Below are 56,328 nucleotides of genomic sequence, written 5' to 3'. Positions count from 1 at the left end.
CCTGTGGGGCGTCGCCCTGATCGCCGACGCCGCCGGGCGGGTCCTGCTGGCGTACACGCTGCCCGTGGACTCCGTACCCGCCCTCGGCACCGCGCTGTACGGCGTCACGTTCGTCGCCGTGCAGGTACTGCAACACCTCTATTTCCGCCGCGTCGGGCTGTGGCGCCGCCTCGCGGCGTCGTGAAAGGACCTCTCATGCATCTCCTGCTGGCTATCGTCACCGGCTTTCTCGCGCTCGTCGCACCCGCGGACCCGCTCGTCGTGCGCACCGACTCCGGGCTCGTCCGCGGCATGGAAGCCGGACCGACCAGGACGTTCAACGGGATCAGGTTCGCCGCGCCACCCGTCGGCGAGGATCGCTGGAAGCCGCCGCGACCGCCCGAACCGTGGAAGGACGTCGCCGACGCGACGAAACCCGGCCCCGCGTGCACCCAGTACCTGCCGGGCAGCGCCGAGGACTGCCTCTTCCTGAACGTCACCGTGCCGCGCGACGCGGGGAGCCGTCGCCTGCCGGTGCTCGTCTGGCTGCACGGCGGCGGCTACACCATGGACGCGGGAAGCCTCTACGGCGCGCGACGGCTGGCGGATCAGGGCGACGTCGTCGTGGTGACGACGAACTACCGGCTCGGCGTCTTCGGCTACTTCGGTCTTCCCGGCCTCGCGGGTTCCGGCGATTTCGGGCTCATGGACCAGCTTTCCGCGCTGCGCTGGACCCAGCGCAACATCGCCGCGTTCAGCGGCGACCCGCGGAACGTGACACTGGCGGGGCAGTCCGCTGGCGGGATGAGCACCTGCGCGCTGCTCACCTCGCCCGCCGCGACCGGCCTGTTCCACAAGGCCGCGATCATGTCCGGCTCCTGCCTGTTGAACTGGCCTCCAGGCGGGCTCATCCCGAATCAGCCCGCACAGACCCCGTACTCGCCGCTCGCCAAGACGGAAGCCGACGGCGCGGCGATGGCCGCGAGTCACGGCTGCGAGGGCCCGGACGCGCTCGCCTGCCTGCGTCGTCTCCCGGCCGCGGATTTGCTGAAGGATCACCAGTCCTTCGCCAATCACCTGACCTATCACACGCCGCTGCTGCCGTCCGATCCCGCGAAAGCCGTGCGACAAGGCGCTTTTCACCGTGTGCCGGTGCTCTCGGGCGGCACGCACGACGAGATGAGGTCGTTCATCGCGGGCGTCGCCCTGCACAAACCGATCACCGAGGAGCGCTATCAGGAGTTTCTGCGCAACGCTTTCGGCGAACACGCGGACGAGGTGGCGGCGGAGTATCCGTCGCGGGACTATCTTTCGCCCGCCATGGCGTGGGCGACGGTCACCACCGACCGTTCGTGGGCCTGCCCGACGGCCGAGGGGAACAGGCTGCTTTCACGGCGAACTCCGGTGCACTCCTACGAGTTCGACGACAAGAACGCCCCCAACGTGAACCGGATCGAGGCGCCCGGCCTCCCGCACGGCGCGGCGCACGCCCTCGATCTGGTCTATCTGTTCGAGCTCAGCGGGGTCGAAGACTCGCTCGATGAGGCGCGGAAACGTCTTTCGGAGCAGATGATCGGCTACTGGACCACGTTCATGCGCACGGGTGATCCGAACGGGCACGGCTCGCCGCGGTGGGATTCCGATGTCGTGCTTTCGCTCGCGCCGGACGCGATCCGCCCTGTCTCTCACGACGTCGATCACCGGTGCGGCTTCTGGGCGAGCCTTCGCTCCTGACCGGCCCTGTCCCCGCGTGCAATGAAGGGGCCTTTCATAGCAAATTTTGCTATGAAAGGCCCCTTCATTGCACTTGAGGGGAGCTACTTCGTCTTCGTGGCCGTGGAACGCGTCGAGGGCTTCTTCGCCGCCGCGGTCTTGGTCGCCGTCGACTTGGTCGCGGCGGTCTTCTTGGCCGCGGTCGCCTTGGTGGCCGTCGTCTTCGACGCCGCCGTCTTACGCGCGGGAGCCTTGCGCTTGGGCGCCGGGCCCTTCGCGCGCTTCTCCGCCAGCAGTTCGGCGGCGCGCTCGGCGGTCAGCTCCTCGATGCTGTCCGACTTCCGCAGCGTCGCGTTGTACTCGCCATCGGTCACGTACGGACCGAAACGGCCGTCCTTGACCACCATCGGCTTACCGGACACCGGGTCGTCGCCCAGTTCCTTCAGCGGCGGCTTCGCGGTCGCGGACCGGCCACGCTGCTTCGGCTCCGAGTAGATCTTCAGGGCCTCTTCGAGCGTGATCGAGAACAGCTGGTCCTCGGTCGTGAGCGAACGCGAGTCCGTGCCCTTCTTCAGGTACGGCCCATAACGCCCGTTCTGCGCGGTGATCTCGTCACCGGATTCCGGGTCCTTGCCGACCACGCGCGGCAGCGAGAGCAGCTTCAGCGCGTCTTCGAGAGTCATCGTCTCGATCGACATCGACTTGAACAGCGATCCCGTCCGCGGCTTCGGCTGCTTCGCCTTGGCGGCCTTCTTCTGCGCGGCCGTCGCGCCCTCGGGCAGCGGCTCAGGCTCGGGCAGGAGCTCGGTGACGTAGGGGCCGAAACGGCCTTCCTTCGCCACGATCTCGTGTCCGCTGACCGGGTCCTTGCCGAGTACGCGGCCTTCCTGCGGCGTCGCGAACAGCTTCTCCGCGATGTCCTTGGTCAGCTCGTCCGGCGGCAGGTCCTCGGGCAGGTTCGCCCGCTGCGACGTCCCGTCGACCTCGCGCTCGAGGTATGGGCCGTAGCGGCCGACACGCACGACGACGGTGTGACCGTCGGCGTCGGTGAACAGGGGGATCGAGTTGATCTCGCGGGCGTCGATGTCCTCGACGCCCGAGCCGACCAGCTTCTTCAGCCCGCCGAGACGGCCGACCGAACCGTCGACGCCCATGTCGCCACCGAAGTAGAACTTCGACAGCCACTGCGTGCGGTGCTCGTCACCGGCGGCGATACGGTCGAGCTCGTCCTCCATGCCGGCGGTGAAGTCGTAGTCGACCAGCCGCTCGAAGTGCCGCTCCATCAGGCCGATCACCGCGAAGGCGACCCAGGACGGCACCAGCGCGGAACCCTTCTTCCACACGTAGCCGCGGTCCTGGATGGTCTTGATGATCGACGCGTACGTCGACGGGCGGCCGATGCCCAGCTCTTCGAGCTTGCTGACCAGGCTCGGCTCCGAGTAGCGCGCCGGCGGCGACGTGGTGTGCCCGTCCGGGCTCAGCTCGGTCGCGGTCAGCGCCTGGTCCTTGACCAGCTGCGGGAGACGGCTCTGCTTGTCGTCCGCCTCGCCACCGCTTTCGGTGTCGACGGCCTCGACGTACGCCTTGAGGAACCCGGCGAAGGTGATCGTGCGGCCCGACGAGGCGAACGTGACCTCCTCGCCGCTGGTGGCGGTGCCGACGATCCGCACCGACATCGTGGTGCCCTTCGCGTCCGCCATCTGCGACGCGATCGTGCGCTGCCAGATCATCTCGTAGAGGCGGTACTCGTCGGTGTCCAGATCCTTCGCGACCTGGCCCGGCGTGCGGAAGACCTCGCCAGAGGGACGGATCGCCTCGTGGGCTTCCTGCGCGTTCTTCACCTTGCGGGTGTACTGGCGCGGCGACGGCGAGACGTATTCCTTGCCGTACAGCTGCGTCGCCTGGCTGCGCGCCGCCGAGATCGCCGACTCCGACAGCGTCGTGGAGTCGGTACGCATATAAGTGATGTACCCGTTCTCGTACAGCTTCTGCGCGATCCGCATGGTGCGCTCGGAGGTGAACCGCAGCTTGCGGCCCGCCTCCTGCTGCAGGGTCGAGGTCATGAAGGGCGCGTACGGCTTGCGCGTGTACGGCTTCTCCTCGACGCTCGCGACCTTGAATTCGCGGTTCTTCAGCGCCTCGGCCAGCCGGACCGCGTCGGCCTCGGCCAGCACGCGGATCTCGTTGTTGGAAGCCTTGAGCTGCCCGTCCGAGCCGAAGTCACGGCCGGTGGCCAGGCGTGCGCCGTCGACGGCGATCATCCTGGCGGGGAAGGTGCGCGGGGAGGCGTCGGCTCCGGCGTCCATGGTCGCCGAGATGTCCCAGTACGACGCCGAGGTGAAGCGCATGCGCTCGCGCTCCCGCTCGACCACGATCCTGGTCGCGACGGACTGCACGCGGCCGGCCGAAAGCTTCGGCATGACCTTCTTCCACAGCACGGGCGAGACCTCGTAGCCGTAGAGCCGGTCCAGGATGCGGCGGGTCTCCTGCGCGTCGACCAGGTCCCCGTCGAGCTCGCGGGTGCTGTCGGCCGCGGCGCGGATCGCCTGCTCGGTGACCTCGTGGAAGACCATCCGGCGCACCGGGACCTTCGGCTTGAGGGTCTCCAGCAGATGCCACGCGATGGCTTCGCCCTCGCGGTCGGGGTCCGTGGCGAGGTAGAGCTCGTCGACGTCCTTCAGCAGCCCCTTCAGCTCGGTGACCTTGGACTTCTTGTCCGGCGTGACGACGTAGAGCGCCTTGAAGTCGTTGTCGACGTCGACACCCAGCCGCGCCCACGACTCGCCCTTGTACTGGGCGGGGACGTCGGCCGCGCCGCGAGGGAGGTCGCGGATGTGTCCGACGGAGGACTCCACGACGTAGTTACCGCCGAGGTACGGGGCGATCTTGCGGGCCTTGGTCGGCGACTCGACGATCACCAGCCGACGACGGCCAGCGCCGTCGTCCGACGCCGCGGTCTTCTTCGTCCGTGCTCCTGCCACGCTGTCCTGCTCTCCGCTCATCTTCGGCGCCTTCGCGCCGCCTCTCGACCCGTCAGTGTGCACGCTCGCACCGCCCGGACCACGGCTAGGTGGTGCAACACGCCGCCGATCGTGTGTCCAGCGCATCGCCGCTGACCTCGTCGATGTTTCCTTTCAACACCTAGCACGTGACGTCGGACACGTCCGCCCGGGGGCCCGCGTGACGGGGCGAACACCCTCCGTTCGACGGTGGTGGCTCCCTCCCGCCAACGCTTCACTTGATGTCCACGCCGACCCGAAAGGACTCCACGTGACCCGACGACTCCTCGGCACACTGTTCGCCATGCTGACCGCGTCCGCGCTGGTCGGAACCGCGCCGGCGCAAGCGGCCACGACCACCTTCGCCGGAACCGTGGCGTTGTCGAACTGCTCCGGGTCGGTGGTCAAACCGCCCGAGGCGAGCCTCGACGACCCCGCCCTCGTCCTTTCCAACGGGCATTGCCTGCAAGAAGGTTTCCCGGACCCCGGGGAAGTAATCGTCGACAAGCCGTCCACGCGGACCTTCAGCCTGCTGTCCAAGGACGGCCGCTCTTCGCTCGGCACGCTCAAGGCGAAGAAGCTGCTCTACGCGACGATGACCGACACCGACGTCTCGCTCTACCAGCTCGACACCAGCTACGCCAAGATCAAGTCGGCCTACGGTATCGCCCCGCTGGCGCTCTCGCCGACCCGTCCGTCGGCGGGTATCGCGATGGACGTGGTGTCGGGTTACTGGAAGAAGATCTACTCCTGCAACGTCGACGGCTTCGTCCACGAGCTGCGCGAGGCGAACTGGGTCTGGAAGGACTCGATCAGGTACACCTCGGCGTGCAAGACGATCGGCGGGACCTCGGGGTCGCCGATCGTCGAGAGGTCGACCGGCAAGGTCGTCGGCGTCAACAACACCGGCAACGAAAGCGGCCAGCGGTGCACGATGAACAACCCGTGCGAGGTCGACGCGGCCGGGAAGGTGACCGTGCGGAAGGGCATCAACTACGGGCAGCAGACCTACCAGCTGACCTCCTGCCTCTCGCACAGTGAACTCGACCTGTCGAACCCGAACTGCCGGGCTCCGAAACCCTGATACCCCACCCTCGTGAGTGGTAAAGACGGTTCTAACCGTCCTTACCACTCACGAGCGTCAAACGGCACGCACCACGGGCACGAGACTGGGCCAAGCGGGCTCGGCACCCGCCGGGGCGTCTCCGATCAGCTCCAGCACATGCGCGAGCCGCCTCCGCCCGGTGACCCGGAGCAGCGCCTCTTCACCTTTCTGCGCCTTCGCCGGCACGCCCAGCTGGGCCAGCGCCGTGATCAGCCGCTCGTGCGTCTCCGGCGCCTCTGGATCGAGCGCGAGCAGATAGCCGTTGCCCTGGGGACTGCCCGCCGCGAGCGCCCACATCCTCAACATGGCCCCGTCGAGCCGGAAGCCCTCCGGCAGGACCTTCTCGTCACCACGGTTCCAGCGCTGCTCCAGTGGCAGCAGGTCGACCCGGAACGGCGTCCTCACGAGCGGCCGCCCGCATTCGGCGGCCGAGACCTGCGCCTCCGCGCCGCGACGACGGCATTCCCTGGCGAGGGCACCCGCCCGCCACGGCTCGTCGACCACGGCGGACAGCCGCGCGGCCGTCCGCCCGAAGCCCGTCATCCGCCCGGGCCCGCACAGCACACCGGCGAGATCGGCGAGCCCCGGCCCGCTCGCCTCCGCCGAGAAGAGCGAGATCGTCCCGTCCACCCGGACAGAATAGAACACAAGTTCGAGTCATGGCCAGTGATCGCGGGGTGACTCAGCGAGGTTGCTTGACCAATTCCTGGCAAATCGGAATCCGGCTGCTCGCCGCGGCGAGCTGAGGGACGTCGTTAAGGCCCCTGAGAAGGTCGAGGCGGTCTAGTTCGTCGAGGGACGTCCTCGCGTCGCGAAGCGCCGTTTTTGTCGCCTCGGGGTCGCTTGAGGAGTCGAGGCGGTGCCGGACGTCGTCGGCACGGGCGCGGATGCCGGCGAGCTGGGCGACGGCGGCCGTGCGCGAGGTGTCACCGCCCGTGACCGGCGCCGGACCGAGATTCTCGAAGGCGGCGGAGGTGCGGTCCAGCCCTTCGACCACCGAGGTCATCAGCTCGCTGGAGGTACGGGAAGCCTGCTGTGGCGTGCTCGGATCGACGCTGGGCAGCGTCGCCAGCGTCCGGACGAGGCCGCCCGCCGCGCCGCAGTACCCCTCCGTCCAAGCGGAGGCGGGGTCGGCCTCCGACGCGCTGACCGTCGCGAGACCTTCTTGTCTGGCGTGGGAAGTCACCGCGGGCTGCTGCCCGCACCCGGCGAGGCCGAGTCCGATACCTGTTGCTAGCGCGGCAAGGACGGTGAACCGCGGCCGCACGAAAACACCTCCCGACCTGACGACTTCCCGGCTGGCCCCCGACGGTACCGATACCGGGGGGCAATGCAAATCAACGCGGCGGAAAGAAGGTCAGGAAGGCAGCTTCTTGCAGTTCGGGGCCTGCGCGGCCAGTGCTTTCACCGAAACGTTCGTTTCCAGCTGCTGGAACGGGTCGGGCATGTCGTTGATGTCGGATCCGATTTGCCGGAAGGAAACCGCGGCGGCCGCCACGGCGGCCTTGTCGTCCTTCGGCGCCGCGTCGAGCGCTGCCTTCGCGGCGAGCACCTTGTCCCGGATCGGCGTCAGCGCGTCGACGATGCTCCTGCGCGCCGCGTCGGCTTCCGCGCTCGGCGCCTGGCCGAGCTTCCCCAAACCGGTGACCGCGTTGTCGAAACCCGGCGCGAACACCCCGAAGGCCTCGTCCATCACCTTCCGCGCACTGGCGACGTCGTCCTGCTCGAAGTCGGGCATCGTGAAATCGCCGATCTTGGCGAAGTCGATCAGCGAACCGCAGAAACCGTCCATCCAGGAACTCCCGGCCGCGGGGGCGGGAGAAGAAGGAGAAGGGGCGGCCGTCCGCTCGGCGCCGCCACAGCCCGCCAGCAGGAAAACGGCGGCGAACAGGATGATCGAACGCCTCATGGCAGGGACTCCCCCGGGATCGGATCGGCGTGACGCGCAGACATTAGCCTGCGCCGAACAGCCGCCGGGCCCGCCACGAAAATCGTGACGGGCCCGGCGGAGGAAACTTTCCGGCGTTAAGCCTTCGCTTGCGCGGGGTTCTCGGAAAGCACCGACTCGCGACGCTTGGAGACCACGATCGCCGCGACGATGATCGCGACGGCGACCAGCGAGATCGCGATGCGGATGCCGACGTTGGCGTCCGCGCCGATCGAGAACTGCACGACCGCCGGGGCGATCAGCACCGACACCAGGTTCATCACCTTGATCAGCGGGTTGATCGCGGGACCGGCGGTGTCCTTGAACGGGTCACCCACGGTGTCACCGATGATGGTGGCCTCGTGCGCGTCCGATCCCTTGCCGCCGTGGCTTCCGTCCTCCACGAGCTTCTTCGCGTTGTCCCAGGCACCACCGGAATTGGCGAGGAAGATCGCCATCAGGGTGCCGGAAGCGATCGCACCGGCGAGATAACCGGCGAGGGCGCCGGTGCCGAGGCCGAAGCCGACCGCGATCGGGGCGAAGACCGCGAGCAGACCGGGCGTGGTCAGCTCACGCAGCGAGTCACGCGTGACGATGTCGACGACCCGGCCGTACTCGGGACGGGTGGTGCCCTCCATGATGCCCGGGATGTCGCGGAACTGGCGGCGCACTTCGTAGACGACCGCGCCGGCGGCACGGGACACCGCGTTGACCGCGAGACCGGAGAACAGGAACACGACCGCCGCACCGATGATGACACCGACCAGGGTGTTCGGGCTGACCACTTCGTTGACGAAGAAGTTCAGCGCGGACGCGCTGGCCTGCGCCGCCTCCGGGATCGACTTCAGCGCCTTGCTGATCGCGTCCTGATAGGACCCGAACAGCGCCGTCGCCGCGAGGACCGCCGTCGCGATCGCGATGCCCTTGGTGATGGCCTTGGTGGTGTTGCCGACCGCGTCGAGCTCGGTGAGGATCTGCGCGGCGTCTTCGTCGACGTCACCCGACATCTCGGCGATGCCCTGCGCGTTGTCCGAAATCGGGCCGAAGGTGTCCATCGCGACGATGACGCCGACGGTGGTGAGCAGACCGGTACCGGCCAGCGCCACGGCGAACAGCGCGACGCCGCCACCGAGCAGGTACGCGCCGAACACGGCCGCGCTGATGACGAGCGCGGTGTACACGGCGGACTCGAACCCGACCGAGATACCGGCCAGGATCACCGTCGCCGCACCGGTTTCGGAGGACTTGCCGACCTCCTTGACCGGCTTGTGCTCGGTGCCGGTGTAGTAGCCGGTGAGCTTGAGGATGACCGCCGCGAGCACGATGCCGATGATCACCGAGATGGTCGCGATCAGCGCCGGGCTACCGGGTTCGCTGGTCGCACCGCTGGTCAGCTCGGAGAACGAACCGGGCAGGTAGACGAACGCCGCGATCGTCGAGAGCACCGCGGAAATCGCCGCGGAGATGTAGAACGAGCGGTTGATCGTGACCAGACCGCCTTCGCCCGCCTTGGCCTTGGTGATGTAGACACCGATGACCGCGGTGATCACACCGATGGCGGGCACGATGAGCGGGAAGATCAGGCCGTGCACGCCGAACGCGGTGCTACCCAGGATCAGCGCCGCGACGAGCATGACCGCGTACGACTCGAAGAGGTCCGCCGCCATTCCGGCGCAGTCGCCCACGTTGTCACCGACGTTGTCGGCGATGGTCGCCGCGTTGCGCGGGTCGTCCTCGGGGATGCCCTGCTCGACCTTGCCGACCAGGTCCGCGCCGACGTCGGCGGCCTTCGTGAAGATACCGCCGCCGACACGCATGAACATCGCGATCAGCGCGGCACCGAAACCGAAGCCCTCCAACACCTTCGGGGCCTGTCCGGTGTAGACGAGGACGACCACCGCGGCGCCGAAGAGACCGAGACCGACGGTGATCATGCCGACGACGCCACCGGTGCGGAAGGCCAGGCGCATCGCCTTCTCGCGACCGCCCGCCTCGCGCGAAGCGGCCGCGACACGCAGGTTCGCCTGTGTCGCCAGCCACATGCCGAGATAGCCGATCGCGAAGGAGAACCCAGCGCCGACCAAGAAGAAGATGGACCGGCCGATCTTCTCGTTCCAGTCATCGGCCGGCAAAGCGAAGAGCAGCACGAAAACGATCGCACCGAAGATCGCGAGGGTGTTGCGCTGCCGTTTGAGATAGGCAGCCGCGCCTTCCTGCACCGCCTTCGCGATGTCCTGCATCTTGGAGGTGCCCTGGCCCGCGGCCAAGACCTCCTTGAGCAGAACGTAGCCGATGACCAGTGCGGCAAGGGCGACCACGGCGATCACACCGACGATGGTGTAACCACCTCCGGAGAGCGTGAGTTCGCCCTCCGCGAGGAACTGCCGGGACATTCGTCCTCCTGGAGACGTCGCCGTTGGCCAACGACGATCCGCCGATGGAACCGGCGTGCCGACGCTGGCATGGGGATCTGAGCCGAACGTCACGCTAGTCGCACTGCAAGGCACGTCTCACATGACGCTCGACACAGACGGTGTGGATTGCGGGAGTGTATTGGTAGTGGGATGGCGGACGGCAAGGCGTCCCCGCCACCGTACGTTCCGTAATCTTGTGAGGCTGGTCACTGTATCGATCATCGGCGGCCGCTTCCAGTGCCCGTTCCGTCCGGCGGCGGACCGTTTCTGTCGGTGCGCTGTGCGAAGCTTCCGAAGGTGGACGGCACGGTGCGATCCGGCAAGGGCCGGCGGCTTCTCGACCGCGCGACGGCGGGGATCCCGGCTTCGCTGTACCCGGTCACCCATGTGGCCGATCTGCCGGCCCGTCCGGCGGATTCCGTGGACTGGCCGGAGTGGGCGGCGGGTCCGGTCGTCGAGGCGCTGAAGGCGAACGGAGTCGAGACGCCATGGCGGCATCAGGCGGAGGCCGCGTCCTTGGCCCGTGAGGGCCGGCACGTCGTGATCTCGACCGGCACCGCGTCGGGCAAGTCGCTCGCGTACCAGTTGCCGGTGCTCTCGGCACTGGTCGAGGACGAGCGGGCCACGGCGCTGTACCTGTCGCCGACCAAGGCGCTCGGCGCCGACCAGTTGCGCTCGGTGTCCTCTTTGGACGTCAAGAAGGCGCGGGCGGCGTCGTTCGACGGGGACACTCCGCTGGAAGAGCGGGACTGGGTCCGCGCGCACGCGAACTGGGTGTTCACGAATCCGGACATGCTGCACCGCGGGATCCTCTCGTCGCACGCGCGCTGGTCCCGGTTCTTCCGGCGGCTCTCGTTCGTCGTCGTCGACGAATGCCACAGCTATCGCGGTGTCTTCGGTTCCCACGTGGCGCTGCTGCTGCGCAGGTTGCGAAGGGTCGCTGCGTACTACGGCGCTTCGCCGGTCTTCGTCCTCGCGTCCGCGACGACCGCGGACCCGGCGGCGTTCGCGTCGAAACTCACCGGACAGGACTGTGTCCCGGTCACCGAGGACGGCTCGCCGCGCGGCGCCCGCACGGTCGCGTTGTGGGAACCCCCGCTGCTGTCGGAACTCTCTGGCGAGAACGGAGCACCGGTGCGGCGCTCGGCGGGGGCCGAGGCCTCCCGGATCCTCGCCGAACTGGTCATCGAAGGCGCTCGCTCGCTGGCGTTCGTCCGGTCGCGGCGAGGCGCGGAGCTGACCGCGCTCGGCGCCAGGCGGATTCTGTCCGAAGTGGACGGTGCACTGGCGGAATCCGTCGCCGCGTACCGCTCCGGGTATCTGCCGGAGGAGCGGCGCGCCCTCGAAGCGGCGTTGCTGTCCGGGCGGTTGCTCGGTGTCGCGACGACGAACGCGCTCGAACTCGGCGTCGACATCGCCGGGCTGGACGCGGTGGTTCTGGCAGGCTATCCGGGGACGCTCGCGTCGTTCTGGCAGCAGGCGGGACGGGCCGGGCGCGCGGGCGACGCGGCGCTGGTCGTGTTCGTGGCCCGCGACGATCCGCTGGACACCTATCTCGTGCACCATCCGGCCGCGATCCTGGACCGGCCCGTCGAGGCCGCCGTCCTCGACCCGTCGAATCCGTATGTGCTCGGGCCGCAATTGGCCTGCGCCATCGCCGAACTCCCGCTGACCGAGCCCGAGGTCGCGGCCTTCGGCGGCGACTCGGCGCGCGCCGTACTCGCCGATCTGGTCAAGGAGAAGATCGTCCGCCGCCGCACGAGCGGCTGGTACTGGACCTCGCGCGACCGGCCGCACGCCGAAGTCGGCATCCGGGGTTCCGGCGGCGAACAGATCGCGGTGGTGGAGGCCGACTCCGGCCGGATGCTCGGCACGGTCGACCCGGGCTCCGCCTGCTACGCGGTCCATCCCGGCGCGGTGTACCTGCACCAGGGCTCGTCCTACGTGGTCGACGAACTGGATCTGGAGACCGGTCTCGCCCTGGTGCACGCGGAGGATCCGGACTGGACCACGTCACCGCGCGAGGTCGTCGACATCAGCGTGCTGCGCACCGAAGAGCGGCGAGTGCACGGCGGGGTCACGGTGAACCTCGGCGAGGTTTCGGTGAGCTCGCAAGTGGTCGGCTACTTGCGGAGACGTCCGTCCGGTGAAGTGCTGGACCAGACTCCGCTGGATCTGCCGGAACAGAGCCTGCACACCCGTGCCGTCTGGTACACGATCTCGGCCGAGCTGCTCGGCGCGTCCGATGGCGTGGCGGGGACCGGGGGCCATCGGACGGGGACCGAAGTTCTGGAGCCGGTGGGGACCGGAGGCTCCAGGGTGGGGACCGAGGAACTTGGCGGAGCACCGGGGACGGGCGCCGAGTTGGATCCGGCGCGCGTCCCCGGTGCCCTGCATGCCGCCGAGCACGCGGCGATCGGCCTGCTACCGCTGTTCGCTACCTGCGACCGCTGGGACATTGGCGGGGTGTCGACCGCGTGGCACGAAGACACCGGGGAGGCGACGGTGTTCGTGCACGATGGCCATCCCGGGGGTGCGGGATTCGCCGACCGCGGATTTGCCGCGATTGTCCCTTGGCTGGCCGCGACGCGGGAGGCGATCGTTTCCTGCGAGTGCCCGGCCGGCTGCCCGTCCTGCGTCCAGTCGCCGAAGTGCGGGAACGGCAACGATCCGCTGGACAAGGCGGGGGCGGTGGCCGTTCTGGACACCGTGCTCGGGGCTTTGCGTCAGCACGGGTCCGTGTCCGGCCACGGGGTGGCTTGAAATTGTGGGTTGATCAGGCGGCGGTGCTGAGGCTCGCCACCGGGGCGACGGCCTGGTCACCGGCCAGCGCACGGACGAGCACGTCGTGCACGTCGGCGGCCTCGGGCAGCTGCCAGCCCCAGACCTCGGGCTTGACCCGCCAGTGCACGACACCGTGCTGGAACGGCGACGGGGGCAGCGGGATGTAGCCCTTCGCGCCGTGCCACTGGATCGAGGCCTGGTCGGCCAGTTCCCGCGGGATGCTCGCGGCGACGGTGGTGAGGAACAGCCAGCGGCCGTTCGGCATCGCGACGATCGGGGCGGGGTGCCCGGTGGCGCGCAGCAGGCGGGCGGCGGCCTTGCCGAGCTCGTCGTCGACCTCGATGGCGTCGAGCACGGTGCCGGTGGCGACGAGGAGGCTGTGCGTGTCGTCGCCGAACCAGGTGGCGACCTCGTGCGGGTGGGTCTCGGTCAGTTCACGCCAGTTGTCCTGGGCCGGGACCGGACGCCGCCAGGTGAGGTCGTCACCTTCGGCGGTCAGCGCCGCGGGCTCGGCACCCGGGAGCACCGGCCAGCCACGCCAGGCGAGACCGATCGCCTCCGCCCGCATTTCGATGCGGAAGGCGCCCCGCCAGCTGTCCGGCCAATTCGCGTCCAACATTACTGTCCCTGCCTCAGGTCAACTCTGTCCTGTGTCTGTCTCTGTCGCACCGGCCTCGGCGAACTCTTCGAAGTGGCGCACATCTCAATAAACGGCAAGTTGCACATCGGGAGAAGACCTCACGCGACAACCGGCGGTTACTTAGCGATGAACGCGCGGTAGTGCGACCGGACGGACCGAACGCCGGACGTCCGGTTAACGGGCGCGCACGACCGGTACGGAGCCGTTCGTCGCAGCCGACCTGGGCTTCCCTCCTGCGCGGCGGCGCTCGCGATGAGCGGCGGGCGGCCGTTCGGCGGCGAGCTGATCATGGCTTCGACCGCTCGCCGCGCGTCAACGACCGCTGCTCGCGCCCAGCGGTTACTCGCGCGTACCACCCGCTGGTCGCCGCCCGGCGACCGTTCACCGCGCGAGCTCCGTCACGGTGACCGGTCGACCGGACCCGCCCTGGCCCGTGCCTCCGCCCGTCCGGTGACCGCCGGCCGCCCCGACGGCTCCGAACGCACTTCGACCAGGGCATCACCGCGCTCCCACCGGCAGGTCAGCAACGTGACCGACATCCGGACGGCGACCTGCCGCGCCCGTTCGCAGGCCGCGGCGGGACCGTCCGACGCGTGTGAGGCCGCCGCGAGCGCCGCCAGATCCGCGGCGGCCTCGGCGCGGTGCCGGGTCGTGACGGCGGCACCGATCCAGAAGGCGAACGCCGCCGCGCCGACCAGGACGGTGACGATCGAGGCGGTCCACACGGTCGCGACGCCGCGATCGTCCCCGGTCACGGCCCGCTCCCCGGCTCGGCGATGGCGAAGGCGCTGGAACGCAGCCGGATACCCGGCAGGAGCCCGGCGACCGGTTCGGCCTCGACGTCGGCGGTGATCGTGTCGCCTTCGCGGACGACGTCCAGCCGGGCGCCGGGCGGCGCGATCTCCCGCACCGCCTGTTCGGCACGGGCGGGCTGGCCGCGGGCGAGGAGCCTGGCGGCCTCGCGGGCCGCGTCGATGCAGCGGAGCTGGTCGGAGGCGACCCCGATCCCGGCGAGCAACAGGGCCGAGACGAAGGTCAGCGCGCCGATGCCGAGCGCGGCTTCCACGGTGACGGAGCCGCGATCCTCGCCGCGCATCAGAACTTCACCGACAGCGCCCGCTCGATGAGCGCGGTGAGCCCGGCGCGGACGGCTTCGCTGTCGATGACCAAGTAAAGGACGGCCGCCAGCGCGGCGGCGGCCAGGGTGGCGATGGCGTATTCGATCGTCGCCATGCCGTCGTCCGCACGGAAGTCGGGGACCTTGTTCATAGGGAATCGCCTTTCAATTCAGAGGACGCCGTCGAGCCGCCCGGCCAGGCCGAGCACGACGGGCAGGACGCCGAGGCAGAGGAACGCGGGGAGAAAGCACAGGCCGATCGGTGCCGCCAGCAGCACTCCCGCCCGTTCCGCGCGTTCCTCGGCTTCGGCGGAAAGCGACTCGCGCAGCCTTCGCGCGAGGTCCTTCGCATGCGTGGCGAGCGCGGTGCCCGCCCGCGCCGTCCGGACGGCGGCGACGGCCAGTTCGGTCAGGCCAGGCAGGTCACGGACCGGCGCCCACGCTTCCGCCGGCCCGATGCCCACGGCGAGATGCGACGCCACCGAACGCAGAGCCACCGCGGTCTTCGGTGAGGCGGTCGGCGCGACGGCCTCGAGCGCGACGGGCACCGGCAGCCCGCCTGCCAGGCAGGCGGCCAGCAGATCAAGGGTGGCCGCGGACCGGACGAGTTCGAAGGCGCCTTTGTCCCGGGGCGACCGTGCCCGGATCCGCGTGAGAATGAGAAGCCGACCTGGTCGTGCTACGCCTCCGGCCGCGACGTGTGGCCAACAGAAGACGGCACCGCCCAGCAGGATCAACGCCGCGCCGGTCAGCATGACGCCACCCGCCCGGTGAGGGCCCGGGACCAGGCCGTGCCCGCCCAGATCAGCCCGCTGCCCACGACGAGCAGCAGCTGACCGGCGCCGGTCCCGGTGAGGACCTGGACCGGGCCCGCCCCCATCGCCTCGCCGAGCGGCAGGCACACCAGCGGGAGGGCCGCGAGCACGGCGGCACTCGCCCGGGGACCGGCCATCTTGGCTTTGAGCCGGCGGCGGAAGCCGATCCCCGCCTCCGCGTCCCGCCTCGCGGCGTCGAGCACGTCGGCCATCGGCAGCCCGAACCGGTTCGCGAGCGTCCACGCGTTCACCAGTGCCGGTGGCGCGTCAGGGTCGGCGGCGGTCTTACCACCGAGCCGGGCGGCCGCGATGAGTCCGCGCAGCCGCTCGGACGCCGCGGGGATCGCCTCCGCGGTGGCTTCGGCCGCCGTCACCGGATGGGCGCCCGCGCGGAGTTCACCGATCATCGTCCGTAGCACGGACGCGGTGAGCTCCGCTTCGGCCAGCGCCGCGTTCGCCTGCGCCCGCGACCGGACCTCCTGGCGGACGGTCACGGTGAACACGAGTACCGCCAACGCCCAGCCGATCCCGAGGAACGGCAGGACGAACAGCGCCGGCAGAGGCCACCAACCCGTCCGAACCGCCTGGGGCAAACGCCAGGCGATCGGCGCGCGCACCATCTGCTTCGGCCAGCAGGCCAGCCCCGCGCCGCAGGCGAGCAGGAACCAGGGGTTCATGCCGCCAACTCCTCGAAAGGAGTCTCGTCACCGATCCAGGTGCCTTTGCTCCAAACCGGGACGACTTTGGCCTCACCTCGAAAGGACCTAAGGACACCGACCTCGTCCAGCCGCCGGATCCCGCTCGGCAGACGGACCATGTGCAGGACCACCCGCACCGCCGCCGTCAGCTGGCTGTGCAGCGCGTCACGTTTCAGCCCGCCGAGCGCTGCCAGCGCCTCCATGCGTGCCGGGACCTCCTCCGAGGAATTGGCGTGCAGGGTGCAGCCGCCACCCTCGTGCCCGGTGTTCATCGCGTTGAGCAGCGCGATCACCTCCCGGCCACGCACCTCTCCGACGACCAGTCGGTCCGGGCGCATCCGCAACGCTTGACGCACCAGTTCGCTCAGCCCGATCTCGCCCGCGCCCTCGACGTTGGCCGGGCGGGTGAGCAGGCTGACGAACTGCGGATGGTCCGGTTGCAGCTCGCCGGCATCCTCGACGCAGACGATGCGTTCGGACGGGGGCACGGCGCCGAGCAACGCGGCGAGCAAGGTCGTCTTGCCCGACCCCGTCGCGCCGGAGACCAGGAACGCGAGCCGTCGCCGGATGACCGAGTCGAGCAGATCCGCGCCGCTGGTGCCGAACACCCCGCGCAACCGGAGTTCGGCGAGGTCATGGGTGGCGGGCCGGAGAACGCGGAGCGAGAGAGCGGTCCCGGCGGGCGCGAGCGGTGGGAGTACGGCGTGCATGCGGACCCGGCCTTGCGGCCCCACACCCGGCAGCCAGCAGTCGGCGAATGGTTGCGCGTCGTCCAGCCGCCGCCCGCCGGCGAGGGCGAGCCGCTGGGCCAGCCGGCGGACCGCTTCCTCGTCGGCGAAACGGATTTCCGTCTCCTGAGGACCTGCACCGGTGTCCACCCAGACCTTGTCGGGAGCGGTGACGAGAATGTCGGTGACGCCGGGCTTTTCGAGAAGCGGCGCGAGCGGGCCGGCGCCGACGAACTCGTCGCGGGCCAGCCTGACCGCTCCGAGGACGGCGTCCTGACCGAGCGAACCGCCTGCTTCGGCGCGCACCGCCCGCGCGACGCTCACCGGATCCGCCGGGGCGGCCGATCCGGCCAGCCGCCGCCGGACCCGCTCGACCAGATCTTCGGTCATCGCGAGGCACCGGCCAGGTTTCCGCGCGCCGCCACGAGGACTTCGGTGGCCGCGGTGGCCAGGTGCCCGCGATGCCTCGGGACGAATTCGCCGCGGTCGAGGGCCGCCGAGAGGGATCGCTCGCGACCCATCGACGTGATGAGCGGGACGCCGACGGCGTCGGCGATCTCCTGCGGGATCAGCCCGGCGGGCGACGGCCCACGGACCGCGACACCGATCCTCGTCGCGTGAGGTTCGAGCCTGGCGAGGACCTGTTTCGCCGCCGCACAGGCACGGAGTTCCGCGGGGACCACGACCACGACGAGATCGGCCAGCCCGATCACGGTGCCCGTCTCGGCGCCGAAATACCTCGGCAGATCGCAGACGACCGTCCGCCCCGCCCGCCGTCCGGCGTTCAGCACGCCCTCGATCGCGTCGGGCCCGGGACCGCGTCCTTCCCTGCCATAGGACACAAAGGACAGTGAGCCGGTCGAGTATTTCTTTCGCGGCAGGGCTTCGCTCAACGCGGCCATGGACACCCTGCCGCCGAGATCGAGCTCCGGCCACCGGGGCCCGCGATCGCGCTCGGCGGCGAGGAGGACGTCGACCCCGCCACCGAGCGGATCGCAGTCGACCAGCAGCCCGCCGGTGCCGGACTTCTCCGCTTGGTACGCGACGGCGGCCGCCAGCACGGAAGCCCCGGCACCGCCCCGCCCGCCGATGATCCCGATGACGACGCCGTCGTCACGCGCCGGCCCGTCGACGACGTCGGCGAACTCGCCGATGAGGTCGCCTTCCTCGTCCGGGAGCGAAAGGACCTTCTCCGAACCGGTGTTGAAAGCACGCTCCCACGTCACCGGCGTCGGCGCGCCCTTGCAGACCAACAGGACCTTGTTCCGCCGCAGCAGGCGGTCCGGCGCGCTCGCGGCTTCCTCGTCGAGCACCACGAGCGGCGCGCGGGCCCACCTGCCGCGTGCGGCGGCCAGATCGGGTGCGCGTTCGACCTCGCAGCCCGCGGCCGCGGCCACGCGCAGGATCTCGTCGAGCAGGATGTCGTCGCCGGCGACGACGAGCGGATGTTCCGCGGTCATGGCTCCCCCAGTGATTCGGTCGGACTCGGGTGATGACTCCACGGTCGCGCCGGTCCCCGCCGCGCACAACGCCATTCCGTACCGCCTGTGGACAACCGGGGTGTTGTGGACAACTCCGCCATGGGAAACCGGTTTCCCACGGTTTTGTCGGTCCTTCCCAGCACGAACCCACGGCCCATTTTCTACAGGGTGCCGAGCACGAAAACAGTTGAGGGAAAAGAAAGTCAACGAACTCCGGGCGGTTCCAGCCTTGCCCGGGCGCGGTTTTCGCGGCCGACGAGGTCTGAACCACTGAAACCACAAGGGATAAAGGAGGCGACCCTCGCCAGGGGGGAGGGACGAGGGCCGCCCGGGGTTCAGCCCCGGGGGGTCGGACTGAACCTGGGCCCGGTGCGACACCGGACAATCTCACTGTAACTCCGATACCGGCCCGTTGCGGGCGACCTCCGTACCCACAATTCGGTAACGGCACGACGCGCCCGATCGGGGGCGCGGTCGTGAATTTTCCACCGCGGTATCCCGATCGTGGTCGACCAACGGGCGCGCGCCGGTCCGGCTCTCCTATCCTTGGCGAGTGGACCGACCCAGCACGACGCCCAGCCAGGTCGCGGCGTTCTTCGATCTCGACAAGACGATCATCGCGTCATCGAGCGCGTTGGCCTTCAGCAAGCCGCTTTTGCGCGAAGGCCTCATCAACCGCCGAGCCGCGCTTCGCAGCGCGTACGCCCAACTCGTCTTCTCTCTCGCGGGCGCGGACGCGGCGAAGACCGAGCGGATGCGGGCCGAGGTTTCCGCGCTGTGCGCCGGATGGGACGTCGCGCAGGTCTCCGCGATCGTCCGCGAGACGCTGCACGACGTCGTCGACCCGCTCGTCTACGCGGAGGCGGCGGAACTGATCTCCTCGCATCGCGCGGACGGGCACGACGTCGTGGTCCTGTCGGCGACCGGCGAGGAAGTCGTCGCGCCGGTCGCCGAAATGCTCGGCGCGACGCGCAGCGTCGCCACGCGAATGCAGATTGTGGACGGTCGCTACTCGGGCGAAGTCGATTTCTACTGCTACGGCGAGAACAAGGCCGTCGCGGCGAAGCAGCTCGCGGCGACCTACGGCTACGACCTCACCCAGTGCCACGCGTACACCGACTCGAGCACCGACATCCCGCTCCTCGAGGTCGTCGGACGGCCGCACGCGGTCAACCCCGACCGCGTACTGCGCAAGCACGCGACGGAACAAGGCTGGGAGATCCTCGCCTTCGAGCACCCGATGTCGCTGCGGACCCGGATCCCGGCGCGCTCGGCCGGACTGGTCGCGCTCGGCGCCGTCGCGGCGGGAGCCACCTGGTACGGCTACAACCGGCGCAAACGCACCCGCTGAGCACACGCCCACACGGCGGTACCGGGCCGGTTTTCTTAGTCAGGGCCGCGAATTGTCCGTCGCGGAGGGTGCCCGTGTCACTAGATCGAGCCTCTGTACCGGTGCACCCGTCTGCGCACTTGAAGTGACCCGGCTCACGGCGTAGAAAGTAGGTGCGGACGTTCGGTCGGCCAGGGAACAGGTAGAAGAGAAGCCTGTTCCACCCCGGCGAATCTCCGTGTGCGGACACCGGGTACCCACGCGCAGCGCGCCGCGGGAGGCTCGTCGTCTAGGGACTGCGTACCGGGACGCCGGACGCCGAGTCCATGAAGGTACGACCAGAGTTGCACGCTTGGTCGCCCGAGTCGCCCGCACTGACTGGCGGCGCCCGCCGGCTTCTTGCCGACGGGCGCCGCCAGTGTTTTGCCCCCGTTTTCAAGCGTGACAGGCCCCTTCGCGTCCCTTTGTGTATGAACGGACCGTTCGTGCGGGTGGCCGATGGACAAGCAAAGTGCTCGTGGGTAGCTTCCGGATATCAGTGCTTCCAGGTGGACTTCTTTCCATCTGAGAGTCAGGCACGAATCTGGGAGGCTTGAGGTGACGACCCGAACCGCGCACGCCCGTCATCGGAGGATCCATGCGCTCGCCCTGCCCCTCGCGGGCCTGCTCACCCTGGGTGTCGCGGGCGTCCCGGCGACCGCGCAGCCGGTGACGGCGGACGTGGAGGCGCAGCGGACGCTGCGCGGGCTGACCCTGGAGCAGAAGGTCGGGCAGCTGTTCGTCACGTGGGTGAACGGGAAGTCCGCCGACGAGGTCAACGCCAAGAACAAGGCCGACTTCGGCGTCGACACCCCCGCGCAGGTGATCGAGAAGTACCACCTGGGCGGCGTCATCTACTTCAACAACGACAGCCGCGACAACTTCGACGACCCGGTGCAGGTCGCCAAGCTGTCGAACGGGCTCCAGCGGGCCGCGCTCCGCAGCGGCGCCCGTATCCCGTTGCAGATCGCGACCGACCAGGAAGGCGGCACGGTCACCCGGATGGGTGCCCCCGCCACCGAGCTGCCGAACGCGATGGCGATCTCGGCGGGCCGTGACACCAAGGCCGCGCAGGAGGCCGCCCGCATCCTCGGGCACGAGCTGCGCGCAGTCGGTATCAACCAGGACTTCGCCCCCGACGCCGACGTGAACTCGAACCCGGCGAACCCGGTGATCGGCGTCCGTTCCTTCTCCGGCCGCCCGGAGCTGGCGAGCCAGTTCGTCGAAGCCCAGGTCAGGGGCTTCCAGAACTCCGGACGGCGCTCGGAGACGGTGTCCGCCGCCGCGAAGCATTTCCCCGGCCACGGCGACGCGGCCACCGACAGTCACCACGAGCTGCCCAGGATCGACCGCAGTGAGGACAGCTGGCGCGCGACGGACGTGCCGCCGTTCAAGGCCGCCATCAAGGCGGGTATCGACTCGATCATGAGCGCCCACATCCAGTTCCCCAGCCTCGACCCCTCGGGCGAGCCGGCCACGCTGTCGAAGCCGATCCTCACCGGCAAGCTGCGCGAGGAACTCGGCTACCGCGGCGTCGTCGTCACCGACTCGCTGTCGATGGACGCCGTGCGCGAAATGCACACCGACGCGGAGATCCCGGTGCTGGCCCTCAAGGCGGGTATCGACCAGCTGCTCATGCCGGTCAACCTCGAACTCGCCATCAACTCCGTGCTCGACGCCGTCCGCAAGGGTGAGCTGACCGAGCGGCGCATCGACGAGAGCGTCCTGCGGGTGCTCAAGCTCAAGCTGAACCGGGGCATCCTGACCTCGCCGTTCGTCGACCCGGCCAAGGTGATGTCGAAGGTCGGCACCCCGGCCAACCTCGCGACCGCGCAGGGCATCGCCGACCGGTCGGTCACCGCGATCCGCAACGACGGCGGCGTCCTGCCGCTCAAGCAACAGCCCGCGAAGACGCTCGTGACCGGCTGGGGCGTGAGCACGACGACGTCGCTGGCCGCGAAGCTCACCGCGCACGGCACGCAGGCGACCGCGTTGCAGACCGGTCAGGCGCCGACCGACGCGCAGATTTCGCAGGCCGTCGCGGCGGCCAAGAACGTCGACCTCGTCGTCGTGCTGACCAACAACGTCGGTACGTATCCGTTGCAGGGCAAGCTGTTGCAGGCGCTGGCCGACACCGGGAAACCCGTCGTCGCGGTCGCCGCCCAGATCCCGTACGACGCCGGTTACGAGAACCCGATCAAGACGTGGCTCGCCACGTACGGCTACATCTCGCCTTCGCTCGAAGCGTTGGCGAAGGTGATCCTCGGGAAGGTGCAGCCGCAGGGCAAACTGCCGGTAGACGTTCCCGCCGGCAAGGACGTGGGCACGGTGAAGTACCCCTTCGGCCACGGGCTGACCTGGTGAACCTCAACCGCCGCCACTTCCTCGCCACCGGTGCGCTCGCGGTCCCCGCACTGACGGCCGGGTCCTCGGTCGCGGGGGCCCAGCCGGAAAGCGAGAGCAAAGGTCCCCCGCTCACCCGCACCGGAGCGGACGTGCTCGCCGCCAAGGACTGGGCGCCGCTGTCCGGCCGCAAGCTCGGCGTCCTGTCGAATCCGACGGGCGTACTGGCGAGCGGCGACCACATCGTCGACTCGATGGTCGCCGCCGGGGTCCGGCCGCTCGCCGCGTTCGGCCCGGAGCACGGTTTCCGCGGCAGCGCGCAAGCGGGCGGCTCCGAAGGCGACTACACCGATCCACGCACCGGCGTGCCCGTCTACGACGCGTACGGCGCCGACGCGACGAAGCTCGCCGGGATGTTCACGAAGGCGGGCGTCGACACCATCGTCTTCGACATCGCCGACGTCGGCGCGCGGTTCTACACCTACATCTGGTCGCTGTACACGGCGATGGTCGCGGCGGCGAAGGCCGGCGCGTCGGTCGTCGTGCTGGACCGGCCGAACCCGTTGGGCGGCAAGGCCGCCGGGCCGATGCTGAACCCGGCGTTCGCCTCGGGTGTCGGCCGGAAGCCGATCGTGCAGCAGCACGGCATGACCGTCGGCGAGCTCGCGCGGTTCTTCGCCGCCGAGTTCCTGCCTGCCGAGGGGGTCACGCCGGGCAAGCTCGAGATCGTCGAAGTGCGGGACTGGCGACGTGATCAGCTCTTCGCGCGCACCGGGCTGACGTGGGTCCCGCCGAGCCCGAACATGCCGACGCCGGACACCGCGCTCGTCTATCCCGGCACCGGGATGTTCGAGGGCACCGTGTTCTCCGAAGGCCGGGGCACCACCAGGCCGTTCGAGATCATCGGTGCGCCGGGCCTCGACTGGCGCTGGCGCGAGAAGCTCGGCGAGCTACGGCTTCCCGGGGTGAAGTTCCGTGAGGCGTACTTCGTGCCGACGTTCGGCAAGTTCGTCAACGAGCCCTGCGGCGGCGTACAGGTGACCGTCACGGACCCGCGGGCGTTCGACGCCATCCGCACCGCGGTCACCATGTTCGTCACCGCGAAGCAGGTGCACCCGGACAAGTTCAAGTGGCGGCCCGACAACTTCCTCGACAAGCTCTCCGGCTCCGACAGGTTGCGCACGATGATCGACAAAGGCGCCGGAGTGGACGAGATCGTCGGGTCCTGGCAGGCCGAACTGGCCGAGTTCGACCGGAAACGCCGTCGCCATCTCATCTATCGCTGAGGGGAACGACCTTGCGTGTTAGGAAGATCCTGATCGCGGCCGTCTCCGTACTGGTCGCGGCGACCACGCTGTCGACGGCGGGAGCACAGGCGATTCCAGGGAGCGAGCAGCAGCGCGACCGCGCGGCGGGCCGGTTCGACAAGCCGCGTGAGGGCTTCGCGCCCGCGTCCACCGTCCTGCGTGACGGCGCGCCGTCCGAAGTCGGTCTCGACCCGGAGCCGATCAAAGCGGCCGAGCGGTTCATCGAGAGCTGGACGAAGCCGGACGCCACCGGGCATCCGCATTTCTCCGGAGCGGTCGGCCTGCTCGCGCACGACGGCGTGGTGGTCGAGCGCCAGGCCGTCGGTGGCGCTGTCCGCTACGCCGACGCCAAGGGCACCGAACTGCCGCCCGAGCAGCAGGTGCCGATGCGCGCGGACACGATCTTCGACATGGCCTCGATCTCGAAGCTGTTCACCTCCATCGCGGTGATGCAGCTGGCCGAGGCGGGCAAGCTGGACATCTCGGCGCCGGTGGTGCGGTATCTGCCGGAGTTCGGGGTGAACGGCAAGGAGGCCGTCACCGTCCAGCAGCTGCTCACCCACGTCTCGGGCTTCGCCGCGACACCGCTCCCGTCGCTGTGGGAGGGCTACCCGGACATCCCGTCACGCCGCAAGGCCGTCCTCGACAGCCCGCTGAAGAACGCGCCGGGCAGCACCTACCTCTACTCCGACATCAACCTGCTGACGCTCGGCTTCCTGGCCGAGAAGGTGGCCGGGGCACCGCTGGACAAGGTGGTCCAGGACCGCATCGCCACCCCGCTGGGCCTGGCCGACACCGGGTACAACCCGCCCGCGTCGAAACTGGCCAGGGTCGCGGCGACCGAGTACGCCACGAAGCCGCCCCGGGGGCTCGTACGCGGCGAGGTCCACGACGAGAACGCCTGGTCGCTGGGCGGCGTCGCCGGGCACGCGGGCGTGTTCTCCACGGCCGCCGACATGGCGGTGCTGGCGCAGACGCTCCTCAACGGCGGCGCGTACCGAGGCCACCGGATCCTGCGCGAGGAGACCGTGCGGGCGATGCTGACGAACTACAACCACAAGTTCCCCGACAACGCGCACGGCCTCGGCTTCGAGCTCGACCAGCCTTGGTACATGGGCGCGCTGTCGGCGCCCTCGACGGCCGGGCACACCGGGTTCACCGGGACGTCGCTGGTGATCGACCCGCTGTCGCGGTCGTTCGCGATCCTGCTCACCAACCGCGTGCACCCGACACGGAACTGGGGCTCGATCAACATCGCCCGGGAGACCTGGGCGAGCTCGCTGGCGAAGGCGATGGCCGTCCGCCCGGCGCGCGGCCACGACGCGTGGTTCAGCGGCGCCGGGGACGTCTCCACGGCCACTCTCACGACTCCGCCGTTACAGACGCGCGGCGGGCCGTTGAAGGTCACCTTCGACACCTTCGTGGACACCGAAGGCCCCTCGGACTCGCTGTTCCTGGAAACAAGTACCGACGGCGGAGCCACCTGGAAAACGATTACTCTGCGTGCAAACGGACCAGGCGCTCCCGCCGGGGACCAACCCGGTCTCGGCGGGCACGGTCATCGGGCTTGGTGGCGCGCTGCGGCCGAGGTGTCGCAAAGCTCACAAATCACCCTCCGCTGGCGTTACACGACCGATGCCCGTTACACCGGACGAGGAATTTCCTTGGACGGTGTGAAAGTCACTGAACGCGGCCACATACTGCTGGACAGTGAGCATAATCCGCCTACTTTCGTCGCTACCGGCTGGAAGTTGAGCACTAGGTAACCGGCCAGCTCCGATGCGCTGACCAGACCGCCCCGTTGACCGGGACACGACCCCTTGCGTCGCGACACTAAGTTGCCAAGTCGTTAGCTCGACCTCGTTAACGACCTCGACCTGGTTAGCGACTTTCTGGTCAACGATTAATCGCAAATCGAATCCGCAGACACGGATAGGTTGCGATCTTCCCGAAGGGTGTGGGTAGCCTTGTCGCAGATGCCAACGGTTAGTAACTTTCCCACGGTGGGCGATACCGAATCCGTAATCGCGGCCGCACCGTCCGAGGCCGTGCCGGCGCAGCCGACACGGGACGCCGACGCGAGCCCGCTCGTCCGGATTCGCTCTCTCCTGCCCGGGCTCGCCCGGGCAGAGCAGCGCGTCGCGAAGGTCGTCCTCGACGACCCCGCGCAGGTCGCGCGGCGCAGCATCACCGAGGTCGCACTGGCTGCGAACACCAGCGAAACCACCGTCACGCGGTTCTGCAAGGCGGTCGGCGTCGGCGGGTATCCGCAGCTCAGGATCGCCTTGGCGGCCGACACCGCCCGGTCCGAGGCGCGGTCGTCCCGCAACCTCGGCGGCGAGATCGGGCCGGAGGACGACCTGGCCGCGGTAATCGGCAAGGTCAGCTTCGCGGACGCCCGCGCCGTGGAGGAGACCGCCGACCAGCTCGACGTCCCGTCGCTACAGCGCGTGATCGACATCGTGGCCGGCGCGGGGCGCGTGGACGTCTACGGCGTGGGCGCGAGCGCGTTCGTCGCCGCGGACCTGCAGCAGAAGCTGCACCGCATCGGGCGGGTCAGCTTCGCCTGGTCGGACACGCACATCATGCTGACCTCGGCCGCCGTGCTGAGCCCCGGCGACGTCGCGATCGGCATCTCCCACACGGGCGCGACCACGGACACCGTCGAGGCGCTGCGGGTGGCCCGTGAGCACGGCGCGATCACCGTCGCCGTGACGAACTTCCCGCGTTCGCCGATCACCGAGGTCGCCGACCACGTGCTGACCACGGCCGCGCGGGAGACGACGTTCCGCTCGGGTGCGACCGCCAGTCGCATCGCGCAGCTGACCGTCATCGACTGCCTGTTCATCGGTGTCGCGCAGCGGCACATGGACGCGTCGGTCAACGCGCTCGACGCGACCAGGGACGCGGTTGGCTCGCACCGTCTGGGCGTCCGGCCCGACGGCAGGCGGCGGCCGCGGGAAACCGGCAAATGAGCGAAAAAGTGAGGCGCATGATGACCGTCCCACGCCAGGTGGTGCACGTCGATTCGCCAACCGAACAGCGCAATCCACGGACGACCGACATCGACCTGATGTCGACCATGGGCATCCTCGGCGCCATCAACGCCGAGGACCGCCGGGTCCCCGAAGCCGTCGCCGCGGTGCTGCCGCAGGTGGCGCGGGCGGTCGACTTCGCCGTGGAAGCGCTGCGGTCGGGGCACCGCGTGCACTACTTCGGGGCCGGCACGTCCGGCAGGCTGGCGACGTTGGACGCGGCGGAGCTCGTGCCGACGTTCAACGTGCCCTCCGATTGGTTCATCGCGCATCACGCGGGCGGCGCACGCGCGCTGCGCCAAGCCGTCGAAGACGCCGAGGACAACGCGAAGGCCGGAGCCGCCGAGGTGGCCGAGTCCGTCGCACCCGGCGACTTCGTGCTCGGGCTGACGGCTTCCGGCCGGACGCCCTACGTCCTCGGCGCGCTGGCCGCGGCCAGCCGTCGCGGTGCCCGCACCGCCTTGGTGTCGGGTAATCCGGCCGCGGTGACGCCGCCGGGTGTCGATGTCCTCATCGCGGTGGACACCGGCCCCGAGGCGATCGCCGGGTCGACGCGGATGAAGGCGGGCACGGCGCAGAAGATCATCCTCACCGCGTTCTCCACCGCGACGATGATCAAGCTCGGCCGCACGTATTCGAACCTGATGGTCAGCATGCGGGCGACCAACGCGAAGCTGCGCGGACGGACCATCAGGATCCTGCGTGAGGCCACCGGTATGAGCATGGCGGACTGCTCCGACGCGCTCACCGAGGCCGACGGCGACCTCAAGGTCGCGCTGGTCCATCTGCTGTCCGGCGAGGACGTCGCGAGTGCGGCGAAGGCGCTGGCGGCCAACGATGGCCACGTACGCAAGGCTCTCGACTCCCTGCGGGTGCGCGCGAGCTGATCGATTGCCCAGTTCCGGCGGACAGACCCGTTCATCCCGACGCCTCGCGCTCACGCGACGCGAACGGGTGTCCGTCGCCGGGATGGCCGGGTTCATCCTGCTGCTCAACGTCATCGGCTGGGGGGTCCTGACGCTTTTCGTGGCGCCGCGCCAATACGAGCTCGGCGCCACGGGCGTGTTCGGGGTCGGCCTCGGTGTCACGGCGTTCGTGCTCGGGATGCGGCACGCGTTCGACGCGGACCACATCGCCGCGATCGACAACACCACTCGCAAGCTGATGGCCGACGGGCAACGGCCGCTTTCGGTCGGTTTCTGGTTCTCCCTCGGCCATTCGACGATCGTGTTCGCCCTGTGCCTGCTGCTGTCGCTCGGCGTGCGAGCGCTGGCCGGCGCCGTCGAGGACGACTCCTCGGCGCTACACGAGGCGACCGGGCTGATCGGAACGTCGGTTTCCGCGGTGTTCCTGTACCTCATCGGGATCATGAACCTGGTGGTGCTGGTCGGCATCGTGAAGGTGTTCCGGCGGATGCGGCGGGGCGAGTTCGACGAAGCGGCGCTGGAGCGGCAACTCGACAACCGCGGCTTCCTGAACCGCCTGCTCCGTGGCGCCACCAAAGCGGTGCGCAAGCCGTGGCACATCTACCCGATCGGCTTGCTGTTCGGCCTCGGCTTCGACACCGCGACCGAGATCAGCCTGCTGGTGCTCGCCGGCGGGGCGGCCGCGTTTTCGCTGCCCTGGTACGCGATCCTGGTGCTGCCGATCCTGTTCGCCGCGGGGATGACGCTGTTCGACACCGCCGATGGCTGCTTCATGAACTACGCGTATGGCTGGGCCTTCGCGAAGCCGGTGCGGAAGATCTACTACAACCTCACCGTGACGGCGCTTTCCGTCGCGGTCGCCTTGCTCATCGGGACGATCGAGGTCATCTCGATCATCACCGAACGCTTCGGCATCACGACCGGACCGCTCGCGGCGATCGGGTCGATGAGCCTCGACTACGTGGGCTACGCGGTCGTAGCGCTCTTCGTGCTTACGTGGCTCTTCGCGCTCCTCGTGTGGCGCTTCGCGCGTATCGAGGAGCGCTGGTCCGTCGAATAGCGGTCTGACCTGCGAAAAGAGAGCAAGGGACCTTTGCTGCCGCTGGGCGCGTCCACGCAGTAGTTAGCATGCCTACGTAAACGAGAGCAAAGGTCCCTTGCTCCCCCCTTTTGATCAGGCGGGCTCGGGCACCCGCGTCCGCGAAGGCACCGAAAGCGCGAAGCCCAGCAGAGCGACGAAGGCGGCAACGGGACCGACCCACCAAACGCCCGCCGAGGACAGGACGACGCCACCCAGCGCGGCGCCGAGTGCACCACCCGCGTAGATCGCGGAACCGTTCAGCCCCAAGGCGACCGTCGGCACGTCGGGCGCCAGCGAGAACAGCCGGTGCTGCTGCGGCACCATCAGCATTCCGCCGAACACACCCGATGCCAGCGCGAGGATCAGCGCGCCGGGCAGGCTCAGCACGGCGACGTCCACCAGCGCCAGGGTCACGACCGTCCCGATGAGCGAGAGAGCGCGGACGCGCGCGGGGCCGAGCGAGTCGGTGGCCCGGCCCGCGAAGGCGTTGCCCGCGATCTGCCCGATCCCGAAACCGACGAGCAGCCACGAGATCATCGCGCCCGCCGCCACCGGAGCGACCAGCACCGGCAAGTAAACGAAGGCCGCGAAGCCCGCGGCGGTACCGAGAACACTCACGCCGAGCACGCGCGCGATCGGTGGCCGTATGACGACGGCGAGCCTGTCGCGCAACGACACCGTCGGCATCCGGACTCCCGGCAGAAGCGGCACAAGCAGCATCACGATCAGCGCCACCGCGCCGATCCCCCACATCACCGCACGCCAGCCGAACCAGTTCCCGGCCAGCACCCCGATCGGCACGCCGAGCACCATCGACACGCTCATCCCGGCGGAGACCGTGGCCAGTGCCCGACCACGGCGCTCGTCCGACGCCAGAGCACCGGCGAGGACATAGGCGTTGGACTGGAACGCGGCGGCGCCGAGGGCGGCCAGCACGCGTGCGACGGCGACCACGGCGAAGGACTCGCCGAGCGCTTGACCGGCCATGCCGATCGTGAAGAGCACCATCCCCGCGCCGAGCACCCAGCGCCGGTCGAGCCGTCCGGTGAAGGCCGCGATGATCGGCGAGGAAACCGCGTAGGTCACCGCGAAGACCGTGGTCAGCTGACCCGCGACGGCTTCGGAGACGCGCAGGTCCGCGGCGATGGTGGGCAGCAGCCCGTTCAGGACGAATCCGTCGGTGCCGACGGTGAACGTCCCGACGGCGAGTACCAGCAGAGCCCCCAGAGCGAGCCGATCATTTGATGATCGTCGAATCGTCATACGCGGTATAGTGGCGTGACTATTCGATGACTGTCAAACAGTTTGGAGTGAAGTGAGCACCACGCTGCCGCAGCCGTCGATCGACGAGATCGAGATCGTGCCGGTGCTCCAGGCGCTCGCGGACCCCGTACGCCTGGAGCTGATCCGCGCACTGCGGAGCAATCCTTCGCCGCGAAGCTGCGCCATCACCGAGTACGACGTCGAGATCAGCGCGCCGACGCTCTCCCATCACTGGAAGGTCTTGCGCGAGGCCGGCCTCACGACCACGTTCGTCGAGGGCCGGACCCGCTGGGTCGAGCTCCGCACCGAGGACGTCCACGCGCGCTTCCCCGGGCTACTGGACGCCGTCCTCGCCTAGGCGCTGTCCTGCAAGCCACGTCCGCGGTCGAACAGACTTACAGGACACCGCCTAGCCCCCACTTCGCCGCGAGTTCCGCCGCGGCGCACACGCCGACGTCGAGCAGATACGGCCCCGCCTGCCCGCATCCGGCTCCCGGCGCGATCGGCTGACCGTGCCCCATCCCGGTGACGGCGTGCGTGTCGACGGCCGCGCCGACGTCGGTCCACTGCTCGGCAAGCTCGCGCATGTTCATCGGAGCCACCGTGTGGTCCGCGGTCCCGTGCCAGACGCTGACCGGCGAACGCGGCCCACTGCTCGCGGCCCGCACCTTGTCGCCCCACTGCTTCGGGGCCAGGTCCTTGCCGGGATTCATGCAGGAGTACGCGTCGATCATCGAAGTCGCGCAGCCATAAGGCAGTCCCGCGACGACACCGCCGCCCGCGAACAGTTCCGGATACGCCGCCAGCAGCACCGAAGTCATCGCGCCACCCGCCGACAGGCCGGTCACGTACGTCCGGCTCCCGGCCGAGAACCGCGCCATCTGCGCGATCGATTCGGCCTCTCCGGATCCTCGCTTGATGTCACCCGCCTGGAACCAGTTGAAGCACTTGCTGAAGTTGTTCGCCGAAACCTGCTGCGGCAGAACGAGTTTGAACCGCAGCTTGTCCGCGAGACCGATCCAGCCGGAGCCACGCGCGTACCCGGCCACGTCCTGGGTGCAGCCGTGCAGCACGACCACCGCCGGACGTCCGGACGGCAGCCCGTCGGGAACGTATTCGAACATCTGCAACGCGCCGGGATTGCTCCCGAACCCGGTGACCGGGCGGATCGCCGCCGCCTGTGCCGGAGCCGGAAAGAGAAGGACCAATGCCGAAACCACCGCGCCGATGAGGAGTTTTCGCATCACCTCAGGCTAAATCCACCGACGCCCGCTTCCCACGTGGAAGACCACCACAGCGGCGGCCCGTTTTGTGTGGTCACACCCGATACCGGCACACGAAGCCGCCGCTTACCGTCGTCCGATGCGGCTCATTCTGGTCCTCGCGATGATGCTGGCCATGGCGACACCCGCCCAGGCGGCGAGCGGTTGCGGGAACGTGCGCGTTCCCGGCGCCGCGACCCAACAACTGTCCTGTTTGGACGATCTGACCACCACCGGCACCCTGGTCACCGGGCACACCGTCCAGTCCGACTGGGCCGGGCTCACCTCCGCCGGTTTCCCCGCGCCCAAGGCGGTTCCCGGCATCCAGATCGACGGCTACTTCCCGGATTCGTCGACGGCCAACACGACGCACGGCTGGAACCACGACGCGCAGTTCGTGCTGCGGCTGCCCGATCGCTGGAACGGTGGCCTGGTGGTCTCGGGGTCCCCCGGTGTGCGACGGCAGTACGCGAACGATCGCGCGATCGGCGACCAGGTCCTCGCCGCCGGCTACGCGTTCGCCGCCACCGACAAGGGCAACACCGGCGCCGGCTTCCACACCGACGGACGCCGCCCCGGTGACGCGCTCGCCGAGTGGAACTCACGGGTCACCCAGCTGACGATCGCCGCGAAGGCCGCCGTTGCGCATCGCTATGGGCGCCTGCCGAGCCGCACCCTCGCGGCCGGGATGTCGAACGGCGGCTATCTCGTCCGCTGGCAGCTCGAGAACCGGCCATGGCTCTACGACGGCGGTATCGACTGGGAGGGCACGCTGTGGCACGAAGACGGCCCGAACCTGTTCACTTTCCTGCCGCCCGCGATCAAGGCCTACCCCGCCTACGCCGCCGGTTCCGCGCAAGCCCATCAGCGGATTCTCGACGCCGGTTTCGCGCCGGGCTCGGAGTTCCTCTGGCCGTACCACAACGACGTCTACTGGGGCCTGACCCAGCGCATCTATCAGGCGGAATTCGATCCGTCGTTCGCCGGAACCGACTACGATTACACCACTCGCCCGCCGTCGGTGCACCGCGCGGTGGAACGGATCTCGCTGACCGGCCGGATCGGCAAACCGCTGATCACCCTGCACGGCACCCTCGACACCCTGCTGCCGATCACCCGCGATTCCGACGTCTACCAGCGGATGATCGCCGACCAGGGCCGTGCCGGACTCCAGCGCTACTACCGGATCGTCGACGGCAACCACGTCGACGGGCTCTACGACGCGCACCCGGACAAGCTGCGGCCCATCGGCCCGTGTTTCCGCACGGCTTTCAGCGCTCTCGAAGGCTGGCTCGACGGCGTCCGCCCGCCCGCTTCGGCGACGATCCCGCGCGCGAGCGGTGACCTGGCGACCACTTGCGCACTAAGCTGATCGGATGGAATTCCAGGACGTCGTACGACGCCGTCGCATGGTCCGGAAGTTCACCGGCGAACCCGTCGCCGAGGCGAGCCTGCAGCGCATTCTGCGCAACGCGCTGAAAGGCCCCTCCGCCGGATTCTCACAGGGACAAGGATTTCTCGTCCTCATCGGCGAAGAACTCGCCAAATTCTGGGAGTTCGGGGCGAGCTGGGCGCCGGAAACCGTCACCACGGCCCCGGTCGCGATCGTGCCGCTTTCGGTCAAGAACGCGTACCTCGACCGCTATGCCAAGCCGGACAAGGGTTTCGCCGAGGGCGACGACTCGTGGTGGCGCGTGCCGTACTGGGATGTCGACACTGGGATGGCGACGATGCTGATCCTCCAGACGGCGGTCGACGAGGGTCTCGGCGCGGTGTTCTTCGGGCTGGCGCCGGAAGGCGTGGAGCGGCTGCACAGCGAGTTCGGCGTGCCGGAGGACCACGACCCGATCGGCGTCGTGGCGCTCGGACACGGTGCGGAATCCGGGCCTTCACCCGGTTCTTCGGCGACCAAGATCGCTCGCCGCGACTTCGACGATGTCATTCGTTTCGGTCATTGGTGAGGCGGTGCAGCCTGAGCGCGAGCTGGAGTTCCAGCGCGCGCTCGGGCGCCTGCCACTGCTCGCCCAGCAGTGACGCGATGCGGTCCAGCCGTTGCACGACGGTGTTGACGTGCACGTGGAGCAGGTCCTTCGCGCGCGTCAAGTTGCCGCCACAGGCGAAATACGCGCGAAGGGTGCCGATCAGATCCGTGCCGCGGCGTTCGTCGTAGTCGAGCACCGGGCCGATCGTGGCGGTCACGTACGCGCCGAGGTCGGCGTGCTCGCCGAGCAGCAGCCCGACGAAACCGAGGTCGGCCATGCTCGCGCCTTCCCCCGCCCGGCCCAGCGCCAGCAGTGACGCGACGCATCGCGCGGCTTCGGCGTGCGCCACGGCCAGCTCCCGCGGTGACGCGGCCGGCCCCGCCGCACCGACCGTGACCGCACAGTCCATTGTGGACGTCAGCTCGGCGGCGACGGACCGGGCGAGCGCCCCGGCGTCCGCACCTCGAATCAGAAGGACCACTTCGTCGGCGTGGACACCGACGAGGTCCGCGTGCCGTGCGGCCGCCGTGGCCAGCCTCCGCCGGGAGACGTCGTCGGCATGCGCGACCAGCACCGCGTGCGGTGCCGACAAATCGACCCCCAGGCGGCGGCCGCGGGCCAGCAGCGCGGCCGGATTGCGGCCCGGCGCGGTGAGCAGGTCCGACAGCAACTCCCCGCGCACCTCGTCCTCGGCGCGCGCGACGGAACGCCGCTGCATCAGCAGGACGGCGGTGACCACGCCCGCCCGCTCGAACAGCCGCCGGTCGGCCTCGCCGAGCGACGGCCCGCCGCCGAGTACCAGACTGCCGAGGAATTCCTGCCCCGCCTGGACCGCGCACAGCCAACCGTCCTCAGTGGACACAGCGCGTCCGCTCGTCCTGGACGCCGAAACCGCCGCACGCGAAAGGCTCAGCTCGCCGTCGGTCCTGGCGAGGACGACGCCGTCGGCGTCATAGACGGCGATCGCGCCGCCGAGCACGTCCGCGACCGCGGCGGCGACCTCGGCCAGGTCACCACCGCGCAGCACGAGATCCATCAGCCGGTCGTGAGCGTCCTCGGCGCGGCGCATCGCGTCGTTGTGCGCGCTGATCGTCGCGTTGGCGGCGTTCAGTTCGGCGACCGCGCGGCGCGTCTCGTCGAGCAGATGCGCGTTGTCCAGCGCGATCGCCGCGTGGTCGGCCAGCGACGACAGCAGCGCGACCTCGTCGGGCGAGAACTCGCGGGTGGTCCGGTCGGAGGCGAACAGCACCCCGATGACCTTGCTGCCGATCGCCAGCGGTACCCCGAGGATCGCGGTCAGGCCCTCGTCGAGCACCCCGGTGTCGATCGAGGCGGTGTGGCGGAACCGCTTGTCGTCGAAGTAGTCCGCCGTCGCGTACGGCCGCGCGGTCTGTGCGACCAGTCCGCCGAGCCCCTCGCCCATGCCCAGCACGATGTCCTGGAACAGCGCGGAGACCGAGCCGTCGGTCACCCGGACGTAGGTCTTGCCTTCGGTCTCGTCGTTGAGGCTGAGATACGAGACGTCCACGCCGAGCAACGCCCGCGCCCGCCGCACGATCGACCGCAGGACGGCGTCCGGATCGTCCAGCCGGGCGAGGTCGCTGGCCGTGTCGAACAGCGCGGCCAGCTCCGCCTCGCGCCGCCTGTGCTCGGCGACGGTGTCCCGGATCCGCAGCGCCAGCTCGGTGGCCTTCGGGTCGACGGGGACGTGCGCCAGCTGCTCGCTGCCCGCCCCGGAGGCGAGCAGTTCGAGCAGCCGGCGCAACTGCGCGGAACCGTCCACAACGGTCATGCTGACACGTGACCGCGCTCCGTGAGAACTTCGGAGTGCAGGGACTCGCCCTTGGTCTCGCGGGCGGCGAGCAGGGCGATCACGGTCAGCACGCACATCGCGACCACGTAGAGCGAGACCGGGATCGTGCTGCCGAACTCCCTGAACAACGCGACCGCGATGAGCGGCGCCACCGCCCCGGCCGCGATCGACGACAACTGACCGCCGACCGAAAGTCCGGTGTAGCGCACCCGCGTCGGGAACTGCTCGGAGAAGAACGCGGCCTGCGGGCCGTACATCGCGCCGTGCAGCACCAGCCCGACGGTCGCCGCGAGAATGATGACGCCCGGGTTCTTCGTGTCGAGCATGGCGAAGAACGCGAAACTCCACACCGCCATGCCGATCGCGCCGAACAGGTACACCGGGCGGCGGCCGATCCGGTCGGAAAGCATGCCCCACAAGGGAATGGTCAGGAAGTGCACGGCCGAACCGATGAGCACCGCGTTGAGTCCCGCCGATTTCGGCAGGCTCAGCCCGGTGGTCACGTAGACGAGGATGAACGCCGTGATCACGTAGTACGAGACGTTCTCCGCCATCCGCGAGCCGATCGTGATCAGCACCGCGCGCCGGCTCTTGCGGAACACCTCGACGACCGGCGCGTGCGTGGTCGCGTTGTTCTCCTGCGCGGCAAGGAAGACCGGTGATTCGCTGACCGCGAGCCGGATCCACAGCCCGATCACCACGAGGACACCGGAAAGCAGGAACGGGATCCGCCAGCCCCAGCTGAGGAACACCTCGTCGGACTGTGTCGCGGCGAGGATCGCCAACACCGCCGTCGCGAGCAGGTTCCCGCCGGGAGCACCGCATTGCGGCCAGGACGCCCAGAATCCGCGTCGCTTGTCGTCGCCGTGTTCGGAGACGATCAGCACCGCGCCACCCCATTCGCCACCGAGCGCGAAACCCTGCACGAGCCGCAGCAGCGTCAGCAGGATCGGTGCCAGGACACCGACGGAGGCATACGTCGGGAGGATGCCCATGGCGCAGGTGGAACCGCCCATCAGCAACAGGCTCAGCACCAGCAGCTTCTTGCGGCCGACGCGGTCACCGAAGTGGCCGAACACCAGCCCGCCGATCGGCCGCGCGAGGAAACCGACGGCGTAGGTCAGGAACGCGAGCAGCGTACCGGTCAGCGGATCGTTGGAGGGGAAGAACAATTTGCCGAACACCAGCGCCGCGGCGGAGGTGTAGAGGAAGAAGTCGTACCACTCGATCGTCGTTCCGATCAGGCTGGCGCTGACGACCTTCGCGATCGAGCCACGGTTCTGGGTGGTCACCGAAGACGTCCTTTCTTGGGGGTTCACGCGGCGGTCCAGCCGCCGTCGAGGGGGATCGAGGTACCGGTGACATGGGCGGCGTGCTCGCCGGACAGCCAGAGCACGCACGCGGCGACGTCGGCGGGTTCGATGAGCCGCTTGATCGCGGAACGGCGCAGGAGGACCTGCTCGATGACGGCGTCGCGTTCGAGGCCGTGTTCCTCGGCCTGCGCCTGGAGCTGGCCGGTGACCAGCGGCGTGCGGACGTAGCCGGGGTTGACGCAGTTGCTGGTCACGCCGTGCTCCGCGCCTTCGAGCGCGGTGACCTTGGAGAGGCCTTCGAGCGCGTGCTTCGCGGTGACGTACGCGGATTTGAACGGGCTCGCGCGGAGGCCGTGGACGCTGGACATGTTGACCACGCGTCCCCAGCCGCGTTCGTACATGTGCGGCAGCGCGCGGCGGATCAACAGGAACGGCGCGGTGACCATGAGCGCCTGGACGCGGGTGAACGTCTCCGGCGGGAACTCGTGGATCGGCGCGATGTGCTGGAAACCGGCGTTGTTGACGAGGATGTCGACCTCGGCCGGGAGCGTCTCGACGGCTTGGGCGTCGGTGAGGTCGACGACGTGCGCGATGCCGTTGACGTCGGCCGCCACCTTCTCGACGGCGTCGTCGATGTCGGCGAGGTGGACCTTGGCCCCCGCCTCGGCGAGCGCTTCGGCGCAGGCCAGGCCGATCCCGCTCGCCGCGCCTGTGACCAGCGCGGACTTACCGGCCAGATCGCTGTGATACGCACCACTCATGCCGGACGACGTTAGGTCGATCCCGGCACTTAGACCATGTGGTCACGCCCTACACCTGCACGAGATCCCGTGTGGGCTCACCCCACTCCCGCATTTCGTCCTCTGAATGCGGTAGTTGGCATCGCGAACTACCGCATTCAGAGGACGAAATGCGGGAAGTCAGCCGGCGGCGTCGGAGATCGACTTCGCCTCACGAGCGCCCGCCTCGAACGCTTCACACGAAAAGAGCAGCCAAGCCCGGACGCCCTCCGGGGTTCCGCCCGCGAACGCCGAAGCGGCTTCGAGGTACTTCGGCACCCGCCGGAAGTACGCGACCTCCGGCACCGTCAGCGCCTTCGGGTCCAGTCCGGTCGCCACCGCCGAAAGCCGCGCCGCCGCCCTCGCGACAACACCGTCCGCGGAGCCGAAAGGCTTGAGTGCCAACAGTTCCCCGTGCACGACGGCGGTCAGCACCGGCCCCGGCACCGACGTCGCACCGGTGACCAGCTGCGCCAGCATCTCCAGCCGCGGCCCGACGTCACCGGACGACCGCGGCCGCCCCAGCGCGTCGAGATCCGTCACCAGATCCGACGCGGCGAGAACGTGCAGACGCGCCAACGCCTGCAACGGCGCGCGCCGCCACGTCGGCAGCAGACCCTCCAGCGCTTCCGCGACCCGCAGCGCGCCCGCCAGCACCGGATCGGTCACTTCACCGGATTCGGGCAGTTCGGGCGCGGCGCCTTCGATCCCGGCCGACGCCCGCGCCGACCGCACGGACGCTTCGGCGGCCGTCGCCGCGCCGCCGCGCAGGTTGGCGGGCAGCCGATGGACGGCGAACACCGCGTCCTGCGCCGATTTCGCGGCCGCGGCGACCCCTTCGAGGTCCAGCAGTGGCTTCAGCGGATCCGTCACGCGTCCAGCACCTGGCCCACGCGCCGCACCACGGGCGCCTGCACCGACCACGGGAAGTTGATCCAGCGGTCCGTGTGCTTCCAGACGTACTCGCATTTGACCTCGGAGCGCGGCTTCTCGTAGACGACCGCGCAGCGCACCTCGGCGACGTGATCGGCGCAGAAGTCGCGGACCAGCTTCAGGGTCGCACCGGTGTCCGCGACGTCGTCGGCGACGAGCACCTTCTTCTTCGTCAGGTCGACGACGTTCGGCACCGGCGGCAGCATGACCGGCAGGTCGAGACGCTGGTCGACGCCGGTGTAGAACTCGACGTTCATCACGTGCAGGTTCTTCACGTCGAGCGCGTAACCGAGCGAGCCGGCGACGAACAGCCCGCCACGCGCGATCGACAGGATGAGGTCCGGCTCGAAGCCGTCGTCGGCGACGGCCTGCGCCAGCTCCCTGCTGGCCGTCCCGAACAACTCCCAGGTGAGCTCTTCCCGCTCCTCGGCCATGCTGCCTCGCCTTCTCGATCGTTCCCGCGAGCATAGGCAACGCCGCAGTGGCCTTCTCGAATGCTTCGAAACTGGCTATCCAGTAAGGCCATTGCCGTCCGTAGCGTCGAGGCCGTGACCGACTGGAACACCCACGCCACCCTGCGCGGCGAACGCGTCCACCTCGAACCGCTCACCCGCGACCACACGAAGGGCCTGTTCGCGGCGGGCTCCGACCCGGCGATCTGGACCTGGCTCAGCCTCCGGCAGCCGCAGGACCTCGCCGCCGCCGAAGCCATGGTCGACGACATCCTCGCCGACACCGACCGCCGCGCCTGGGCCCAGATCGACGCGCGCACCGGCGAAGTCGCGGGCACGACGTCGTTCTACGCGATGAGCGCGCGCCACAAGATCGTTTCCATCGGCCACACCTGGATCGGTTCCGAATGGCAGCGGACCGGACTCAACCGCGAGTCGAAACTCCTGTTGCTGCGCCACGCTTTCGACGACCTCGGCGCGAACCGCGTCTCGTGGGAGACCGACATCCGCAACCTCAAGTCACAGAAGGCGATCGAACGTCTCGGCGCGCAACGGGAAGGGGTGCTGCGAGCGCATCGCGTCCGGCCCGACGGAAGCGTCCGCGACACCGTCGTCTACTCCCTCACCGGACCAGAATGGCCCGCGGTCCGTACCGCTTTGTCCTCAAGCGTGTGAACGCCGCGCGCAACCACGATGCAACCTTTTACTTCGCGTCGTAACGTCGATAGCGTGCCAACGGGCGTGAAGACACGCGAATCACAGGAGGCATCGCACCATGACCGAGCAGTCGCCGGCGCTGGACAATTTGCTCACGGAGAGCAGGACCTTCCCCCCGAGTGAGGCTTTCAGCGCGCAAGCGAATGCCACCGCCGACTTCTACGCCGAAGCCGACGCCGACCGGGAAGCGTTCTGGGCCAAGCAGGCCGAGCGCCTTCACTGGGAAACGAAGTGGTCGCAGGTACTGGACTGGACCAATGCGCCGGTGGCGAAGTGGTTCGTGGGCGGGAAGCTCAACGTCGCGTACAACTGCGTCGACCGCCACGTCGATTCCGGGCACGGCGACCAGGTCGCCATCCACTGGGTCGGCGAGCCCGGCGACAGCCGCGACATCACCTACGCCCAGCTGAAGGACGAGGTTTCCAAGGCCGCGAACGCGCTCGAGTCCCTCGGCCTCAAGGCGGGCGACCGCGTCGCCATCCAGATGCCGATGGTGCCCGAGGCGATCGTCGCGATGCTCGCCTGCGCCCGGATCGGCGTCCTGCACAGTGTCGTCTTCGGTGGTTTTTCCCCGACAGCCCTGCGTTCCCGCGTGGACGACCAGGCGGCGCGGATCGTCATCACCACCGACGGCCAGTACCGTCGCGGCAAGGCCGCCCCGATGAAGGCCAATGTCGACGAAGCGCTCGAAGGCGCCGAATCGGTCGAGAAGGTCATCGTCGTGCGCCGCACTGGCGAAGAGGTGCCGATCACCGAAGGCCGCGACATCTGGTGGCACGAACTGGTCGACGGCCAGTCCGCGGAGCACACGCCGCAGGCGTTCGACTCCGAGCACCCGCTCTTCATCCTCTACACCTCCGGCACCACCGGGAAGCCGAAGGGCATCCTGCACACCTCCGGCGGCTACCTGACCCAGGCCGCGTACACGCACCACAACGTCTTCGACCACAAGGCAGGCGAAGACGTCTACTGGTGCACCGCCGACATCGGCTGGATCACCGGGCACACGTACATCGTGTACGGGCCGCTGGCGAACCGGACGACGCAGGTCGTCTACGAAGGCACGCCGAACACCCCGCACGAGGGCCGCCACTGGGAGATCGTCCAGCAGCACAAGGTCTCCATCTACTACACCGCGCCCACGCTGATCCGCACGTTCATGAAGTGGGGCAACGAGATCCCGCAGAAGTACGACCTCTCCTCGCTGCGCGTGCTCGGCAGCGTCGGCGAACCGATCAACCCCGAAGCGTGGATCTGGTACCGCGAGAACATCGGCGCGAACTCGGCGCCGATCGTGGACACCTGGTGGCAGACCGAGACCGGCGGGATCATGATCTCGCCGCTGCCGGGCGTCACCGCCACGAAGCCGGGTTCCGCGCAGAAGGCGCTGCCGGGCATCTCGGCGAAGGTCGTCGACGACCAGGGCGTCGAGGTCGGCAAGGGCGGCGGCGGATACCTGGTGCTCGACAAGCCGTGGCCGGGCATGCTGCGCGGCATCTGGGGCGACGAGCAGCGGTTCCGCGAGACTTACTGGTCCCGCTTCGCCGACCAGGGCTACTACTTCGCCGGCGACGGCGCGAAGTACGACGCCGACGGCGACGTCTGGCTGCTGGGCCGGGTCGACGACGTGATGAACGTGTCCGGGCACCGCATCTCGACCACCGAGGTCGAGTCGGCGCTGGTCTCGCACCCGACGGTCGCCGAGGCCGCCGTCGTCGGCGCGACCGACCCGACCACCGGGCAGGGCATCGTCGCCTTCGTCATCCTGCGCGGCAACGCGGTGGATGGCGGCGATGAGGCCGTCCAAGAGCTGCGTAACCACGTCGCCAAGGAGATCGGGCCGATCGCGAAGCCGCGGCAGATCCTGGTCGTGCAGGAGCTACCGAAGACGCGCTCCGGCAAGATCATGCGCCGCCTGCTGCGTGACGTCGCGGAGAACCGCCAGGTCGGCGACGTGACCACGCTGGCCGACTCGTCGGTGATGGACCTGATCTCTTCGGGCCTGAAGTCCGGCAAGTCCGAGGAGTAGCCACTCCCGCACGCGCCATGAAAGGTCCTTTCCTTGCAAAATTTGCGAGGAAAGGACCTTTCCTCGCACGCGACACGCCTACCACACCCCGGTTCGCGTCACTCGAACGCCTGTTCTAGGATGTGCCGGGTACCACCCCATACCCGGGCAAGGAGACGACACCGACGATGACCGTGGATGCCTTGACACGCACTGACGCCGTGTCCGAAGAAGCGGCTACCGAAGCGCCCGTCGACTCGACGCCGCAGGCGGAGACGGCCGAAGCCCCGGCGGAGGCGAAGACCGAGACTCCGGAAACCCCGGAGACCCCCACCGACGAAAACACGGTGGAGTCCCCCAAGCCCAAGCGTGGCCGGCCGAAGGTCGCCACGACGGCGAAGAAGACCCGCACCGTCGAGCTGACCCTCACGGTCACCGGCACCGCCGACGGCGAGTGGCAGGCCGAGCTCAAGAACGGCAGCAAGTGGGTCACGAAGGGCCTGGAGATCCCGGCCGCGGCCGTGTCCCGCGCCGCCAAGGAACTGCACGCCGACCTGTCGGGCCCGATCGACGAGGTCATCAACGCCGCCCGCGAGCTGCAGGCCGCGAAGGTCGCCCAGCTCGAAGCCGAGCTGGAGAAGGCGAAGCTGGCGCTGGCCGAGCTGGACGCGTAAGACTTTCCTCCCGACCGGGGCGGACGCTGGAAATCAGTGTCCGCCCCGGTTTTTCATTCCGCGATCGGTGCCCGCGTGGGCAGCGGCGTCTTGAATTCGACCCACTGACTGTCCACAATGGCCTCGACGCTGTGCTGGACGCCGCGCGGGTGGACGATCGTGCCGCCCGCTTCGAGGGTCACTTCCCGGCCGCCGAGCGTGCCGCGCAGCGAACCCGAAACCAGGTACACGATGCTGTCGTGATCGTGGCTGTGCACGGGAGAAGCGACGCCCGCCGGGCAGGCGATCTCGTACGCCAGCCCGCCTTCCGCCGTGGCGAGCGTGCGGAACCTGCCCTGTCCGCCGATCAGCGGCAGACCCTCCACTGTGGACATGGTCGTCCAGGTCATCGCACGGGCTCCATGGCAGCCGCCTCCTCGCGGTCCGGGTCACGGGCGAGCACGACACCGATGATGGTCACCACCGCCGTCACGAGCAAGTAGCCTCCGATCGCGAGCCAGGTGTCGAAACCGGCCAGCAGCGCCGTGAACAGCAGCGGCGCGGGAGCCCCGCCGATCACGCCCGCCAGGGTGTACGCCAGCGAGCTGCCGGTGTAACGCAGGCGCGGCGAGAACTGCTCGGTGACGAGCGCGGCCTGCGGCCCGTAGAGCGCCGCGTGGATGACGAGCGCGAGCACGATCCCGATCGCCAGCATGAGGAACGAACCGCCGCTGACCATCGGGAAGAACACGAACGGCCAGATCCCGGCGGCGATGGTCGCGATCAGGTACATCTTGCGCCGCGAGACGCGGTCCGAGAGCGCGCCGAACAGCGGCATCAGCACCAGCTGGAACGCCGAACCGATCATCACCGCGGCCAGGCCGGCGCCGCGCGAGAGATCGGTGTGCGTGGTGACGTACGTGAGGACGAAGACGGTGAACAGCGCGTACAACACGTCCGGACAGACACGGATCAGCACGGCCGCGACCAGCGCGCGGCGTTCGGTGCGGAAGACCTCGGAGATCGGCGCCGACGGACGTTCGCCGCGCTCCTGGATCTGCTTGAAGACCGGGGTCTCCTCCAGCTTGAGCCGGATCCACAGGCCGAACCCGACCAGCGCGCCGGAGAGCAGGAACGCGATCCGCCAGCCCCAGCTGTTGAACTGGTCCTCGGTGAGCAGTCCGGCCAGCACGGCGAGGACGCCGTTGGCGAGCAGGTTGCCCGCGGGCGGGCCGATCTGGGCGGCGGAGGCCCAGAAACCGCGTTTGTTCGGATCGCCGAACTCACTCGAGAGCAGGACGGCGCCACCCCACTCGCCGCCGATGCCGACACCCTGCGCGAACCGCAGCGCCACGAGCAGCACCGCCGCGAAGCCGCCGATGGTCTCGTAAGTGGGCAGGACACCGATGAGGAACGTCGCCACCCCGGTGAGCACGAGCGTCATGACCAGGATGCGCTTGCGGCCGAGCACGTCGCCGAGGCGGCCGAACAGGAACCCGCCGAGCGGCCGGGCGAGGTAGCCGACGGCGTAGGTGGAGAACGCCGCCATCGTGCTCGCGAGCTGGTCTTCCGAGGGGAAGAAGAGATTCCCGAAGATCGTCGCGGCCGCCACCGAGTAGGCCGCGAAGTCGTACCACTCGAGCGCTGTTCCCGAGAGGCTGGCCGCGAAGGCCTTGTGCAACGAACGCCGGTCACCGGCTGGTGAGGTCATGTCCACATCCGTCCGTAGGAGATCCGCAACCCCGCCGGGAGGGGTTGAATTGCGGATATACTCCTTGTATACAAGCTGTATGCGCAACCCCCAATCTCGGAGGACAGATGCCTGAGCTGCGTTTCACCCTTCCCGGCGGCCAGGAGCGGCGGACCGAGGTCCACACGCTGCTGAACGCCGGATACGCCGGTCGCAGCCAGGAGGACGTCGCCGCCCACGTGGCCGAACTTGCCGAACTCGGCGTCCCCGCGCCTTCGGTGATCCCGGCGCTCTACCCCGTCGCGCCGTACCTGGCGACCCAGACCGACGAGGTCCCGGTGCAGCACGAGCGGACCTCCGGCGAGGCCGAATGGGCCATCGTCATCACCGGCCCCGCGCCCGAGGACGTCCTCCTGACCGCCGCCTGCGACCACACCGACCGCGCGCTCGAAGCGCACGGCGTCGCGTGGAGCAAGAACGCCGGCCCCGACGTCCTCGCCGCCAAGGCGTGGCGGCTCGTCGACGTCCAGGACCGGCTCGACGACCTCACGCTGTCCGCCTGGGCCGGGGAAAACCTTATCCAGCAAGGAAAGCTCGCGGAACTGCTGCCGCCGTCGTACTGGCTGGACGTGCTGCGCGAGCGTGACCTCCACGCCCCGGGCACCGTGTTGATCTCGGGGACGATCCCGATGGTGCACGGCGTCGACCAGTTCGCCGACTCCTGGCGCGTGGAACTGGGCGACCCGGCGACCGGCGAGACGATCGAACTCGCCTACACCGTGCGACGGCTGCCCGAACCGATCGGCTGAAGCAGCTCGCCGAGGAAGGCCCGGTACTCGTCCTTCATCGGAAGCTCGCGTTCCACGCGGACGCGGCGGCGGGTCGCGGAGACCTCGATCTCCCGCACCGGATCGAATCCGGTGCGCTCGTAGGACTCCCAGTACAGCCCGACGCCGCGCCGTTGCCAGGCGGGGACTTCGGCGAAGTTGACGCCGTGCGCGAAGAGCAGCTCGTTCTTCTCGGAGACGCCGGCGCCGTCGAGGACGGCTCCGGCCTCGCTCGCCGATTTCCCCGCCTTGCGGAGGATCCAGTAGCACCAGCCGTTGAGCGCGCATCGGGCCGCGTCCGCCTGGCGCCAGGAGAAGTAGTCGACGACGTCCTCCGCCGTCGTGCCGAGCCAAACGCGGCCGTCGAAGTGCGCGGGTACCCCGGCCGCGTGGGTGAACGCGGCCGAGGCGACGCCGGCGGAGATCGACACGAGCTTCTCGACACCCCGGCCGAAGAGGTCGGCGGACGGGGCTAGCACGAGCGAGATCTCGTCGCTTTCCGTTTATACGTAAGGCGAAGCGAACTCCGACAGCAAGGCGCCCGCCGCCTCGGCCATACAGTCGGCGAACCGGGGATCGAACGGCTTCTCGAACCGCGCTTCGGTGAACTTCGAGAAACCCCGGCCGTCGACGCGGAGCACCGTCCAGGCTCCCGGCGGCACGGTCAGCCCGTGGAACCACTCCCGTTCCCGTTGCCGCGCCTCGAAATCACCGGCGTCCATGGTTCACTCCCGCTCGACGACGAAACCGCCTTCGCCGTCGAAACCGACGGTGTACAGCTCGTCGAAACCGTCTTCGGCGCTCGGGCGCCTGAGGCGTTTCAGCGTCGCATACAGACCGACGTCGGGCACCCGGGTTTTCCCTTTCCGGCGGCCGTTGCGCTCTTGGGAGCCTTCGAGATCCGGCGGGAACCAGTATCCGAGGACCCGCGCGCCGTACCGCCTGGCGACTTCGACCAACGGCGCCCATTCCTCCGGCGAGGGGTTGGTGTTGTCCACGACCACCGAACGGCCGCCCTCGAGCGCTTCGGCCAGCATCCGCAGCTGCCGGGCCTGCGGCCGCCGGGCGTTGGGGAAGGTGTCCTTGCTGACGTGGACGTGCGTCGCCGCGAACTCCCGGCGGAAGAACGTCGTCTTCCCGGCTGCCTGGAGCCCGATCAGGATCACCACCTCGGCCACGGACGCAACGTACCCGATGGGTTAGGTAAGGCAATAGTCAATAAGGATTGCCTCTATTTACCGAAACGGTCTTCGCTCGCCGGATACCGTTCTTTGTGTTTCACTGAAAAGGTGACCGATACCGTATCGACTTCACATCCGCACGAACCGCACGCGGACCTCGGCGGCAAGCTGAACTGGTTGCGCGCCGGGGTTCTCGGCGCGAACGACGGGATCGTCTCGGTGGCGGGCATCGTGGTCGGCGTCGCGGGCGCGACCACCGACTCCACCGCGATCGCCACCGCGGGAATCGCGGGACTGGTCGCGGGCGCGCTTTCCATGGCGGGCGGCGAATACGTCTCCGTGAGCACACAGCGCGACACCGAACGCGCCCAGTTGCGGCTGGAAAAGCGCGAACTGAAAGAGATGCCCGAGGCCGAAGAACGGGAACTCGCGGAAATCTACGAGGAGAAGGGGCTTTCCCCGGAACTCGCCGCCGAGGTCGCCCGCGAACTGACCGAAAAGGACGCGCTGCAGGCGCACGCCGAAGCCGAACTCGGCATCGATCCGGACAATCTGACCAGCCCATGGCAGGCGGCGTGGGCGTCACTGGTGGCGTTCACCGTCGGCGCGCTCCTGCCGCTGCTGGCGATCGTGTGGACGCAGACCTCGGCGCGGGTCTGGGCGTGCGCGTCGGCGGTCGTGGCCGGGCTGGCGCTGACCGGGTTCATCAGCGCGAAACTCGGCGACGCCCGCGTGGGCCGCGCGATCGCGCGGAACGTCGGCGTCGGTGCGCTGACGATGCTGGTGACCTACTACGTCGGTGTGCTGTTCGGGACGAACGTGGCGTAAGCGGTCGCGCGCTGGGGTCGTGAGTGGCGATTCGGGTTAGAACCCGAATCGCCACTCACGACCATCTGGACAGCGAAGCGCGTCAGTGAACGCCCTTCATCAGCTTGCGGATCATCGGCGTAGCCACCAGGAGCGCCACACCGACCACGATGGCCACCCCGCCGACGATGCTGAAGTACGGCGCTTCGTCGTCCACCGTGTAGAACTCGGCGAGCTTTCCGGACATCGCCGTACCGAGCGAGATGGACAGGAAGTTCAGCGCCACCATCTGCGTCCGGAACGCCTCCGGCGCGAGTTTGGTCGACAGCGAGAGACCGACCGGCGAAAGCATCAGTTCCGCCATGGTGAACACGAACAGGATGCCGGCCAGCGCGAGCAGCGGGCTCGCGTTCTTGCCGCTGCCGACCATCGGGAGGAACAGCAGGAACGCCACGCCCATGGTGACCGTGCCGAGTACGAACTTGATCGGCGACGACGGCTGCCGCGAGCCGAGTTTCGTCCAGACCGCCGCGATCACCGGCGCGAACAGGATGATGAACACCGGGTTGATCGAGTTGACCCACGCCACCGGCATCTCCCAGCCGAAGATCGTCCGGTTCAGGCGTTCGTCGGTGTAGGCCGCGACCACGGTGAACTGCTGCTGGTACAGCGAGAAGAACGCGGCGCTCGCGATGAACATCGGGATGAACGAGTACACCCGGCTGCGTTCGTCGGCGGTGATCTTCTTGCTGCTGATGATCACCACGAAGTAGATCACCGAGATGACCGCGACGGCCCAGACGACGACGTCGACCAGGTTCGCCGGGTTGATCACGCCGAAGACCACGAGCAGCACGATCGCGGCGACACCTGCCGCGGTGCCACCGAAGACCAGCGGTCGCTGCGACGCGGGCAGCGGGTTGGGGACCTCGCTCGCCTTCTCGCCGAGGTTCTTGCGGCCGATCGTGTACTGGATCAGGCCGAGCGCCATACCGAACGCGGCGAGCCCGAAGCCGACGTGGAAACCGATCTCGCTCTGCGCGAGCCCGGTCAGCAGCGGGCCGACGAAGCCACCGACGTTCACGCCCATGTAGAAGATCGTGAAGCCGCCGTCACGTCGCTCGTCGCCTGGCGCGTACAGCGTCCCGACGATGGCGGTGGCGTTGGACTTCAGCCCGCCGCTGCCGACGGCCACGCAGACGAGACCGACACCGATACCGGCCAGACCGGGCAGGACGGCGAGGCTGATGTGGCCGATCATGATCAGGATCGCGCTGTAGAACAGCGTGCGTTCCGAGCCGAGCACCCGGTCCGCGACCCAGGCGCCGATCACCGCCGACAGGTAGACCATGCCGCCGTACGCGCCGACGATGCCGAGCGCGGAGGCCTTCGGCAGCGCCAGGCCGCCCTGGCTGACTTCGTAGTAGAGGTAGATCGGGAGGATGCCGAGCATCCCGTAGAACGAGAAACGCTCCCACATCTCGACGCCGAAGAGGTTCGCGAGCCCTCGTGGGTGCCCGAAAAACCTCGTGTCCCGCTGGACCTCGGTAGAGGTACTCACCATGCCGTCCTTAGTGAAGACATCGTTGTCGGTTTCCGGTTGACATGCTAGAAGCCCACTATGTGGACGGGACACCGACGTCCGCATGATCTCTGTGGCAGCTGTCATGAAGGCGGGATTTCCGCAGCTTGAGGCATTAAAATCGCGTCAAGGTGCGCCGGGAAGTCTGGTCGGCAACAGTATTCGTCGTTGCCGAAACCCGGAGGATGCCTTGTCCGGCCCCACCCGCCCCGCGAAAGCCGTCGCAGAGTTCACCCGCTACCTGCGCACGGAGACGACCGGCGGGATGATCCTGCTCGGCGCCACCGCGATCGCCCTCATTTGGGCCAATTCGCCCATCGACGACCTTTATCGCGCGATCCGCGATTTCCGGCTGGGCCCCGAATTCCTCCACCTGAATCTGACGATCGGCGACTGGGCGAAGGACGGCCTGCTCGCGTTGTTCTTCTTCGTCGCCGGGCTCGAACTCAAACGCGAACTCGTGGTCGGTGAACTTTCGCGGTTCAAGCAGGCGATCCTGCCGGTGGTCGCCGCGATCGGCGGCATGGTCGTCCCGGCGCTGGTCGCGCTCGCGGTCGGCTGGGGAGCGCCGGGCATCGAACGCGCGTGGGCCATCCCGGTCGCCACGGACATCGCCTTCGCGCTGGGCGTCCTGGCTCTGACCGCGTCGAACCTGCCGAGCAGCGCCCGTGTCTTCCTGCTCTCGCTCGCGGTGGTGGACGACCTCGGCGCGATCCTCGTCATCGCGATCCTGTTCACCGCGAAATTCGACCTCGTCGCCGCGGGCGTCGCCGTCGTCGCGCTCGCGCTGTACGCCTACCTGCAGAAACGCCGCGTCCGCAGCGCCTGGATCTACGTGCCGCTGGCCTTGATCACCTGGATCGCGGTGCACTCGGCCGGCATCCACGCCACCATCGCCGGTGTCGCGCTCGGCCTGCTCACCCGCGTCCGCGCCGACGAGGGCGAGGAGCACGCGCCCGCGATCCGGCTCGAACACCGGTTGCAGCCGTGGTCGGCCGCGGTCGCGGTGCCGTTGTTCGCGCTGTTCGCGGCCGGGATCACAGTGGACAGCGAATCGCTCAGCGCGGTGTTCACCACGGCGTTGCCGCTGGCCGTGCTGATCGGGCTGGTCGGCGGGAAGCTGCTCGGGATCTTCGGTGCCAGCCTGCTCGCGGTGAAGTTCAAACTCGCGGAGAAACCCAGGGGTATGGGCTGGCGTGACATCGGGGCACTGTCGATGCTCGGCGGCGTCGGGTTCACCGTCAGCCTGCTGATCGCCGATCTCGCGCTCGACGGCGAAGCCGTGGACCAAGCCAAGATGGCGGTCTTGATCGCCTCGGCGGTCGCCTCTCTGGCGGGCGCCGGGATGCTGCTGCACCGCAGCCGCGTGCACGCGCGCGAGGATTGAGAACGCGACACTCGCCGGTCCGTCGCGCCCGTGATCGGGGCACGTGGCACGATGGCCGGTGTGAGCAGCCCCAAGCACGAACGTACCGGCCCCGACGGCGTGGGGGCCGTGCCCTACCTCCCCCTGTCGAGCGATGACGACGTGGTAGCGAGCGAGCAGTCCCTCGGGAAACTCGTCGGCGATGCCACACAGCACGTCTCGACGCTGATCCGCGCCGAGGTCGAGCTGGCCAAATCCGAAGTCGTCGCGGAGGCGAAGAAGGGCCTCAAGGGCGCCATCTTCTTCCTGGTCGCGCTGGTCATCGGCCTGTACAGCTCGTTCTTCTTCTTTTTCTTCCTCGGCGAACTGCTGTCGGAGTGGCTGATGCGCTGGGCGGCGTTCGCGATCGTGTTCGGGCTGATGCTCGTCGCGACGGCGGCCGCGGGCTTCCTCGGCTATCGCAAGGTGAAGAAGATCAAGGCGCCGGAGCGCACGATCAACAGCTTCAAGGACACCGCCGCCGCGTTCAAGCCGCGTCATGACGACGCGCCCGCGAACCGCGACTGAGAAGTTTTCGAGTCGGTGCAGGCGACACCGGATCCGTCGATCGTCCGGATCGACGGTCCGTGGACCCATCGTGACGTCTCGGCGAACGGCATCCGGCTGCACGTCGCCGAACTCGGTGACGGGCCGGTGGTCCTGCTGTTGCACGGGTTCGCCGAGTTCTGGTGGACCTGGCATCACCAGCTGAAGGCGCTCGCCGACGCCGGTTTCCGCGCGGTCGCGGTCGATCTGCGCGGGTACGGCGACTCGGACAAACCCCCGCGCGGCTACGACGCCTGGACTCTCGCGGGCGACGTCGGCGGGCTGATCAAGTCGCTCGGCGCGCGCAAGGCCCATCTCGTCGGGCATGCCTGGGGCGGCATGCTCGCGTGGACGGTCGGCGCGCTGCACCCGCGGCTGGTGTCGTCGGTCAGCGTGCTGGGCGGCGCGCATCCGCTGGCGTTGCGCCGGTCCATCCGGCGGCCGGGGCAGTTGCGCGCTTCGGGACATCTGTTCCGCTTCCAGGTGCCGATGGCGCCGGAAAAGTGGCTGGTCAAGGACGACGCGCTCGCCGTCGAGGAACTCTTCCACGCCTGGTCCGGTCCACAGTGGACGGACACACCGGACTTCTCCGAGACCGTGCGCGCGTTCCGGCAGGCGATGCTCGTGCAGGGGGTGCCGCACAGCGCGCTCGAGTACTACCGATGGGCGTTCCGCGCACAGTTCCGCGGCGAAGGACGCCGATTCAGCGAAGCACTGCGAGGCCGCTTCGCTCCCCGTGTGCTGCAGCTACACGGCGAGGAGGATCGGTGCGTCCTGCCCGACACCGCGGCGGCGTCACGTCGCTGGGCCCCGGACGCCCGCCTCGAGCGCTGGCCCGGGATCGGGCACTTCCCGCATCTGGAGGCCCCGGAGCGCACGTCGGCCGCGCTGCTGGACTTCTTCCGTATCTTGGAAACATGACCGAGCGCAAACCGACGGGCGTGTCGTTCGAGTCCTGGGTGGACCGGCAGATCAGCGCCGCGGAGGCGAAGGGCGAGTTCGACGACCTGCCCGGCGCGGGGAAGCCGCTGCCGAAAACGGACGGCAAGGACACCGCGCTGGCCTGGGTGGTGAACAAGGTGCGCGCCGAAGGGCACGACGTCTCGGCGCTCCTGCCGCCGTCGCTGGCGATCGCGAAGGAGCTGGACGACCTGCCGGACACCTTGGCGAAGGTGCGCCGGGAGGCACGGGTGCGGGAGATCGTCGAGGACCTGAACGAACGGATCCGCGCCGAGCACCGGCGTCCGGCCGGAGGTCCGGTGCTGCGGGCACGGCCGCTGGACGTGGACGAGACCGTCGCTTCGTGGCGCGAAGGCCTCTCTCCGAACGCCTGACCAGCCCCTCGCGCGTGCAATGAAAGGTCCTTTCCTTGCAAATTTCGCAAGGAAAGGACCTTTCATTGCACCGGCGAGCGAGTGAGTGGGCTAGTTGGCGCAGGGCCCCGTCGACGTGTTCGCGCTCAGCGCGGGAGCCGTCTCCACCACCGGCCGCACCTGCTCCGACGTCAGCGTGAAGCCGGTCTCCGGATCCTCGACGGCCGCGCCGAAGACGACTCCGATGACCTCGCCTTCGGGGTTGATCATCGGCCCGCCCGAGTTACCGCTGCGCACCTGCCCGCGCACGGTGAACACGTCCCGCTGCACGGTGTTGGCCTCGTAGATGTCCGGTCCGCGCAGGTTGATCCGGCCGCGCACTCTGGCGGGCGTCGCGGTGTACGGGCCGTCGAGCGGGTAGCCGAGCACGATCGCGTTGTCGCCGGCCCGCGCGACCCGCGGCGTGAACGGCAGCACCGGCGCCTGGAGCCTCGGCACCGCGAGCACGGCCACGTCGGCCTCGGGGTCGAAGTAGACGACCCTGGCCGGGAACTTGCCCGAAGTCGATTCGATGGCGACCTCGTCGGTCCCCGCGACGACGTGCGCGTTCGTCATCACGCGCTGCGGCGCGACGACGAATCCGCTGCCTTCCAGCGCCCGCGAGCACGAAGTCGCGTTGCCGCGGATCTTCACGACACTGCGGTGCACCTGTTTGACGATCGCGCTCGCCTGCAGCGCGGTGTCCGGCGGGCTGGTGTCCTGGACGTTCGGCTTCTGGAACGGGTCCACAATGGACGGGAAGCCGGACGCGTCCAGCAGTTTGCGCAGTTCGCTCGGAAAGCCCTGCGCCGCTTCCGGCATCACGTCGTTGACGCCGCCCAGCACCACCGAGCTGTTGATCGACTTCGCCAGCCCTGGCACACCCGAGACGGCCGTCAGTGGCGTCGCGATCAACCACGCGACCACGAACACCACGGCGGCCTGCACCACCGCGCCGAGCGTCTTGTCGACACCGGAAAGCTTGTCCGGGTTGATCTTCTGCCGCAGCTTCCGGCCTGCCCAGACACCGAGGGTCTCGCCGAGCGCGACCAGGAACACCACGGTGGCCACCGCGAAGGCGACCTTCGCCGCCGGATGCTGGAAGAGTTCGACGACCAGCGGCGCGATCTTGATCCCCGCGAGCGCTCCGAGCACCACCCCGACCAGCGAGGGGAGGGCGATGATCACCCCCTGGAACGCGCCGGACACGCCCGCCAGCAGCGCGAGGAGGATCACCAGTACGTCGACCCAGTTCACCGGCGCCTACTCCTTCTCCGGCACTTGCCGCCCGTCGACCCGCGCCTGATGTTCGGCCAACGCTACGTCAAGCTCCCGGACATCGCCGTGGTCCCAGTCCCGTTCCCAGCCGCCGAGCGACAACGTCATCGCCAGCAGGCCGCCCGTGAACCCCCAGACGAACATCCCGCCGACGTCGAACGCGGGCCCCTTCCAGTCGTAACCCTCGCGTTTGACCTGGAACCGGTTGGCCGGGTCGGTGAGCTCGGCGATCGGCACCCTGGCCACCGCCGCGGTCTCGCCGGGATCGACCGCGTGCACCGGCGACGGTGTCCGCCAGTAGGCGAGCACCGGCGTCACGGCGAAGCTCGACACCGGCACGAACAGTTCCGGGAAGACCGCCATGGGCAGCACGCCGGAGGGTTCGACGCCGGTCTCCTCCTCCGCCTCGCGCAACGCGGTGCCGACCGGCCCACCGTCATCCGGCTCGGCGCCCCCGCCCGGGAAGCTGACCTGCCCGGCGTGCGAGCCGAGTGTGTCGGCGCGGCGCTGGAGCAGGACGTCGGGCCCCCGCGGGCCCTCGCCGAAGAGCATCAGGACGGACGCGGACCGGTAGGTCGCGTCCCTCGGCACGCTGAACCGGCTGAACGCGTCCGCGCCGACCTCGCCGCTGATCTTGACCAGCGGCTGCAACCAGGCGGGCACGTCCTCCGGGTCCACGAGGGGGCCGGTCATGGTGTCCCTTCCACAGCGGCGCGCACCTGGTCAGTGTTCAGGAAGACGCGTGGGTTCTCGATGAGCCGGACGTCGCCACCCGCCGTGACCAGGTACGTCGCGGGGAGGGAGGAAGGGACCTTCAGTGCCGTCCGCACCGGCCCCGACTGACCGTCACCGTCGAACACCGACGGCAACCGGACACCCAGTTCGCTCAGCATCGCGAGCCCGTCGGCCCCGGAGCTCGCGACCTGGACGAGGAGCACGCGCGCGGCACCGGGCAGCGCGGCGTACTGCTGGAGCAACGGCAGTTCGGCGCGGCACGGCTCGCACCACGACGCCCACAGGTTGACCAGTACGGGACCACCCGAGACCACCTTGGCGAGGTCGACCCGCGAGCCGTCGCCGAGGCATTCGACATCGACTCCGCGCAGCTTCGCCACTTCGCCCGGCCCAGGCGGCGGACAGGGGGCGAGCGCGGCCTTCGCCCGCGCGGCCGTGAGATCCCCCGACGTCTTGGCGGGCGCCTGGCCGTCACGCGTCGTGAGCAGCGCGACGATCAGGGCCACCACCAGCACGGCGGCCCCGAGGGCCAGTTTGGTGACCCTGGTCACCGGACGGCCGCCAGTTCCAGGATGTGCTCGCGTTCTTCGCCCTTGACCAGCTTCGCGGCCTCTTCGAACCCCGTCGGGCCGATTCCGTACGAGGGGCACATCTTGGCCAGCGGGCAGGCGCCACAGGCGGGTTTACGGGCGTGGCACACGCGGCGGCCGTGGAAGATCGTCCGGTGTGAGAGGAGCGTCCACTCCTTGCGCGGGATCAGCTCGCCGACGGCGTGCTCGACCTTGACCGGGTCCTCCTCCTCGGTCCAGCCCCAGCGGCGGACGAGACGGCCGAAATGGGTGTCGACGGTGATCCCGGGAACCCCGAAGGCGTCGCCGAGCACGACGTTGGCCGTCTTGCGGCCGACACCCGGCAGCGTGACGAGGTCCTTCAGCTTGCCGGGCACTTCGCCGTTGTAGCGCTCCACCAGCGCCGCGCCCAGGCCCATCAGCGAGTTCGCCTTCGCACGGAAGAACCCCGTCGGCCGGAGGTACTCCTCGAGTTCGGCGCGGTCGGCGCCGGCGTAATCGGCGGCCGTCCGGTAGCGGGCGAAGAGCGCGGGCGTGACCTGGTTCACGCGGACGTCGGTGGTCTGCGCCGAAAGCACGACCGCGACCAGCAATTCGAGCGGAGTGGTGAAGTCAAGCTCACAGTGCGCGTCCGGGAACTCGTCGTCGAGGCAACGCTTCATCCGCCTGGCGCGTCTCACCAACGCGAGCCGGCTTTCACCCTTGCCCCCCGCACGGGGGGCATTGGTGGGGGCAGGAGGCACCCCGATAGCCTACGGGCGCCATCGGACGAGCCAGTGGGAGCACCCGCCGGTCGACGGCCGACACGCCAGAGCACCACCTCGGCGCTTCGATCGAGGACGCCATGAGCGAGGATCTGGAGTAATGCACAACTTTTCGGAATTCCCTGGGCAGGGCTCATGACCGTCTGGTTCGTCATCCTGGTGCCCCTGGTGATCATGTTCTTCGCGCTGTTCATGGAACGCGTGGAGACCAGGCTCAAGCACGTCGCGGTGCAGGAGAACGAGGTCGAGGAGTTCCTCGAGCAGGCTCAGCCCAACGAGGTCAGGGCCCTTTACGGGCACGGCATCGGGCGCGCGCTCGAGCTTTTCCGGCTGCGCAGGCTGGGCGGGAAGGCGGCCAGGCTTCGCGCGCGACGCGTGCGGAGTTAGGCTCCACGTTCGAGCGAGATCGTTCCCGGGCCGCGCGCACGTTCGGCGTGCCGACGAGCGATCTCGCGCGCACGACCTAGACTGACGCGAAAAGTGATCGACGACACGGTCCTCGGCAGGATGAGGATCGACGTCGTATCTCGATGAGGAGGCACCCGAGGTGGACGAAACCCTGGCCCGAGCGGGCATTTTCCAGGGTGTTGAGCCGGCAGCCGCCGAGGCGCTGGCACAGACCTTGGAATCCGTGGAGTTCCCTCGCGGGCATGTCATCTTCAACGAGGGTGAACCCGGCGACAAGCTTTACATCATCCAGTCCGGCAAGGTGAAGATCGGCCGCAAGTCACCCGACGGCCGGGAGAACCTGCTGGGCATCTTCGGCCCGTCCGACATGTTCGGCGAGCTGTCCATTTTCGACCCCGGCCCGCGGACGTCCAGCGCGACGACCGTGACCGAGGTCCGTGCGGTGACGATGGACCGCCCGGCGCTGCGGCAGTGGATCTCCACCCGCCCGGAGATCGCCGAGCAGCTACTGCGCGTGGTCGCCCGTAGGCTGCGCCGGACGAACAACATGGTCGCCGAGCTGATCTTCACCGACGTCCCCGGACGCGTGGCGCGTGCGCTGCTGCAGCTGGCGCAGCGCTTCGGCAGCCAGGAGGCCGGTCTGCTGCGGGTCACGCACGACCTGACGCAGGAAGAGATCGCCCAGTACGTCGGCGCTTCGCGCGAGACCGTCAACAAGGCTCTCGCCGACTTCGCGCACCGCGGCTGGCTGCGGCTCGAAGGCAAGAGCGTGCTGATCCTGGACCCGGAGCGCCTGGCCCGCCGCGCCCGCTAGGACCCCGCTTCACGTGCAATGAAGGGGCCTTTCATCGCAAATTTCGCGATGAAAGGCCCCTTCATTGCGCCTGGTGCCGAACACAACGAAGAGCCGGGCGCCACCCCCGACGTGGCGCACCGGCTCTTCGCTGTGCGCGGATCATCCCCCGACGATCCGCGCTCCCCGCCCTCCGGAACAAGGCCCCGACCCGTACGCCGGAGGGAGCTGGAGACTGTGTGATTGTCGTACAACCATCCACGGCCGTCGGCCGTGAACTCAAGTTCTTTCACTCTCAAGGACGCCAAACGCGTCGATTTGTTGCCCCGAATGACCCAGAATCGACCGACTGTTACCTGATCGTGACGAACCAGGGCGATTCAAGGTCCGTAATACCCGAATCCGGTGGTGACCAAACTTACCGCCGCAGATCTGGTACTAGCGTACCAAAGTAGTTCATACTGGTACGCGTGTCCCAGTCTGTGTCCGCTTCCGCCGAGAGCCACCGCACCTCCCTCGCCGACTACCGAGCCGCGCTGACCGCGCCCGGATCCCGCGGGGCGGTGATCGCGTCCCTGCTCGCCCGCCTGCCGATCGCGATGATCGGCATCTCCGCACTGCTCTACGTCCAGCGCGAGACGGGCTCCTTCGCCGCGGCCGGGCTGGTGTCGGCCGGGTCGCTGGTGGGCGTCTCCGTGGGCGCGGTCGTGCAGGGACGGCTCATCGACCGCTTCGGGCCGACAAGGCCGCTGCTG

Annotated in this window: 56 protein-coding genes (2 of these 56 only partly in view); 26 read left to right on the top strand and 30 right to left on the bottom strand. The window is 69.0% G+C overall.

What is annotated here, in order from left to right; all coding sequences use genetic code 11:
- Together AC069I_RS09025 and AC069I_RS09020 are read left to right on the top strand one after the other, a co-directional pair.
- Positions 1-184 carry the end of a VC0807 family protein gene (locus tag AC069I_RS09025; RefSeq protein WP_478224396.1) on the top strand. It extends 443 nt beyond the left edge of the window, so the window shows 184 of its 627 coding nt (coding positions 444-627); its start codon lies beyond the left edge, outside the window; its stop codon occupies positions 182-184.
- A gap of 11 nt (positions 185-195) precedes the next feature.
- Complete coding sequence (locus tag AC069I_RS09020) at positions 196-1,713, top strand: carboxylesterase/lipase family protein (protein WP_478265108.1); 1,518 nt, start codon at positions 196-198, stop codon at positions 1,711-1,713.
- Between the two features lie 83 nt (positions 1,714-1,796).
- Here the strand turns inward: AC069I_RS09020 and topA are convergent, their stop codons facing one another.
- The gene (gene topA / locus AC069I_RS09015) at positions 1,797-4,694 is read right to left on the bottom strand and encodes a type I DNA topoisomerase (RefSeq protein WP_478224394.1); all 2,898 of its coding nucleotides are present in this window, start codon (positions 4,692-4,694) and stop codon (positions 1,797-1,799) included.
- A gap of 268 nt (positions 4,695-4,962) precedes the next feature.
- On the opposite strand from topA, the gene AC069I_RS09010 reads away from it, so the two are divergent.
- The gene (locus AC069I_RS09010; RefSeq protein ID WP_478224393.1) at positions 4,963-5,775 is read left to right on the top strand and encodes a S1 family peptidase; all 813 of its coding nucleotides are present in this window, start codon (positions 4,963-4,965) and stop codon (positions 5,773-5,775) included.
- A 57-nt stretch (positions 5,776-5,832) separates the two neighbouring features.
- Here the strand turns inward: AC069I_RS09010 and AC069I_RS09005 are convergent, their stop codons facing one another.
- From AC069I_RS09005 to AC069I_RS08990, 4 genes are all read right to left on the bottom strand, one after another.
- Positions 5,833-6,444: a hypothetical protein gene (locus AC069I_RS09005; RefSeq protein ID WP_478224392.1), complete on the bottom strand. Its 612-nt coding sequence runs from the start codon at positions 6,442-6,444 to the stop codon at positions 5,833-5,835.
- Between the two features lie 34 nt (positions 6,445-6,478).
- Positions 6,479-7,063, bottom strand: coding sequence for a hypothetical protein (locus tag AC069I_RS09000; RefSeq protein ID WP_478224391.1), 585 nt, complete (start codon positions 7,061-7,063; stop codon positions 6,479-6,481).
- 90 nt (positions 7,064-7,153) lie between these two features.
- Positions 7,154-7,705, bottom strand: coding sequence for a hypothetical protein (locus AC069I_RS08995; protein ID WP_478265107.1), 552 nt, complete (start codon positions 7,703-7,705; stop codon positions 7,154-7,156).
- Positions 7,706-7,821: 116 nt separating this feature from the next.
- On the bottom strand, positions 7,822-10,116 hold the full coding sequence (locus AC069I_RS08990; RefSeq protein ID WP_340685326.1) for a sodium-translocating pyrophosphatase: 2,295 nt from the start codon (positions 10,114-10,116) through the stop codon (positions 7,822-7,824).
- 318 nt (positions 10,117-10,434) lie between these two features.
- On the opposite strand from AC069I_RS08990, the gene AC069I_RS08985 reads away from it, so the two are divergent.
- Positions 10,435-12,900 (top strand): DEAD/DEAH box helicase, encoded by a 2,466-nt coding sequence (locus AC069I_RS08985; protein ID WP_478265106.1) that lies wholly within the window; start codon positions 10,435-10,437, stop codon positions 12,898-12,900.
- Between the two features lie 13 nt (positions 12,901-12,913).
- Here the strand turns inward: AC069I_RS08985 and AC069I_RS08980 are convergent, their stop codons facing one another.
- The 8 genes from AC069I_RS08980 to ssd form a co-directional block, all read right to left on the bottom strand.
- The gene (locus tag AC069I_RS08980; RefSeq protein WP_478265105.1) at positions 12,914-13,540 is read right to left on the bottom strand and encodes a bifunctional DNA primase/polymerase; all 627 of its coding nucleotides are present in this window, start codon (positions 13,538-13,540) and stop codon (positions 12,914-12,916) included.
- Between the two features lie 419 nt (positions 13,541-13,959).
- Entirely contained in the window at positions 13,960-14,316 is a 357-nt protein-coding gene (locus AC069I_RS08975) for an Rv3654c family TadE-like protein (protein ID WP_478224387.1), read from the bottom strand.
- Positions 14,313-14,657, bottom strand: a complete 345-nt coding sequence (locus AC069I_RS08970; RefSeq protein WP_478265104.1) for a TadE family type IV pilus minor pilin — start codon at positions 14,655-14,657, stop codon at positions 14,313-14,315. Before AC069I_RS08970 ends, AC069I_RS08975 begins: the two co-directional genes overlap by 4 nt.
- Positions 14,657-14,830: a DUF4244 domain-containing protein gene (locus AC069I_RS08965; protein WP_340685321.1), complete on the bottom strand. Its 174-nt coding sequence runs from the start codon at positions 14,828-14,830 to the stop codon at positions 14,657-14,659. Before AC069I_RS08965 ends, AC069I_RS08970 begins: the two co-directional genes overlap by 1 nt.
- Positions 14,831-14,848: 18 nt before the next feature.
- A complete protein-coding gene (locus tag AC069I_RS08960; RefSeq protein ID WP_478224385.1) occupies positions 14,849-15,433 on the bottom strand; it encodes a type II secretion system F family protein in 585 nt (194 codons plus the stop codon).
- Entirely contained in the window at positions 15,427-16,170 is a 744-nt protein-coding gene (locus tag AC069I_RS08955) for a type II secretion system F family protein (RefSeq protein WP_478265103.1), read from the bottom strand. The genes AC069I_RS08960 and AC069I_RS08955 overlap by 7 nt, the downstream gene beginning before the upstream one ends.
- Positions 16,167-17,309, bottom strand: coding sequence for a TadA family conjugal transfer-associated ATPase (locus AC069I_RS08950; RefSeq protein ID WP_478224383.1), 1,143 nt, complete (start codon positions 17,307-17,309; stop codon positions 16,167-16,169). Before AC069I_RS08950 ends, AC069I_RS08955 begins: the two co-directional genes overlap by 4 nt.
- Positions 17,306-18,379 (bottom strand): septum site-determining protein Ssd, encoded by a 1,074-nt coding sequence (gene ssd / locus AC069I_RS08945; protein ID WP_478224382.1) that lies wholly within the window; start codon positions 18,377-18,379, stop codon positions 17,306-17,308. Before ssd ends, AC069I_RS08950 begins: the two co-directional genes overlap by 4 nt.
- Before the next feature lie 574 nt (positions 18,380-18,953).
- On the opposite strand from ssd, the gene AC069I_RS08940 reads away from it, so the two are divergent.
- From AC069I_RS08940 to nicT, 7 genes are all read left to right on the top strand, one after another.
- Positions 18,954-19,751 (top strand): HAD family hydrolase, encoded by a 798-nt coding sequence (locus AC069I_RS08940; RefSeq protein ID WP_340685316.1) that lies wholly within the window; start codon positions 18,954-18,956, stop codon positions 19,749-19,751.
- Between the two features lie 576 nt (positions 19,752-20,327).
- Positions 20,328-22,133 (top strand): glycoside hydrolase family 3 protein, encoded by a 1,806-nt coding sequence (locus AC069I_RS08935; RefSeq protein WP_478265102.1) that lies wholly within the window; start codon positions 20,328-20,330, stop codon positions 22,131-22,133.
- The gene (locus AC069I_RS08930) at positions 22,130-23,398 is read left to right on the top strand and encodes an exo-beta-N-acetylmuramidase NamZ family protein (protein WP_478265101.1); all 1,269 of its coding nucleotides are present in this window, start codon (positions 22,130-22,132) and stop codon (positions 23,396-23,398) included. The genes AC069I_RS08935 and AC069I_RS08930 overlap by 4 nt, the downstream gene beginning before the upstream one ends.
- Positions 23,399-23,409: 11 nt before the next feature.
- The gene (locus AC069I_RS08925; protein WP_478265100.1) at positions 23,410-25,185 is read left to right on the top strand and encodes a serine hydrolase domain-containing protein; all 1,776 of its coding nucleotides are present in this window, start codon (positions 23,410-23,412) and stop codon (positions 25,183-25,185) included.
- A 210-nt stretch (positions 25,186-25,395) separates the two neighbouring features.
- Positions 25,396-26,394: a MurR/RpiR family transcriptional regulator gene (locus AC069I_RS08920; protein ID WP_026467087.1), complete on the top strand. Its 999-nt coding sequence runs from the start codon at positions 25,396-25,398 to the stop codon at positions 26,392-26,394.
- Positions 26,395-26,411: 17 nt separating this feature from the next.
- Positions 26,412-27,341, top strand: a complete 930-nt coding sequence (locus tag AC069I_RS08915) for an N-acetylmuramic acid 6-phosphate etherase (RefSeq protein ID WP_465435033.1) — start codon at positions 26,412-26,414, stop codon at positions 27,339-27,341.
- Complete coding sequence (nicT, locus tag AC069I_RS08910; protein WP_478265099.1) at positions 27,292-28,440, top strand: Nickel transporter NicT; 1,149 nt, start codon at positions 27,292-27,294, stop codon at positions 28,438-28,440. The genes AC069I_RS08915 and nicT overlap by 50 nt, the downstream gene beginning before the upstream one ends.
- A 114-nt stretch (positions 28,441-28,554) precedes the next feature.
- Here nicT and AC069I_RS08905 read toward each other — a convergent pair whose 3' ends face one another.
- Positions 28,555-29,724, bottom strand: coding sequence for an MFS transporter (locus tag AC069I_RS08905; RefSeq protein ID WP_478265098.1), 1,170 nt, complete (start codon positions 29,722-29,724; stop codon positions 28,555-28,557).
- A gap of 52 nt (positions 29,725-29,776) precedes the next feature.
- On the opposite strand from AC069I_RS08905, the gene AC069I_RS08900 reads away from it, so the two are divergent.
- Positions 29,777-30,082, top strand: a complete 306-nt coding sequence (locus tag AC069I_RS08900) for an ArsR/SmtB family transcription factor (RefSeq protein WP_340685309.1) — start codon at positions 29,777-29,779, stop codon at positions 30,080-30,082.
- Between the two features lie 37 nt (positions 30,083-30,119).
- On the opposite strand, the gene AC069I_RS08895 is transcribed toward AC069I_RS08900, so the two are convergent.
- Entirely contained in the window at positions 30,120-30,968 is an 849-nt protein-coding gene (locus AC069I_RS08895; protein ID WP_478265097.1) for an extracellular catalytic domain type 1 short-chain-length polyhydroxyalkanoate depolymerase, read from the bottom strand.
- A gap of 118 nt (positions 30,969-31,086) precedes the next feature.
- On the opposite strand from AC069I_RS08895, the gene AC069I_RS08890 reads away from it, so the two are divergent.
- Together AC069I_RS08890 and AC069I_RS08885 are read left to right on the top strand one after the other, a co-directional pair.
- Positions 31,087-32,358, top strand: a complete 1,272-nt coding sequence (locus AC069I_RS08890) for a tannase/feruloyl esterase family alpha/beta hydrolase (RefSeq protein WP_478224373.1) — start codon at positions 31,087-31,089, stop codon at positions 32,356-32,358.
- A 4-nt stretch (positions 32,359-32,362) separates the two neighbouring features.
- Positions 32,363-32,947, top strand: a complete 585-nt coding sequence (locus AC069I_RS08885) for a nitroreductase family protein (protein ID WP_478224372.1) — start codon at positions 32,363-32,365, stop codon at positions 32,945-32,947.
- Here AC069I_RS08885 and AC069I_RS08880 read toward each other — a convergent pair.
- The 5 genes from AC069I_RS08880 to AC069I_RS08860 all read right to left on the bottom strand — a co-directional run bounded on the left by AC069I_RS08880 (position 32,925) and on the right by AC069I_RS08860 (position 38,240).
- Positions 32,925-34,760, bottom strand: coding sequence for a helix-turn-helix domain-containing protein (locus AC069I_RS08880; RefSeq protein ID WP_478224371.1), 1,836 nt, complete (start codon positions 34,758-34,760; stop codon positions 32,925-32,927). The two genes, AC069I_RS08885 and AC069I_RS08880, sit on opposite strands and share 23 nt — an antisense overlap.
- A complete protein-coding gene (locus tag AC069I_RS08875) occupies positions 34,757-36,073 on the bottom strand; it encodes an MFS transporter (RefSeq protein WP_478234210.1) in 1,317 nt (438 codons plus the stop codon). Before AC069I_RS08875 ends, AC069I_RS08880 begins: the two co-directional genes overlap by 4 nt.
- Positions 36,074-36,096: 23 nt before the next feature.
- Positions 36,097-36,855 (bottom strand): 3-hydroxybutyrate dehydrogenase, encoded by a 759-nt coding sequence (locus AC069I_RS08870; RefSeq protein ID WP_478224369.1) that lies wholly within the window; start codon positions 36,853-36,855, stop codon positions 36,097-36,099.
- A gap of 159 nt (positions 36,856-37,014) precedes the next feature.
- On the bottom strand, positions 37,015-37,746 hold the full coding sequence (locus tag AC069I_RS08865; RefSeq protein WP_340685302.1) for a Fic family protein: 732 nt from the start codon (positions 37,744-37,746) through the stop codon (positions 37,015-37,017).
- Entirely contained in the window at positions 37,743-38,240 is a 498-nt protein-coding gene (locus tag AC069I_RS08860; RefSeq protein ID WP_478234211.1) for a phosphoribosyltransferase, read from the bottom strand. Before AC069I_RS08860 ends, AC069I_RS08865 begins: the two co-directional genes overlap by 4 nt.
- Positions 38,241-38,354: 114 nt before the next feature.
- On the opposite strand from AC069I_RS08860, the gene AC069I_RS08855 reads away from it, so the two are divergent.
- The 3 genes from AC069I_RS08855 to AC069I_RS08845 all read left to right on the top strand — a co-directional run bounded on the left by AC069I_RS08855 (position 38,355) and on the right by AC069I_RS08845 (position 41,657).
- Entirely contained in the window at positions 38,355-38,933 is a 579-nt protein-coding gene (locus AC069I_RS08855; protein ID WP_478224368.1) for a GNAT family N-acetyltransferase, read from the top strand.
- Positions 38,934-39,033: 100 nt separating this feature from the next.
- Positions 39,034-41,004, top strand: coding sequence for an acetate--CoA ligase (gene acs, locus AC069I_RS08850; RefSeq protein WP_478265096.1), 1,971 nt, complete (start codon positions 39,034-39,036; stop codon positions 41,002-41,004).
- A 167-nt stretch (positions 41,005-41,171) separates the two neighbouring features.
- Complete coding sequence (locus tag AC069I_RS08845; RefSeq protein WP_478265095.1) at positions 41,172-41,657, top strand: DUF6319 family protein; 486 nt, start codon at positions 41,172-41,174, stop codon at positions 41,655-41,657.
- A gap of 53 nt (positions 41,658-41,710) precedes the next feature.
- On the opposite strand, the gene AC069I_RS08840 is transcribed toward AC069I_RS08845, so the two are convergent.
- Together AC069I_RS08840 and AC069I_RS08835 are read right to left on the bottom strand one after the other, a co-directional pair.
- Entirely contained in the window at positions 41,711-42,046 is a 336-nt protein-coding gene (locus AC069I_RS08840) for a cupin domain-containing protein (RefSeq protein WP_478265094.1), read from the bottom strand.
- A complete protein-coding gene (locus AC069I_RS08835) occupies positions 42,043-43,347 on the bottom strand; it encodes an MFS transporter (protein WP_478224364.1) in 1,305 nt (434 codons plus the stop codon). The genes AC069I_RS08840 and AC069I_RS08835 overlap by 4 nt, the downstream gene beginning before the upstream one ends.
- 107 nt (positions 43,348-43,454) lie before the next feature.
- On the opposite strand from AC069I_RS08835, the gene AC069I_RS08830 reads away from it, so the two are divergent.
- Positions 43,455-44,135, top strand: a complete 681-nt coding sequence (locus AC069I_RS08830) for a DUF2848 domain-containing protein (protein ID WP_478234217.1) — start codon at positions 43,455-43,457, stop codon at positions 44,133-44,135.
- On the opposite strand, the gene AC069I_RS08825 is transcribed toward AC069I_RS08830, so the two are convergent.
- Genes AC069I_RS08825 through AC069I_RS08815 form a run of 3 tightly spaced genes read right to left on the bottom strand, consistent with a single transcriptional unit; the run spans position 44,099 to position 45,331 of the window.
- Positions 44,099-44,632 (bottom strand): tRNA(His) guanylyltransferase Thg1 family protein, encoded by a 534-nt coding sequence (locus AC069I_RS08825; protein ID WP_478265093.1) that lies wholly within the window; start codon positions 44,630-44,632, stop codon positions 44,099-44,101. The genes AC069I_RS08830 and AC069I_RS08825 overlap by 37 nt on opposite strands.
- A gap of 24 nt (positions 44,633-44,656) precedes the next feature.
- Positions 44,657-44,875, bottom strand: a complete 219-nt coding sequence (locus tag AC069I_RS08820) for a tRNA(His) guanylyltransferase Thg1 family protein (RefSeq protein ID WP_478265092.1) — start codon at positions 44,873-44,875, stop codon at positions 44,657-44,659.
- A gap of 3 nt (positions 44,876-44,878) precedes the next feature.
- Entirely contained in the window at positions 44,879-45,331 is a 453-nt protein-coding gene (locus tag AC069I_RS08815; protein WP_478234219.1) for an AAA family ATPase, read from the bottom strand.
- A gap of 111 nt (positions 45,332-45,442) precedes the next feature.
- Between AC069I_RS08815 and AC069I_RS08810 the strand changes: the two genes are divergently transcribed.
- Positions 45,443-46,162, top strand: coding sequence for a VIT1/CCC1 transporter family protein (locus AC069I_RS08810; RefSeq protein WP_478265091.1), 720 nt, complete (start codon positions 45,443-45,445; stop codon positions 46,160-46,162).
- Between the two features lie 82 nt (positions 46,163-46,244).
- On the opposite strand, the gene AC069I_RS08805 is transcribed toward AC069I_RS08810, so the two are convergent.
- Complete coding sequence (locus AC069I_RS08805) at positions 46,245-47,705, bottom strand: peptide MFS transporter (RefSeq protein ID WP_478265090.1); 1,461 nt, start codon at positions 47,703-47,705, stop codon at positions 46,245-46,247.
- A 208-nt stretch (positions 47,706-47,913) separates the two neighbouring features.
- Here AC069I_RS08805 and nhaA point away from each other — a divergent pair, with 208 nt between their 5' ends.
- The 4 genes from nhaA to AC069I_RS08785 are packed head-to-tail and all read left to right on the top strand — an operon-like array spanning position 47,914 to position 51,008.
- The gene (gene nhaA, locus AC069I_RS08800; protein WP_478234220.1) at positions 47,914-49,110 is read left to right on the top strand and encodes a Na+/H+ antiporter NhaA; all 1,197 of its coding nucleotides are present in this window, start codon (positions 47,914-47,916) and stop codon (positions 49,108-49,110) included.
- A 51-nt stretch (positions 49,111-49,161) separates the two neighbouring features.
- On the top strand, positions 49,162-49,656 hold the full coding sequence (locus tag AC069I_RS08795) for a phage holin family protein (protein ID WP_478224469.1): 495 nt from the start codon (positions 49,162-49,164) through the stop codon (positions 49,654-49,656).
- Positions 49,657-49,671: 15 nt separating this feature from the next.
- A complete protein-coding gene (locus AC069I_RS08790; RefSeq protein ID WP_478265089.1) occupies positions 49,672-50,595 on the top strand; it encodes an alpha/beta fold hydrolase in 924 nt (307 codons plus the stop codon).
- A complete protein-coding gene (locus tag AC069I_RS08785) occupies positions 50,592-51,008 on the top strand; it encodes a DnaJ family domain-containing protein (protein WP_478224356.1) in 417 nt (138 codons plus the stop codon). Before AC069I_RS08790 ends, AC069I_RS08785 begins: the two co-directional genes overlap by 4 nt.
- A 90-nt stretch (positions 51,009-51,098) precedes the next feature.
- Here AC069I_RS08785 and AC069I_RS08780 read toward each other — a convergent pair whose 3' ends face one another.
- From AC069I_RS08780 to nth, 4 genes are read right to left on the bottom strand one after another with little or no spacing between them, the layout of a single operon-like run.
- Positions 51,099-52,283, bottom strand: coding sequence for a MarP family serine protease (locus AC069I_RS08780; protein ID WP_478224355.1), 1,185 nt, complete (start codon positions 52,281-52,283; stop codon positions 51,099-51,101).
- Positions 52,284-52,289: 6 nt separating this feature from the next.
- Positions 52,290-52,997, bottom strand: coding sequence for an NUDIX hydrolase (locus tag AC069I_RS08775; protein WP_340685288.1), 708 nt, complete (start codon positions 52,995-52,997; stop codon positions 52,290-52,292).
- Entirely contained in the window at positions 52,994-53,590 is a 597-nt protein-coding gene (locus tag AC069I_RS08770) for a TlpA family protein disulfide reductase (protein ID WP_478224354.1), read from the bottom strand. The genes AC069I_RS08775 and AC069I_RS08770 overlap by 4 nt, the downstream gene beginning before the upstream one ends.
- The gene (nth, locus tag AC069I_RS08765) at positions 53,587-54,270 is read right to left on the bottom strand and encodes an endonuclease III (RefSeq protein WP_478224353.1); all 684 of its coding nucleotides are present in this window, start codon (positions 54,268-54,270) and stop codon (positions 53,587-53,589) included. Before nth ends, AC069I_RS08770 begins: the two co-directional genes overlap by 4 nt.
- Positions 54,271-54,507: 237 nt before the next feature.
- On the opposite strand from nth, the gene AC069I_RS08760 reads away from it, so the two are divergent.
- The 3 genes from AC069I_RS08760 to AC069I_RS08750 all read left to right on the top strand — a co-directional run.
- Entirely contained in the window at positions 54,508-54,759 is a 252-nt protein-coding gene (locus AC069I_RS08760) for a hypothetical protein (protein WP_005166943.1), read from the top strand.
- Positions 54,760-54,919: 160 nt separating this feature from the next.
- A complete protein-coding gene (locus tag AC069I_RS08755) occupies positions 54,920-55,594 on the top strand; it encodes a Crp/Fnr family transcriptional regulator (RefSeq protein WP_003081747.1) in 675 nt (224 codons plus the stop codon).
- Between the two features lie 461 nt (positions 55,595-56,055).
- On the top strand, positions 56,056-56,328 hold the 5' end (the start) of the coding sequence (locus AC069I_RS08750; RefSeq protein ID WP_425342027.1) for an MFS transporter. Its footprint extends 990 nt past the window's final position; only the first 273 of its 1,263 coding nucleotides appear in the window; the start codon lies at positions 56,056-56,058; its stop codon lies beyond the right edge, outside the window.

The sequence above is a fragment of the Amycolatopsis sp. NPDC043885 genome, assembly GCF_056435685.1.
Note: the sequence above shows the minus strand (reverse complement) of the source record. Positions and strands in the feature narration are given on the sequence as shown.

What these genes read in the sequence shown, in the direction of transcription:
- AC069I_RS08990 (WP_340685326.1), bottom strand. Translation starts at nt 10,116, where the DNA reads ATGTCCCGGCAGTTCCTCGCGGAGGGCGAACTCACGCTCTCCGGAGGT.
- AC069I_RS08785 (WP_478224356.1), top strand. Translation starts at nt 50,592, where the DNA reads ATGACCGAGCGCAAACCGACGGGCGTGTCGTTCGAGTCCTGGGTGGAC.
- ssd (WP_478224382.1), bottom strand. Translation starts at nt 18,379, where the DNA reads ATGACCGCGGAACATCCGCTCGTCGTCGCCGGCGACGACATCCTGCTC.
- AC069I_RS08775 (WP_340685288.1), bottom strand. Translation starts at nt 52,997, where the DNA reads ATGACCGGCCCCCTCGTGGACCCGGAGGACGTGCCCGCCTGGTTGCAG.
- AC069I_RS08760 (WP_005166943.1), top strand. Translation starts at nt 54,508, where the DNA reads ATGACCGTCTGGTTCGTCATCCTGGTGCCCCTGGTGATCATGTTCTTC.
- AC069I_RS08830 (WP_478234217.1), top strand. Translation starts at nt 43,455, where the DNA reads ATGCCTGAGCTGCGTTTCACCCTTCCCGGCGGCCAGGAGCGGCGGACC.
- AC069I_RS08915 (WP_465435033.1), top strand. Translation starts at nt 26,412, where the DNA reads ATGATGACCGTCCCACGCCAGGTGGTGCACGTCGATTCGCCAACCGAA.
- AC069I_RS08890 (WP_478224373.1), top strand. Translation starts at nt 31,087, where the DNA reads ATGCGGCTCATTCTGGTCCTCGCGATGATGCTGGCCATGGCGACACCC.
- AC069I_RS08950 (WP_478224383.1), bottom strand. Translation starts at nt 17,309, where the DNA reads ATGACCGAAGATCTGGTCGAGCGGGTCCGGCGGCGGCTGGCCGGATCG.
- AC069I_RS08970 (WP_478265104.1), bottom strand. Translation starts at nt 14,657, where the DNA reads ATGCGCGGCGAGGATCGCGGCTCCGTCACCGTGGAAGCCGCGCTCGGC.
- AC069I_RS08920 (WP_026467087.1), top strand. Translation starts at nt 25,396, where the DNA reads ATGCCAACGGTTAGTAACTTTCCCACGGTGGGCGATACCGAATCCGTA.
- AC069I_RS08905 (WP_478265098.1), bottom strand. Translation starts at nt 29,724, where the DNA reads ATGACGATTCGACGATCATCAAATGATCGGCTCGCTCTGGGGGCTCTG.
- AC069I_RS08965 (WP_340685321.1), bottom strand. Translation starts at nt 14,830, where the DNA reads ATGAACAAGGTCCCCGACTTCCGTGCGGACGACGGCATGGCGACGATC.
- AC069I_RS08805 (WP_478265090.1), bottom strand. Translation starts at nt 47,705, where the DNA reads ATGGTGAGTACCTCTACCGAGGTCCAGCGGGACACGAGGTTTTTCGGG.
- AC069I_RS08880 (WP_478224371.1), bottom strand. Translation starts at nt 34,760, where the DNA reads ATGACCGTTGTGGACGGTTCCGCGCAGTTGCGCCGGCTGCTCGAACTG.
- AC069I_RS08820 (WP_478265092.1), bottom strand. Translation starts at nt 44,875, where the DNA reads ATGGACGCCGGTGATTTCGAGGCGCGGCAACGGGAACGGGAGTGGTTC.
- AC069I_RS08955 (WP_478265103.1), bottom strand. Translation starts at nt 16,170, where the DNA reads ATGAACCCCTGGTTCCTGCTCGCCTGCGGCGCGGGGCTGGCCTGCTGG.
- AC069I_RS09020 (WP_478265108.1), top strand. Translation starts at nt 196, where the DNA reads ATGCATCTCCTGCTGGCTATCGTCACCGGCTTTCTCGCGCTCGTCGCA.
- AC069I_RS08960 (WP_478224385.1), bottom strand. Translation starts at nt 15,433, where the DNA reads ATGCTGACCGGCGCGGCGTTGATCCTGCTGGGCGGTGCCGTCTTCTGT.
- AC069I_RS08995 (WP_478265107.1), bottom strand. Translation starts at nt 7,705, where the DNA reads ATGAGGCGTTCGATCATCCTGTTCGCCGCCGTTTTCCTGCTGGCGGGC.
- nicT (WP_478265099.1), top strand. Translation starts at nt 27,292, where the DNA reads ATGGCCACGTACGCAAGGCTCTCGACTCCCTGCGGGTGCGCGCGAGCT.
- AC069I_RS08835 (WP_478224364.1), bottom strand. Translation starts at nt 43,347, where the DNA reads ATGACCTCACCAGCCGGTGACCGGCGTTCGTTGCACAAGGCCTTCGCG.
- AC069I_RS08860 (WP_478234211.1), bottom strand. Translation starts at nt 38,240, where the DNA reads ATGGCCGAGGAGCGGGAAGAGCTCACCTGGGAGTTGTTCGGGACGGCC.
- AC069I_RS08885 (WP_478224372.1), top strand. Translation starts at nt 32,363, where the DNA reads ATGGAATTCCAGGACGTCGTACGACGCCGTCGCATGGTCCGGAAGTTC.
- AC069I_RS08980 (WP_478265105.1), bottom strand. Translation starts at nt 13,540, where the DNA reads ATGTTGGACGCGAATTGGCCGGACAGCTGGCGGGGCGCCTTCCGCATC.
- topA (WP_478224394.1), bottom strand. Translation starts at nt 4,694, where the DNA reads ATGAGCGGAGAGCAGGACAGCGTGGCAGGAGCACGGACGAAGAAGACC.
- AC069I_RS08870 (WP_478224369.1), bottom strand. Translation starts at nt 36,855, where the DNA reads ATGAGTGGTGCGTATCACAGCGATCTGGCCGGTAAGTCCGCGCTGGTC.
- AC069I_RS08795 (WP_478224469.1), top strand. Translation starts at nt 49,162, where the DNA reads ATGGCCGGTGTGAGCAGCCCCAAGCACGAACGTACCGGCCCCGACGGC.
- AC069I_RS08845 (WP_478265095.1), top strand. Translation starts at nt 41,172, where the DNA reads ATGACCGTGGATGCCTTGACACGCACTGACGCCGTGTCCGAAGAAGCG.
- acs (WP_478265096.1), top strand. Translation starts at nt 39,034, where the DNA reads ATGACCGAGCAGTCGCCGGCGCTGGACAATTTGCTCACGGAGAGCAGG.
- AC069I_RS08895 (WP_478265097.1), bottom strand. Translation starts at nt 30,968, where the DNA reads ATGCGAAAACTCCTCATCGGCGCGGTGGTTTCGGCATTGGTCCTTCTC.
- nth (WP_478224353.1), bottom strand. Translation starts at nt 54,270, where the DNA reads ATGAAGCGTTGCCTCGACGACGAGTTCCCGGACGCGCACTGTGAGCTT.
- AC069I_RS08840 (WP_478265094.1), bottom strand. Translation starts at nt 42,046, where the DNA reads ATGACCTGGACGACCATGTCCACAGTGGAGGGTCTGCCGCTGATCGGC.